The organism is Sphingomonas albertensis, from assembly GCF_014358075.1.
Lineage (GTDB): Bacteria > Pseudomonadota > Alphaproteobacteria > Sphingomonadales > Sphingomonadaceae > Sphingomonas > Sphingomonas albertensis.
Window position 1 is genome coordinate 1 of sequence record NZ_JACONT010000003.1, and the last position, 55,991, is coordinate 55,991.

Genomic DNA, 55,991 nt, shown 5'->3' on the forward strand with positions numbered 1-55,991 from the left:
TGGGCGTCTCGCGCGCGCTTTTTTGCCCCCCCGCGAAGGCGGGGGCCCAGACTGGACCCCCGCCTTCGCGGGGGAACACGTAGACGCGGGTTGCGGCTGGCTGCACTCCGCCGAACGCAACCCTTGGACTTCGATAGCTGAGGCTACCGGCTTCACCGTCGACCGCTCCGACGCAAACTGGCGCACGCAGTGGCGCGACCTCGGCTTTTCGCCGGAAGACCAGGTATCCTCCACCGACGCATACTCAGCCTGGAACGAGCGCGCGCTCGCCGCCATCGAAGGCCCCGACCGCCCCCTATCCGACTTCATCGCTCCGAATGACCCATGGCGCCCGAAAATCGACGCGATCTCCGGATACGCCAATGGCGCGAACCTGGCCCAAGTCTCGCTCCACGACTGGGCAGCGTACGAAGACGCCTCCACAGACGACAACTGGACGGTGAAGGAAGGCTACGGCACGCTAGTCGCCAGTCGAGCCGTTGGCCTGAACATCCGCCTCTCGACCGCGGTAATGCGCATTGATCACAGCGGCCGCCGCCTAAAGCTCGACACCCCCGCCGGCACGATCGAGGCGGACCACGTCATCGTCTGCGTCCCCACGACCGTTCTCGCGAAGTCGCAGATCGTGTTCGACCCGCCCCTGCCCGACAAGCATGCCGCCGCTGCCGACCTCCCGCTCGGGCTTGCGGACAAGGTGTTCCTCCATGTCGACCGGCCCGAATGGCCAACCAACGCGCATCTGGTCGGCAATCCGTACACCGCGTGCACCGCCAGCCACCGCCTGTCGCCTTTTGGCTGGCCGATCGTCGAAAGCTTCTTCGGCGGCGATTGCGCGGAAATGCTGGAGGACGGCGATGCCGCGCAGTTCGCGATCGACGAACTCGTCGGCCTGCTCGGCAGCGACTGGCGCAAGCGCTTCACGCCGCTGGCCGCGACCCGCTGGCGTCACGAACCTTATATCGGCGGCAGCTACAGCCACGCGCGCGTTGGTCGGGCCGGGCAACGCACCGTCCTCGCCGCCTCGGTTGACGGCCGCATCCACTTCGCCAGCGAGGCGTGCCACCCGTTCGATTTCTCGACTGCGCACGGCGCCTATGCAACCGGCGTCACGGCGGCCCGCGCAGTCATTGGCGAGCCCGTAACGATCGCATAAGGAACGCCGATGGGCTTCCTCCGCATCTTCGCCAAGATCGTTTTCCTGTTCGTGTTGGTCACGGTCGCCTGGGTCGGGCTGTACCGGTTCGTGCCGGTGCCGTTCACCTGGACCATGATGGGCGACGTGATCGCGGGTCGCGGCGTCACCAAGGATTGGATGCCGCTATCGGAGATGGATCCGGACATGGCGCGCGCGGCGATTGCCGGCGAGGATTCGCGGTTCTGTTCGCATCACGGCTTCGATTTCAAGGCGATCGCGGGGGCGGCGGCGCGCAATGCGCAGGGCGGGCGGATTCGCGGCGGCTCGACGATCAGCCAGCAGACCGCGAAGAACGCGTTCCTGTTCCAGGGCGGCGGCTATGTCCGGAAGGCGTTCGAGGCGTATTTCACGGTGCTGATCGAGGCGCTGTGGCCGAAGCGGCGGATCATGGAGGTATATCTCAACATCGCCGAGACCGGGATCGGGACGTATGGCGCGAACGCTGGGGCGATCCGGTATTTCAATCACGACGCGTCGCGGCTTTCGCCGACCGAGGCCGGGCGGATCGCCGCGGTATTGCCCATGCCGAAGAAGCGGGCTGCGATCGATCCGCATGGGTTCGTGCGGCGGCACGGGAATACGTTGTCGCGGCGGGTTTCGGTGGTGCGCAACGATGGGTTGGATGGGTGTCTGCGATCCTGACCACTACCACCCATCATCACGTTACTACCCCGGCGCAGGCCGGGGCCCAGTTGGAAAGGTTGCTGTGATGGAGCATCGCGCTCAATCAGTCACGTCCACCAACTGGACCCCGGCGTTCGCCGGGGTGAATTCTAGCTTCGACCTTGCCTTACCTTGTTCTCCCGCGAAGGCGGGAGCCCAGACTGGGTCCTCGCCTTCGCAGGGAGACAAGCTACCTGTGATTACTCCGTCGACTTCTCGACCGCGTCGCCGGCCTTGTCCGCCGCACTGCCTACGCTCTTCGCGGCCGACGTAATCGCGGCGTCCTTGCTGTTTTGCGCGCCTTGGCGGCTGAACAAATAGTACCCGCCGATCAGCACCGCGATCAGCAGGACGATACCGATCAGCATGCCGCTGCCGCCGCTGCGGCGTTCGATGATCGTGGTGTGGGTGGTCGGCGTTTCGACGATGCGCTCTTCGGCCATTTTACTCTCCCTGATTACTGAAGAGCGCAACGCCGACCGAATAGCGATTGTTCCCGCGCCGAAACGACCAGCGCGCCCTATCAGCCGATGCCGCGGACCAAGCCCGCGTCGGTCGTGGCAGGGGCCACGCCGGCCGGTCTTGTGCGTCTCGCCACCAGAGCGGCGTGGCACTACGACTCAGAACGGCAGCTTGAAGCCCGGTGGCAGCTGCAACCCACTAGTCATCTTCGACATTTCGCTGCCCGACACCGCATCCGCCTTCGCGCGGGCGTCGTTGAACGCGGCGGTCAGCAGGTCCTCGAGCATCTGCTTCTCGCTCACCTGCATCAGCGAATCGTCGATCGCGATGTTGATGATGCGGCCCTTGGCGGAGGCCTTCACCTTGACGAGGCCGCCGCCGGACGCGCCCTCGACCTCGATCGTGTCGAGATTGGCCTGCGCCTTTTCGAGCTCGCTCTGGACGTTCTGCGCCATGGCGAGGATTTCATCGATATTCTTCATGCATTGCTCCTTTGACCGGGCCACGATTCGAGCTGGGCGTCCGGAAACGCTGCCACCGCGGCCTTCATGATGGGGGATTCGAGAATGGCCTGGCGCACCGCGGCGTCCGCAGAGTCCTGCGCCTCGCGCAATGTCGGCTCGCCGGGGGCATCGACGATCGAGACCTTCCACGCCGTCCGCGTCACCGTCTTCAATAGCGTGTTCAGCTCGGCGAGCGTGTCGGCCGAGACCGGGCGGCTGCCGCTGAGCGCGAACTCGGGCGGCGCATAGCTTACGACGCGCGCGCCGTGACGTAGGCGCGCGGCGATAGCGAGGCCGCCCGATTCGTCGAGCAGATCGACCAGCGCCTCGAACGTCGGCGGCAGGATCGGTCCGGTCGTCACCGGTTCGGGCGCCTTCGCAGCGGATGCCGCGTTCCAGGGCGGCGCTTCGCCGGACGGAGGCGCAGGTGGCGGCATTGGCGGTGACGACGGTGTCGCTGAGGGCGCCGCGCCACTGGCAATCTGACGCGCGAGTTCGCCGGGATCGGGCAGCGTCGAGGCGTAGATCGCGCGCAGCAGCGCCATCTCCGCCGCCTCGATCGGCAGCGCCGCCTTGGCGACCTCGTCATGGCCCTTGAGAAACAGCTGCCATAGGCGGTGGAGCGCGGGGTAGCCGAGCGATGCCGCCCATTCCGCGCGCGCCGCGCGCTCCTCCATCGGCTGCGCGGCATCGGGCGGGGTGCCGACCTTGGTCAGCGTGATGCCGTGGACGGTTTCGAGCAGCGATCGGAGCACCGACAGCGGGTCGACGCCGTAATCATATTGGCGGCGCATCGAGGCGAGCGCCCCTGCCCCGTCGCCCGCGAGGATCAGCGTCAGCAGGTCGCGCACCGCGCCGCGATCGGACAGGCCGAGCATCTGGCGCACTGCGTCCGCCGTCACGCCACCACCTTCGAGCCCGGCATGCGCGATCGCCTGGTCGAGGATCGACAGGCCGTCGCGCGCGGAGCCCTCGGCGGCGCGCGCGATCAGCATCAGCGCCTCGGGATCGGCGACGACGCCCTCTTGCTCGGAAACCCAGGCGAAGTGCTTCGACAGCTGTTCGGCGGAGATACGGCGGAGGTCGAAGCGCTGGCAGCGCGAGAGGACCGTCACCGGCACCTTGTTCACTTCGGTCGTCGCGAACAGGAATTTTACGTGGGGCGGCGGTTCCTCCAGCGTCTTCAGCAGCGCGTTGAACGCGTTCTTCGACAGCATGTGGACTTCGTCGATGATGTAGATCTTGAAGCGCGCGGTGACCGCCGAATAGCGCGACGCGTCGATGATCTCGCGAACGTCGTCGACGCCGGTGTGGCTGGCGGCGTCCATCTCGATCACGTCGATATGGCGGCCCTCCGCGATCGCGCGGCACGGCTCGCAGACGCCGCAGGGGTCGATCGTCGGACCGCCGTGCCCGTCGGGACCGATGCAGTTGAGCGCCTTGGCGATGAGGCGCGCGGTCGATGTTTTGCCGACGCCGCGGACGCCGGTCATCAGGAATGCGTGGGCGAGCCGGTCGCGCTTGATCGCGTTGCCGAGCGTCTGGACCATCGCGTCCTGGCCGATCAGCTCCGAAAAGGTCTGCGGACGGTATTTGCGGGCAAGCACGCGATAGGCGGCGTCTGGCGCTTTGGCCGGCTGCGGGGGTTCGCCGAGGTCGAAGGAATCTGACATTGCGGTCGATATAGGCGGTTTGGGGGGCGGTGTCGAAGGGCTAGCGAACCCTTTCTGTTCCCACGCGGACGCAGAGGTCTAGGGTTAGGGCTGCTATCGGTTTTTTAAGAATGAGAAGTGCGCTGCGGATGAGCCGCATCGTCAGACGGCGCTTTGCGTCGATGGCCGCGCTCATGTGAGCTTGCTGACATTCGCGGTGGGAGCCGGGACGACCCGTGGCTTAGTCGTTGTGGCTGCTTCCTTCCGGATCTGACCAAGTTGGCGACGACCACGTCCGCCCGACTCCCGCGGCGCATATGGCGGGGTCGGGCGGGATGATCAAGCCGCTTTAGGAGCGGGCTCGGTCTTAGCGGCGAACGCGAACCGTACGGCAGACGCGCTGGCGGTGATGGTTGCGGTAGACGTTGCGGCAAACCTGGCGCGTGCGCACGGCGTGACGACGATAGCCCGGGCGGTTGCCGTTGTGACGCACGACGGTGCGCTCATGGACGACGGTGCGCTGTGCCGAGGCTTCGGCAGCGATGCCGACCGGTGCGAGCCCAGTGAGCGCGACGAGACCGGCGGCGGCGAGGGTGAACAACTTCATGATAATCTCCTACTGGGTCCGAACTATGCTGAGTCCTGCGACCTGTGTTAATAAACGAGGCTCGATCGTTACGGTTCCGTATCAACCCCAGAATTGAGTACGCCGAGTTCAGCGGCGGAAGCAGCGACGAACCGGTCCGTAATAGCCACGCTCGATCCGGCATACGACGCGCGAGCGGCCGTAACCGCGCGGTCCGCGATAGCCATAGCCGCCGTCACGATAACCGCCGCGGTAGCCGCGATAGCCATGACGCGGACCGTCCCATCCACGACGGCCGTGCCAGCCGCGGTTACCACGCGGCCCATGCCAGCCGGGGCCGCCGCGTGGGCCATCCCAGCCATGACGCTGCGCATCGGCGGGTGCAGCGGCGAAAACGGTTCCCGCGGCCAAGGCGCCAGCGGCGAACATTGCGATGATCTTCATGTTCGGTACTCCTCTCAAGACCTCGTACATTGAGGCGATGAGCGGATAATCCGCTTCCGGCCGTGCACGTTCCATGAACCGGCCGTTGTCTTCCTGTAAGCTTTACTGACTAGTAAGACTGGCTTAACCGGGGATCCGCACGATCAATCCGTCGAGCGCATCGGTCAGCCGGATCTGGCAGGCGAGCCGACTGGTACGGGTCGCGTTGTGCGCGAGGTCGAGCATATCCTCCTCGTCCTCGCTCGCGGGCGGCAGTCGGGCGAAATCGGCGGGTTCGACGATGACGTGGCAGGTCGCGCAGGAGAGCTGGCCTTCACAAGTGCCTTCGAGTGGCTGGTTATGCGTCTGGGCGGCATCGAGCAGGCGATCGCCGGGGTTTGCGGCGACCGTGGTCGCGGTGCCGTCGCGGGCGATGAAGCGGACGATCATGGCCATTGCGCCTCGGCTGCGGCGACGATCGCATCGATGGCGTCGCGGAGTTCTTTTTCGGTGGTGTCTCGGCCGAAGCCCAGGCGGATGCTGGAGCGCGCCTGCGCCTCGGTGAGGCCGATCGCGCGGAGGACGTGGCTGGAGCGGCCGGAGCCGCTGGCGCAGGCGGAACCGGCGGAGAAGGCGATGTCGCGTAGGTCGGACATCAGGCGATTCACGTCGAGGCCGGCGCGGCGGATATTGAGGTTGCCGTGGTAGCGGTGATTGGTAGAGCCGTTGATCGTCCAGTCGGGGCCGAGGCGGTCGAGGGCCAGCGACCAGAGGCGATCGATGTGCGCGGCATCCTGATCCTTGCGGTCGGCCATGAGTTGCGCGGCGACGCCGAAGCCTGCGCAGAGGGCTGGCGACAGCGTGCCGGAGCGGCCGGGGGCTTCCTGCCCGCCGCCGTGCATCAGCGGGGCCAGGTCGATGCCGTCTCGGATCCAGAGTGCGCCGATGCCCTTGGGGCCGTGGATCTTGTGTGCCGAGATGGCGACGAGGTCGACGGTGTCTGGAATCGGGATGCGGCCATAGCCCTGGACCGCGTCGCAGAGCATCAACGCGCCGGCTGCGTGGGCGGCGTCGGCGAGCGCGGCGATCGGCTGTATGACGCCGATCTCGTTGTTGACGAGCATCGTGGCGACTACGCCGGTGCCGGTGGGGATCGCGGCGCGGGATGTGTCGGGGTCGACTGGCGTAAATCGACTTTCGACTTCCCCCCTCCCTGGAAGGGAGGGGCTGGGGGTGGGTTGGCAAGCTTTTGCCGCCGACGTTCGATCATACGGAAGCCGACCCACCCCCGACCCCTCCCTTCCAGGGAGGGGGGAAGAGTCGTGCTGACTGCCGGCACCTCGACTGTCGCTCCCACCAAGGCCGTCTGCGCCGACTGGGAGGATCGTGACGTGGCGCCCCATCGCCGCTTCGGCCGCGACGGTGTCGAGTACCGCCGCGTGTTCGGTAGCCAGCGTCACGATCGGACCGGTCGTACCCTTGATCGCCCAGTTGAGCGCCTCGGTCGCGCCGCTGGTGAAGGCGACGCGGCCGCCGGGGGGGAGCAGTGCGGCGATCTGATCGCGCGCGACTTCGACGGCGGCCTTCGCGCGGCGGCCTTCGCGGTGGGGGGAATGCGGGTTGGCGTGCTGCGATTCGAGCCAGGGGAGCATTGCGGCGAGTGCTTCGGGCGCGAGCGGTGTGGTCGCCTGGTAGTCGAGATAGGTCATACGGCTCGACTTATGTCCTGGGCGATGCGCGTCCAGGCTTCGGCGAACTTGGCCACGTCGTCAGGCCTTGTGGTCCAGCCGAAGCTGACGCGGACGACTTCGGCAGCGGCTTGCGCAGAATAGCCCATCGCCGCGAGGACGTGGCTGGGGCGCATGCTGCCGGACGAACAGGCGCTGCCGGCGGAGACGGCGAACCCGGCCATGTCGAGGCGGATCAACTGCGCGGCTGAACTTACGCCGGGCATGCGGTAGGAGGCTATCGTGGGGATGCGGGGGGCGTTTTGCGCGACGATCTCGCCGCCGCCTGCGAGGATGGCTTCGTCGAGCTTGGCGCGGCGATCGGCCATGTCGGCGAACCAGTCGTTGGGGGCCTCCAGCGCGGCGGCGAACCCCAGCGCGCCGGGGAGGTTCTCGGTACCGCCGCGATAGCCGCGCTCCTGCCCGCCGGTCGGGTCGAGCAGGCCGAGATCGCGAACCAGCAGCGCGCCGATGCCGGGAGGGCCACCCAGCTTGTGCGCGGAGACGATGATGAGGTCGGCGTCGGGGAGCGGGAGCTTGCCGGCGGTCTGCGAGCAATCGGCTATCCAGAGGCCGGCAGGTCGATCCTGGAGAACGCCGGTTTCGCTGTTCGCGGATTGCAGCGCGATCGCCTGTGCGCCCTCCCCGTTCACGACGATACCGCATCCGTCGACCCCCAGCATAACCGGCTGTTCCGCCGCGCGAAGAACCGCATCGTGCTCGATCGCTGCCACGCCGATACCCGGCCTGCCGCGCAGCGCCAGCGCCGCGGACTCGCTCGCGCCACTCGTCAGGATCACGTGATGCGACCAGTCCAGCGCCTTGGCGATCCGCTTCCGCGCGTCCTCCAGCGCCGCCCTCGCCGCGCGCCCCTCGGCATGCGGCGAGGACGGGTTCGCCCAGCGCGCCATGCCTTCCATCACTGCCGCGGTTGCCTCGCGGCGCATCGGCGTGGTGGCGGCGTGATCGAAGTAGATGCGGGAGTCGTTGCGGGACAGGGTCGGTTCCAATTGCGAAAACGGGCGTTCAGCCTATATAATGCAGATCACCCCGCACTCCACCCGAGTGCGTATCCCAGCTCGCGAGTGCCCATGCCAGAAGTCATTTTCCCCGGTCCCGAAGGCCGTCTCGAAGGTCGTTTTGCGCCGGGTCCGCGTCCGCGTGCGCCCGTCGCGATGATCCTCCACCCCCATCCGTCGGCCGGTGGTACGATGAACAACGCGATCGTACAGCAGCTTTACAAGACCTTCCAGCGGCGTGGCTTCGCGACATTGCGGTTCAACTTTCGCGGTGTCGGCAAGAGCCAGGGCGTGTTCGACAACGGCGTCGGCGAATTGTCGGATGCGGCGAGCGCGCTCGATTGGGTGCAGAGCTTCCATCCCGAGGCGCAGACGACCTGGATCGCCGGCGTCAGCTTCGGCGCGTGGATCGGCATGCAGCTGCTGATGCGTCGTCCGGAGATCCGCGGGTTCATCTCGGTCGCACCACCGGCGAACCTGTACGACTTCACCTTCCTGGCGCCGTGTCCGTCGAGTGGGATCATCATCCAGGGCGAGGCCGACGAGGTTGCGACGCCAGGTGCTACGCAGAAGCTGGTGGATAAGCTGCGGACGCAGAAGCACATCACGATCCATCATGATACGATCCCGAAGGCTAACCACTTCTTCGAGCATGAGATGCCGGAGCTGATGGGGTCGGTGGACAAGTATCTCGACATGCGCCTCGACCCGAACTCGCCGATCCGGTGAACTCCTTCTCCCCTCGGGGAGAAGGTGGCGCGTGAGCGTTGGATGAGGGGGAGTTGGGGATCGATACGCTCTCCCCAACTCCCCTCACCCTCCCACCGCAAGAGCGGCGGGCCCCTCCCTCTCCCCGAAGTGAAGAGGGCTTTTTAGTCAGAGCGTCCAGATCGCCACGTTGCCCAGCAGCACCGCGGCCATCACCAGCATCAGCACGCCTTTCCTGCGATCGCGCTTCTTCACGATCAGCGTGATGCCGCCGATCAGGCAGGCGAACATCCCCAGCATGGCGATGGCGGGCGCCGCGGCGGCGATCGAGGTCAGTGCGGGATTCATGCGGCCATTGCCTTTGCGTAAGCAGCAAGATCGACGTTGCCGCCGGACAGGATGACGAGCAGGCCGGGTTCGAGCTTTACCTTGCCAGCCAGCACCGCGGCCAGCCCGACCGCGCCGCCCGGCTCGATCACCAGGCGCAGTTTCTCCGCGGCCCAGCGCTGCGCCGCTGCGATCTCCGGTTCGCTGACCGCTACGCCGGTCGCGTCGCGGCGGGAGAGGACGTCGAAGGTCAGTGGCGATACGCGCAAGGTCTGGAGCGAGTCGCAGGCAGTCGGCGGTGGGTTGGGGCCGACCGGCTCGATCCACGATGCTTCCAGGGAGCGGCGCATGTCGTCCCAGCCTTCGGGTTCGACGATGGTGATCGCGCTGTCCTTCAAGGCCAGCGCGATGCCGGCCGACAATCCACCACCACCGCACGGTATGACGACGCGGCTCGGCACGCCCAGCCCGAGCGCCGCCATCTGCGCTGCCGCCTCGATCCCCGCACTCCCCTGCCCCTCGATGATCCACGGGTCGTCGAAGCTCGGGACCAGCGTTGCGCCGCGCGCCTCGGCCAGCCCTGCGGCGATCGTCTCGCGGCTTTCGGTGGCGCGGTCGTAGATCACCACCTCCGCGCCCAGTGCCAAGGTCGACTCGCGCTTCAGTCGCGGCGCATCCGACGGCATCACGATCGTCGCCGCGATGCCTAGCCGCTTGGCCGCCCAAGCGACACCCTGCGCATGATTGCCCGACGAGAACGCGACGACGCCTTTTTTCCGCGTCACCTCGTCCAAGGCGGTGAGCCGATGCCATGCGCCGCGAATCTTGAAGGCGCCGATTGGTTGCAACGACTCGGCCTTGAATGCGACCGGTACGCCCTTGATTTCACTGACGAACAACGGCGTCGGCGGGAGTATCCGCGCGATCTTCTCCGCGGCGTCCCGTACCCCCGCCCGCGTTGGCTGTCGCAAAATCGTCACACACTGGCTCCTATGCGCCCAACCCTATTTACATGGGGGGCAAGCGACCGTAGATCGCCCTTCCGCTGCCCCATGGGACTTCCAACCGCAAGGCAGTGTTTTCGTAATTTGTCTCAGGACATTGGAGGTCCCTTGAATTGGTCAAGCATCATATCGCGCTGGGGTTAGCGAAAGCCCATTCGACCGCCGACACCTCCCGCATCGGGAGCGGCATCGACATCGCTAAAGGGCGCCCGGTCAACCCGGTAACGCTCGTTCGTCCGCACGCTGCTGCGCGCGCCGCTCGGTTCTTCGTCGAGAAGTTTCCGGGTCGCTCGATGTATGCGGTGAAGGCGAACCCGTCTCCCGAACTCCTGCAGATCCTGTGGGACAACGGCATCACGCATTACGACGTGGCGTCGATCGCCGAAGTGCGCCTGGTCGCACGGACGCTCCCCGAGGCTACGCTGTGCTTCATGCACCCGGTCAAGGCCGAGGAAGCCATCGCCGAAGCGTATTTCACGCACGGCGTCCGCACCTTCAGCCTCGACAGCCTCGAAGAGCTCGACAAGGTCGTTCGCGCTACTCGCGAAGCCACTGACCTGACGCTCTGCGTGCGCCTGCGCGTGTCGTCGGAGCATTCGAAGCTGAGCCTCGCGTCGAAGTTCGGTGCGGCCCCGCACGAAGCCAAGGAGCTGCTGTTCGCGGCCCGCCAGGCTGCGGACGCACTCGGCATCTGCTTCCATGTCGGATCGCAGGCGATGACCCCGGAGGCCTATTCGAACGCGATGGAGCGCGTCCGTGCGGCGATCGTCGAGGCGGCGGTCACGGTCGACGTCATCGACGTCGGCGGCGGCTTCCCGTCCTCGTATCCCGGCATGGAGCCCCCGCCGCTCGAGCATTTCTTCGAGACGATCCACCGTGCGTTCGAATCGCTGCCCGTCAGCTATTCGTCCGAACTGTGGTGCGAACCGGGCCGGGCGCTTTGCGCGGAATATTCGTCGATCATCGTGCGCGTCGAAAAGCGTCGCGGGACCGAGCTGTATATCAACGACGGCGCGTATGGCGCGCTGTTCGATGCGGCGCATATCGGCTGGCGTTTTCCGACCGAACTGCTCCGCGAGCCTGACAGCCGTGCGAAGGACATGGAGTTCAGCTTCTATGGTCCGACGTGCGACGACATGGACTATATGGTCGGCCCATTCATGCTGCCCGCGGACACGCAGGCTGGCGATTACATCGAGATCGGCATGCTCGGCGCGTATGGCTCGGCGATGCGGACCGCGTTCAACGGGTTCGGATCTGACGAGACGGTGATCGTCACCGACGAGCCGATGGTCTCGCTGTATGACGAACGGTTCCAGGACCTCGCGTCGAACGTCGTCAAGCTGTAACCAACACTCAGTAATCGTTCGCTCTTCGTCTTCCCTTCCCGCATGCGGGAGGGGACCGAGGGGTGGGCGCGCGTTTTCCACATTCGGCGCGTTCGCGGTGAGCGGGCGCCCACCCCCTAGCCCCCTCCCGCAGGCGGGAGGGGGGATCAGGAGAAATTAGACATGACCGAAGACACCCGCATCGACGCGCAGCGCAAGGCGGAACTCCTTTCGACCACCGTCGAGCATATCGACATCACCAGCTTCGACGCGCGGCCGATCGTCGACGCGATGAAGAAGATGTCGTTCACCAGCCGCGATCTCGGCCGTGCGACCGACATCTACAACCAGATGCTGGCCGACAAGGACTGCACGATCTTCCTCGTGATCGCGGGCTCGACGAGCGCCGGCGGTTGCATGGACCTGTATGCCGAGCTGCTGCGCAACAACATGATCGACGGCATCGTCGCGACCGGCGCGACGATCGTCGACATGGATTTCTTCGAGGGCCTCGGCCACAAGCATTATCAGGCGCTCGAAGTGCCGCACGACGACGTGCTGCGCTCGCTGATGATCGACCGGATCTACGACACCTATATCGACGAGGAAGAGCTCCAGCACGTCGACCACACGATCTTCGAGATCGCCGAGACGCTCGAGCCGCGCGCCTATTCGAGCCGCGAGTTCATCCGCGAGATGGGCAAGTATCTCGTCGAGCACGGCAAGAAGGAAAACAGCCTCGTCAAGCTCGCCTACGAGCATGACGTGCCGATCTTCTGCCCGGCGTTCGTCGACTCGTCGGCGGGCTTCGGCCTGGTCAAGCATCAGGTCGACGCAGTGAAGGCGGGCAAGCCGTACATGGTCCTCGACGCGATCGCCGACTTCCGCGAGCTCACCGAAATCAAGATCAAGGCAGGCACCACGGGCCTGCTGATGATCGGTGGCGGTGTGCCGAAGAACTTCATCCAGGACACCGTCGTCTGCGCCGAGATCCTCGGTCACGACGACGTCCAGGTCCACAAGTACGCGGTGCAGATCACGGTTGCCGACGTGCGCGACGGTGCTTGCTCGTCGTCGACGCTGCAGGAAGCGGCTTCGTGGGGCAAGGTGAACACGGGCATCGAGCAGATGGTGTTCGCGGAGGCCGGCTCGGTCATGCCGTTGCTGGCGTCGGACGCGTATCATCGTGGTCTTTGGAAGGACCGCCCGGTCCGCAAGTGGGGCGCGAGCTTCGACAAGGCCTGAGGCTACTTCGCTGATCCTCCCCTGCAAGGGGGAGGTGGCGCGAAGCGGCGGAGGGGGAGGCGGCGATAACGCCCGTTTGCCCTTTCCTCCCCCTCCGTCAGGCAAGCGCCTACCACCTCCCCCTGGCGGGGGCGGATTAGAGATACCGTTGCCCCCTCCGGGCAATTGATGCAGCCTCCTCTGGATAACCGGGGGAGGCTTTTTCATGCACAGTGATATCCTGCAACCGATGGTCGTGCTGATCGCGTGGACGCTCGTGATGCTGGGCTGGACGCTCGCGACGCGGTTGCCGGCGATGAAGGCGGCCGGCGTCGATATGGGCAAGCTCGTCGGCACCAAGGCGTCCGATGCGGATCGATCGCTGCCTCCGCAGGTGCAGTGGAAGGCGCACAACCACAATCACCTCATGGAGCAGCCGACGCTGTTTTACGCGGTCTGCGCCGTTCTCGCGCTGAGCGGCACGGGCAGCGGCGTCAACGCCTGGATCGCCTGGGCCTATGTCGGACTGCGGATCGCCCATAGCCTTGTCCAGGCGACCAGCAACCGCGTCCGCGCGCGCTTTCTGTTTTTCATGGTGTCGAGCCTGATGCTCGTCGCGCTTACGCTGCACGCCGCACTCGCCGTGTTTTGAGACAACGACGATAACGCGCACGAATAATTGCCGATTACGGCGCACGCCCCTCCCCCAACGCAGTTCGATCGTCTAGTATTTCGGCATGACTTTCGATCGCCGTTCGCTCCTCACCCTCCCTCTCGCCGCCGGGCTGACGCTTCCTGCATTCGCGCGGAGTGGTGCACAGTTCACCGCCGCTCAACCGCGGGCTATGGATGTGCCGATGTGGCCGCCCGCCGAGCGATTCGCGCTGTGGCCCGGTATCCCGCAGGGGGCGCCGAACCCCCTGCCGATCCCTCAGCCGCGCATGCCGCGTTATCCCGACGGCTATCGCGATTTCCAGATGCGCGGGGTGCTGCGCGCCGAGGTCGGCGTGTTCCGCCCGGCTCGTCCCGACGGTCGGGCGATGTTGATCGTGCCCGGCGGCGGCTACTCGATCACGTCGCTGCGCAACGAGGGGATCGACGTCGCGCGCGTGCTGAATGGTTTCGGAATCACCGCGTTCGTGCTCAGCTACCGCCTGCCGGGCGAAGGCTGGGCCGACCGCGCCGATGTCCCGCTCGCCGACGCGCAGCGCGCGATGCGGCTGATCCGTGCCAATGCGCGCGCCTATGGGATCAGGGCGGAAAAGCTTGGCGTGCTTGGCTTTTCGGCGGGCGGACATCTGGCAGGATCGGTGGCCGTGCTGCACGATTTCAAGGCCTATCGTCCGATCGATGCCACAGACCGGCATTCGGCGCGCCCCGCCTGGGCCGGGCTCATGTATGCGGTCTCGAACATGGATCCAGGCCGGAGCCATGGCGGATCGCGCGCCAACCTGCTGGGCCCCGATCCCCTGCCGGCGGTACAAGCACGCTTCGCGATCGACCGGCAGTTAAAGGCTGGCGATCCGCCGCTGTTCCTGGTCCATGCCGAGGACGACACCACCGTGCCGGTCGCGAACAGCGTCGACACGCTGGCCGCCGCACGCCGCGCCGGCATCCCGGTGGAAGCGCATTTCCTCCAGCACGGCGGCCACGGGTTCGGCACGCGCCTGTCGCCGCGTTCGCCTGGATCGTTATGGCCGCAATTGTTCGATCGCTGGATGGGCGAACTCGTCTCGGGGTGACGATGTAGGCCAGCATGACGGACCTATATGTGCCGGCTGACGTTGATCCCGAAAAGCCAGGAGAGCGCGATGACCCGTCCGCATGCCCAACCCCGCGACGTGTTCCATGAAAATGGCGAGGTGATCATCGACGGGCCGGACGGGGAGATCATTGCGATGACGCCCGAAGCCGCGCTGCGGACCGCCGGGCGGCTGGATGAGGCGGCGCTCGATGAACTGATCGCGCGGGCGCAGCGATCAAGTACTTCGAACTAGACTTGCTCAGCGGGGCGCGAGGACCAATCCGCCGTCGGGTTGCGTCACGACCGTTACGTCCCGATAGTCGATGATCCGTACATGCCGCGCGGCGAGATCATGCGCCGCGCCGTGGGTGGCGGTAATGACCAGCACGTCTGCTCCTGCCGCCTCGCCTGCGGTGATTCCGGCGGCGGCGTCTTCGAACACGAGGCAATCCCTGGCCGCGACGCCGAGACGTTCGGCAGCGACGAGGAAGCAATCAGGCGCGGGTTTGCCGTTGGGGATGTCGTCGGCGGCGATCATGGTGGCGGGGATCGGCAGTCCGGCGGCCTTGAGGCGGACCTCAGCCAGCGCGCGCGGGGCCGAGGTGACGATCGTCCAGCGTTCGGGCGGCAGGCTCGCGAGGAAGGCGGCGGCACCGGCGATCGGTTCGATGTCATCGACGTCCACCATCTCGGCCGCGGTGATCGCTGCGGCTTCGGCGACGGGGTCGACGCCGAGGAGGTTCAGGCGGCGGACGGTCTCGACCGATTGCACGCCGTGGATCGTCGGCACGAACGTCGCGGCGTCGAGGCCGTGCGCGATCGCCCATTTGGTCCAGGTGCGCTCGGCCGACGCGATCGAGGTGAGAATCGTGCCGTCCATGTCGAACAGGAACGCGGCGTAGCTGCGGGTCGGGAGGGTCATGCGGGTGCTTGTGAGGGAGGGTTGGATATTGGGCAAGGCGGTTTGGTTCAGCGCTCCGCACCACCCCGGCAATCTACCACACCGGCGAAGGCCGGGGCCCAATTGGCATGTCCGAGGTAATGGCGCGCCGCCCTTAATCAGAATCGTCCCCCAATTGGGGCCCGGCGTTCGCCGGGGTGGTGGCAGTCTGATAGTGACGGCAGCAAAAACCTGCCACACAAAGAAAAGGCCGCTCCGGTTTCCCGAAGCGGCCTGTATTCCTGCATCAAGCTAAAGCTTAGATGTCGTCGCCGAGTGCGCCCTTGACGCTGCCCTTGACGTTCTGCGCAGTGCCCTTGGCCTGCTGCGCTTCGCCTTCGGCTACCAGCTTCTCGTTGTCGGTCGCCTTGCCGACGGCTTCCTTGACGTTGCCTGCAACCTTGTTGCCTGCTGCTGCGACCTTGTCGGTGAACTCGCCCATCAGAGCCTCCACTTGCTTTTGCGGACCCGCCAACCGGGCCGCTTGAACTTGCTAAGGTATAACGGCCGTCTTTACCGTGGGTTCCGTGACGTTTGCGTCATGACCTGCTTTGCGATCAGCCGGGTCAGATCAACCCCGCCAATGGGCTCGAAGGATCGGCATAGCGACGCTGGCCCATACGCCCGGCGCGGTACGCGAGGCGCCCCGATTCGACCGCCGCCTTCATCGCCGCCGCCATCATCAGAGGGTCCTTCGCCTCGGCGATCGCGGTGTTCATGAGCACCCCATCGCAGCCGAGCTCCATCGCCACCGCCGCATCGGACGCGGTGCCGACGCCGGCGTCGACCAGCACGGGCACCCCTGCCCCCTCGACGATCAGGCGGATCGTCACGCGGTTCTGGATTCCGAGGCCCGAGCCGATCGGTGCGCCCAGCGGCATGATCGCGACCGCGCCTGCATTCTCGAGGCGCTTGGTGGCGATCGGATCGTCGACGCAATAGACCATCGGCTTGAAGCCTTCATTGGCAAGGATCTCGGTCGCGCGCAACGTCTCGACCATGTCGGGATAGAGCGTCTTCGCCTCGCCGAGCACTTCGAGCTTTACCAGCTCCCAGCCGCCCGCCTCGCGCGCCAGCCGCAACGTGCGAATCGCCGATTCGGCATCGAAGCAACCCGCGGTATTGGGGAGGTAGGTGATCTTCTTCGGGTCGATGAAGTCGGTCAGCATCGGCGCGTTGCGATCCGACACGTTGACGCGGCGGACGGCGACGGTGACGATCTCCGCGCCCGACGCCTCGACCGCGGCGGCGTTCTGCGCGAAATCCTTGTACTTGCCGGTGCCGACGATCAGCCGAGACGTGAAGGTCTGGCCTGCGACGGTCCAGCTGTCCTCATGGTCGCCACCACCGACGAAGTGGACGATCTCGAGGTCGTCACCGTCCTCGACCATGACGTCGGCCAGCGTCGAGCGCGGCACGACCTCCATGTTGCGCTCGACCGCGATCTTCTCGGGTACGAGGCCGAGTTCGGTCGCGAGTCCCGCGAGGCTCAACCCGGCAGTGACACGCTTGTGTTCGCCGTTGACGGTAATGGAGACGGTACCATCGGAGTGGGGCATGCAAAACTTTCCGTTCGTTTCGAGCCCCTCGACATGGCTCGGGACAGGCTGATCGAGAAACCACCCGTCCGCTGCCGGTCTCATATCTCGACTTCGCTCGACACGAACGGGTAAGGGTGGGACGACGCATATAGGGGGTCGTTTGCAGCCCCCGCAACCAGGAGCTGCCCTTGCCAGATACCGTCACTGCGACAGTGTTCGTCCTGAACGGCCCCAACCTCAATTTGCTGGGAACGCGCGAGCCGGAGATCTATGGCGATGAGACGCTCGACGATATCGCCGGGATGCTGGAGGATCGCGCCCGCGAGCTCGACCTGGAGATCGACATGCGCCAGTCGAATCACGAGGGGCACCTCGTCGACTGGCTGCACGAGGCGCAGGCGCGCGGGGCAAAGGCCGTGATCCTCAACGCGGGTGCGTTCACGCATACCTCGGTCGCGGTGCACGACGCGATCAAGGGCGTGAAGACGCCGGTGATCGAAGTGCATCTTTCCAATCCCCACAAGCGTGAATCGTTCAGGCATGTGAGCCTGGTCGGCCAGGCGGCGAAGGGCACGATCGCCGGTTTCGGCGCGCTTTCGTATCTGCTCGCGCTTGAAGCCGTCGCACGGTTCTGACAGGAGGCCCCGCCATGAACGATACAACCGAAAACACCGGTGCGATGCAGGTCGATGTGACCCTGGTGCGCCAGCTCGCCGAACTGCTCGACACCACGCAGCTGACCGAGATCGAAGTCGAGGACGGCTCGCGCCGCATTCGCGTCGCGCGCAAGGCCGCCCAAGCTGCCCCCGTCGCGCATTACGCGCCGGCGCCCGCTCCGGCCCCTGTCTCGGCACCGCTGTCGATCCCGCAGGCCGAGGTCGGCGCGTCCGCTCCGGCGATCAGCGCTAGCGCGGTCAAGTCGCCGATGGTCGGCACCGTCTATCTCGCCGCCAACCCCGAGGCGAAGCCGTTCTCGACGGTCGGCCAGAAGGTCAACGCCGGCGACACGCTGCTGATCATCGAGGCTATGAAGGTGATGAACACGATCGTAGCGCCGTCGGCCGGCACCGTGACCGCGATCCTGGTCGAGAACGGCCAGCCGGTCGAGTTCGACCAGCCGCTGGTCGTGGTCGAATAATGCCGCAAATCAAGAAGCTGCTAATCGCGAATCGCGGCGAGATCGCGCTGCGGATCCACCGTGCCTGCCACGAGATGGGCATCAAGACGGTCGCGGTGCACTCGACCGCCGACGCCGACGCGATGCACGTGCGGCTCGCCGACGAGGCGATCTGCATCGGACCGCCGTCGGCCGCGGACAGCTATCTGAACATCCCGAACATCATCTCGGCGGCAGAGATCAGCGGCGCCGACGCGATCCATCCGGGCTACGGTTTTCTCAGCGAGAACGCGCAGTTCGCCGAGATCGTCGAGCTGCACAACATCCTTTTCGTCGGGCCCAAGCCCGAGCACATCCGCACGATGGGCGACAAGGTCCAGGCGAAGCGCACCGCGGGCGCGCTCGGGTTGCCGCTCGTCCCCGGTTCGGACGGCGCAATCAGCGACATTGCCGAGGCAAAGGCGATCGCCGAGTCGATCGGCTATCCGGTGATCATCAAGGCGGCATCGGGCGGCGGTGGTCGCGGGATGAAGGTTGTCAACGATGCCGACGATCTCGAAACGCAGATGCAGCAGGCCGGCAGCGAGGCGAAGGCCGCGTTCGGCGACGCCACCGTCTACATGGAAAAATACCTCGGCAACCCGCGGCATATCGAATTCCAGATCTTCGGCGACGGTGAGGGTAACGCGATCCACCTGGGAGAGCGCGACTGCTCGTTGCAGCGCCGCCACCAGAAGGTGCTCGAGGAAGCCCCCTCGCCGATCATCACCGCCGAAGAACGCGAACGGATGGGCGGGATCGTCGCCAAGGCGATGGCCGACATGGGCTATCGCGGCGCGGGGACGATCGAGTTCCTGTGGGAAGCGGGCGAATTCTACTTCATCGAGATGAACACCCGGCTTCAGGTCGAACATCCGGTGACCGAGATGATCACCGGCCTCGATCTCGTTCGCGAACAGATCCGCGTCGCCGAGGGGCATCCGCTGACGCTGCGCCAGGAAGACGTGCAGTTCCGCGGCCATGCGATCGAATGCCGCATCAACGCCGAGGACCCGCGTACCTTCGCGCCGTCGCCGGGGCTGGTGAAGGTGTATCATGCGCCGGGCGGGATGCATGTGCGCGTCGATAGCGGGCTGTATGCGGGGTACCGCGTGCCGCCTTACTACGACTCGATGATCGCCAAGCTGATCGTCTACGGGACGACTCGGCAGGGTGCGCTGCGGCGGTTGCGGCGTGCGCTTGAGGAGATGGTGATCGAGGGCGTCACGACGACGATCCCGCTGCACCGTGCGCTGCTCGACGATCCCGAGTTCCAGGAAGGCGCGTACACGATCAAGTGGCTGGAAGAATGGTTAGCCAAGCAGGGGGCGTAAGCGCCTGACTTCCCCCCTCCCTGGAAGGGAGGGGCCGGGGGTAGGTCGGCTCGGGGCGGGCCGGACATTCCCTCGAAACCGACCCACCCCCTACCCCTCCCTTCCAGGGAGGGGAGTTTTGACGGAGCATTCGTGAAGGCGACGATCTACCACAACCCGCGTTGCTCCAAGTCCCGCGAGGCGCTCGCCCTGCTGCAGGAGGCAGGAGCGGATGTCGCCATCGTCGAATATCTGAAGAACCCTCCGTCCCGCGCGGAGCTCGTCCGCCTTTACGATCGGGCAGGCATGACACCGCGCCAGGGCCTTCGCATGGCAGAGGATGGCGCCAAGTCGGTCAAGCACGGCGACGCCGAGGCGATCCTCGAGGCGATGATGATCGATCCCTTGCTGATTGAGCGCCCGCTGGTCGAGACCGACAAGGGCGTCCGGCTCGGACGCCCGATCGCGCGGCTGCACGAAATCCTGTGATCGGCTCCCCTGCCCTTGGATTGCGCACGCACCGGCCAGGTGCCGCAATTTCGGGCAGTGAAATCAACGATATTCCGCGGTTGCCCGAGGGCGCCGCGGCTGGCACGCTTGGTGCAAGGCGCCCTTCAGGGCGAACGGCTCGCTCGCAAGGGCGAGGGTTTCAACAATCGGGGGCGTACCTGTGAAAAAGATCGAAGCCATCATCAAGCCGTTCAAGCTGGATGAGGTGAAGGAAGCGCTGCACGAGATCGGCGTGAGCGGCATCACCGTGACCGAGGCCAAGGGCTTCGGCCGGCAGAAGGGCCACACCGAGCTGTACCGCGGCGCGGAATATGTCGTCGACTTCCTGCCCAAGGTGAAGCTCGAAGTCGTCGTCGAGGACGGGCTCGCGCAACGCGTCGTCGAGGCGATCGCCGCGGCTGCTCAGACCGGCCGGATCGGCGACGGCAAGATCTTCGTCATTCCGGTTGAGAGTGCGCTTCGCATTCGCACCGGCGAGCGCGACGATGACGCAATCTAGTTTTTAGTCCCGCATATTGCGTTGACGACGAGTGATGACATCGTCATTTGACGCGGCGCAACATTGTGTGGAAATCTCAACCCATACCGCAATTAGATTCCCCGCATGACGTGGGCGAAGTCTCAAAAACGAAGGGCAAGCATCATGGCGAATTCGGCCTCCGACGTTCTCAAGATGATCAAGGACCAGGAGATCGAGTGGGTCGATCTGCGGTTCACCGATCCCAAGGGCAAGTGGCAGCATCTGACGATGGTCGCGAGCCTGATCGGCGAAGACGAGCTGACCGACGGCCTGATGTTCGACGGCTCGTCGATCGAGGGCTGGAAGGCGATCAACGAGAGCGACATGACGCTCAAGCCCGATCTCGACGCGGTCTATGTCGATCCGTTCTCGGCGACGCCGATGATGATCCTGATCTGTGACATCGCCGATCCGTCGACCGGCGAGCTGTATTCGCGCGATCCCCGCTCGACCGCCAAGCGCGCCGAGGCGTATCTGCTGACCACCGGCGTCGGCGACACCGTGTATGTCGGCCCCGAAGCCGAATTCTTCATGTTCGACGACGTCCGCTTCGAGAACAGCTATTCGACCAGCTACTACAAGATCGACGACATCGAGCTGCCGGGCAATTCGGGTCGCGAATATGAGGGCGGCAACCTCGGTCACCGTCCGCGCGCAAAGGGCGGCTATTTCCCGGTCGCACCGGTCGACTCGGCCGTCGACATCCGCGGCGAGATGGTCTCGACGATGATCGAGATGGGCCTACCCTGCGACAAGCATCACCACGAAGTCGCGGCCGCACAGCATGAGCTGGGCCTGACCTTCGGCACGCTGACGCAGACCGCGGATCGCATGCAGATCTACAAGTACGTCGTCCACCAGGTCGCGCATGCGTACGGCAAGACGGCGACGTTCATGCCCAAGCCGATCAAGGAGGACAACGGTTCGGGGATGCACACGCATTTCTCGATCTGGGACGGCAAGACGCCGCTGTTCGCCGGCAACGGCTATGCGGGCCTGAGCGACATGTGCCTGTATTTCATCGGCGGCATCATCAAGCACGCCAAGGCGGTCAACGCGTTCACCAACCCGTCGACCAACAGCTACAAGCGCCTCGTCCCCGGTTACGAAGCACCGGTGTTGCTCGCCTACTCTGCGCGCAACCGCTCGGCATCGTGCCGCATTCCGTACGGCACCGGCCCTAAGGCGAAGCGCGTCGAAGTGCGCTTCCCGGATGCGCTGGCCAACCCGTATCTCGCTTATGCGGCGCTGATGATGGCCGGCATGGACGGCATCCTCAACAAGATCCACCCGGGCGAGGCGATGGACAAGAACCTGTACGACCTGCCGCCGGCAGAGCTCGCACAGGTCCCGACCGTCGCGGGTTCGCTCCGCGAGGCGCTCGACTGCCTGCTTGCCGATCACGACTTCCTGCTGAAGGGCGACGTGTTCTCGAAGGATCAGATCGAGAGCTATGTCGAAATCAAGCGCGCCGAGGTCGCGCGCTGGGAGATGACGCCGAGCCCGGTCGAGTATGACATGTACTACAGCGGATAAGGCGCGACCACGCTCGCGCCGATCCGCGCAGCGGATATCCGCTGTCGGCCGGCGTCGCGAGTAGCGACGACCGACGGCGTGGCTTCGCCACGTCGCTGATTGATACAAGGGCGCCCGGAGCAATCCGAGCGCCCTTTTTCGTAGATCCTCCCCTGCAAGGGGGGGTGGCTGGCGCAGCCGGGAAGGCATACTGGCTGACCGTGCGATAGGAGCGCGAGCGGTAGAGGATATGGATCCCCGCCTGCGCGGGGATGACGATGGGGCTGGGAATGGGGGTTGGGAATGACGAAAAGGTATTGGCTCGAGTGCGTCCGCGCCGAGCTTGTTTCCCCGCGAAGGCGGGGATCCAGTCTGGGCTCCCGCCTTCGCGGGAGAACTGGAAGGAGTAGCCTCGGTTAACTTCGCGGGTGGGCTCCGATTGATCGACTGCTCCCGCCACCCATATCCCTCCCGAGAGACCTCCCCAAAACCCAAGGAACACCCGTGACCGAAGACAGCGGCAACAGCGCCGGACGCGCGATCCCGAGCGGTCGTCTCGCCCGCCTCGGCGTCTTCGGGAAACTCGCAGGCGGGGTCGCCGGCGGGGTAGTCGCCGAGGGCGCGCGTCGGCTTGCCAGCGGCGAACGCCCCAGGATTGGCGACCTCCTCCTCACCCCCGCCAACGCCACGCGAGTCGCCGACCAGCTCTCCCACCTCCGCGGTGCCGCGATGAAGCTGGGGCAGATGATCTCGATGGACGCGGGCGACATGCTGCCGCCCGAACTCGCGACGATCCTCGCGCGGTTGCGCAACAACGCACACCACATGCCGCCGCAGCAGCTCGACCGCGTGCTCGCCGCCGAATGGGGTAAGGACTGGCGCCGCCGTTTCGCGCATTTCCAGGCGCACCCGGTCGCTGCCGCCTCGATCGGTCAGGTCCATCGTGCTCGACTGCCGGATGGGACAGAGCTGGCGATCAAGGTCCAATATCCCGGCGTGAAGGAGAGCATCGACGCGGATGTCGACAACGTTGCGACGCTGCTCCGCGTGTCGGGGATGCTGCCCAAGTCGCTCGACATCGCGCCGCTGCTCGACGAGGCGAAGAAGCAGCTCCACGAGGAAGCCGATTACCTCCGCGAGGCGCAGATGCTCGCGCGCTACGGCGATCTGCTCGCCGACCAGCCACAGTTCGTCGTCCCCAAGCTCCATTCCGATCTCACCACGCCCCGCGTCCTCGCGATGAGCTTCGTGACCGGCGTTCCGGTCGAGACATTGGAGACCGCGCCGCAGGACGTCCGCGACCGCGTGATGCACGACCTGATCTCGCTCGTGCTGCGCGAACTGTTCGATTGGCGGCTGATGCAAACCGATCCGAACTTCGCCAACTATCGCTGGCAGCCCGAGACCGAGAAGCTGGTCCTGCTCGATTTCGGCGCCGCCCGCCCCCTGCCCGCCGAAACCGGCGAAGGCTATCGCCGACTCCTCGCCGCGGCGCTGGCGGGCGACCGCGATGCCGTACGCGAGGCCGCCATCGCCGCCGGGTTCCTCGGCGAAGCGGCGGTGCTGCAACACCGCGCGCTGGTCGACCGGATGATCGACGTGATCCTCGTCGAGCTCGCCAAGCCCGGTCCGTTCGACTTCGGCGACCGCGCATTCGTCGGCGTGCTGCGCGAACAGGGGACTGAGATCGCGCGCGACCGCGATACGTGGCACCTGCCGCCGATCGACACGCTGTTCGTCCAGCGCAAGATCAGCGGCACCGCGCTGCTCGCCGCGCGGTTGAAGGCGCAGGTCGACGTCCGCGCAATGGTCGCCGCCTATTGCGCGGACGATCGACCGTGACGCCTACCGCAACCGGAGCGCCTTTCGGACCGCGTCCCAGCTGACATATTTGAAGTTCTGCGTGGCGGGGGCGTTGTCTCCGTCCTGCGCTACCAGCAGGCCTCGGGGATAGGCCGCACCGAAATCGCCGAGCATCAGGTCGATGCCATCGGTGTCGCTGGTGCCGTCGATGTCGCCGCTTCCGATCCGAAAACGGCCGACATAGGTGACGCCCGGCAGGCGGTAGAGCGCGTAGGCGTTGTCGCCTTGGCTCGACACGACGAGATTGCCGCCAGTCCTGCCCGACGGTGCGAGCGCGAGGCCTTCGGCGTCGGCGACCAGCGTCTTGCCGTCGACCTTTGCGATCGGCGTTGCAGTGACCGAAGCCGATGGGTCGGCATCGAACCGCCAGAGCCCGACATCCTCTTCCGCGACATAAAGCTGACCGGTGCGATCGTCGACGACGCAGCCTTCCGACTGGGTGCCGAGCTTCATCGAGCGGACCGTGGTGACCTTTGGCGCCGTCCCGGACAGGTCGATCGCGACCTGGTCGATGCGGCCGTCCTTCAGCACGACGAAGCCGAACAACGCCTTGTCGCTGGCACGGGTCCAGAGGCACATGCCGTACGCCTCGCCCGCGCCGACCGGGAAGCGGCCGAGCGGGACGAGCTTTGCCGCCGCGGTGTCGAGCGTGAACAGCGAGACGTGCGCGGTATCGACGTCGGCACGATCGCTCGCGGCTGCGATCACGCGTCCTCCAGATTTGGCCCCGAGATCGCGCAGATCGACGTTGTTGAGGCGCGCGGCGGACGTGAAGCTCAGCCGCTTGCCCGTCAGGCTGTAGACGTGGATGCCGGCCTTCTTGTCGGTGCCGATCACGAGGCTTTTCGACGGATCGGCCGCGTTGCGCCAGATCGCGGGGTCGTCAGCGGCATCGGCCGCGGTATCGACCGGATCGGTCTCCGCGGTTGCAGCGACCATCGGCGCCTCGACCGCCACCGGGGTCGAGGTCGTCGCGCAGCTCGCCAGCAACAACGCCGCAAAGGGAAGCGCCCGCATCAGAACGTCACCCGCACGCCGCCGGTGTAGCGCCGGCCGAACGTCTCATGCTCGATCGTGTACGTCGACGTCCCGACATAACGACGGCCCGGGCCGTTAAGCAGGTTGGCGAAATCGGCGTAGATCTCGAAATTGCCGTTGATCGCGTAGCGGACCGATGCGTCCAGTTCATTGTCCTTCGCCCAGTAGAAATCGCCGCCATCGACGCCGCGGACAGTGTCGCCGACCTTCGCCACCGAGCCGATCGCGTCGAGCCATGCCGAGCGGTTCTGGTACGAGACGCGGGCGGAGAAGCCGTATTTCTCGTAATAGGCGATCAGGTTGTAGATCGCGTCCGATGCACCGGGCAGCGGCACCTTCCGCGACGGGATATCGCCCGTGCCGGGCGTATCCGCGCGGCTCTTGTTGATCGTCGCGTTGAGCTGGATACCGAAGCCGCCCATCCAGTCCGGCAGGCCGAGATCGGCGGTGAAGGGATCGAGCTGCTGCTGAATCGCGCCCTCGATGCCCATGATATAGCCCTTGCCGCCGTTCAGGACGGTCGAGAACTGATATTGCGAGCGATCGCTGCCGCCGCTGTTGAGGATATTGCTGCCGAAGGTCTGCACCGAATCGAACAGGACGTTGGTGACGTCCTTGTAATAGGCGCCGATCGACAGGAAGCCGCGCGGCATGGTGTAATATTCGACATAGGCGTCGACGCCCTTGGCCTTTTCGGGCTTCGCGTCGGGATTGCCGCCGGACACGGTCAGGTTCGCGTCGTTATAGGTCAGGTTCGGGCGCAGCTGATCGTAATCGGGCCGCGCGGCACCGGTGTTGAACGACAGGCGCGCCTTCATCCGGTCGTTGACGTCCCAGTTCAGATGGAGGCTCGGATAGACGAGCGTCTGGCTCGATTTCGCCTCGACCGGCGTCGCCACGCTGGTCGCCGCGTCGATCGAGAAGGCGCGCGCGTCGTTGCGGATATGCTCGACGCGGGCGCCGCCGACGATGCTGCCCCAGTTGGTCGTCGTGGTGGCCATCGCATAGGCCGAATAGACCCGCTCGCCGACCTCGTAGAAATTGGCGTCGACCGGCTGGTAGCTGGCGACGCTCCTGGCCTGATCGACCAGCCCGAGCACCTTGTCGCGGTTGAAATACTGGAAGGTGTAGCCGAGCGGGATCTCGCCCTGAAACCCGCCGGGCTTGGCGATCGCGGCATAGTTGGTGGAGATCCCCGCGGCGGCGAACTGTGCGGCGCTGTTGATGTCGAGCAGATTCTCGTTCGCGGTCTTGGTGCGATCGTCATAGCGGACGCCGGCGGTGAACACCGTCTGCGCGCCGAACAGCGACGCCTCGCGGCTGATGTCGAGCTTGGCGGTGTAGGCCTCGGTCACGTCCTGCGCCTTCAGCGAGCGGAGGCGGGTCAGCGACGTCGGGAAATCCTCGATCGCGGTCACCTGTGCCCCGCGGGAGAACGTCCCGTCGGCGTTGCGGATCGTGCGGAACAGCTGGACCTTGGCAAGCTGCGGATCGGTCAGGTCGTAGCCGACGGTGAGCCGGTTGGTGGCGTTCGCGAAGCTCGGGCTCTCGTAGTTCAGTTGCGCCGGCTGCGTCCGGTCGTCGATCGAGCGGGTGAAGTTGCCGCGCCATGCGACCTTCCACTCGCCGAGTTCGTGATCGCCGCCGATCGTGTTGGTGAACACCGACTGCTTGTATTTGCGCACCGTGAAGTTCGCGTTGAGATCGACGCCGTAGACAGTGCCGAGCAGCGGCGTGTTGCCGGTGCAGACGTCGGCATAGCCCGTCGTACCGGACGCGGGCCGGGCATTGACGTTGCAGGCGGCGCTGCCGGTCGGCGCACGCGACTGCTGGTCGTCGAGATCGAAGATGTAGTTGTTACGCTGCTCGTCGTCCGCGAACGCCGAGTAGATCGTCTCCGCGAACAGCTTGTGGCCGGGAGCCGGGCGCCAGTCGAGCCGGGTCGACAGCGAGTAGTTCTTGCGTGTCAGGCGATACAGCTTGTTCTCGGTCTCGCGCGCCCAGTTGCGCGTCTGATAGCCGGGGCGCTTGTCTTCCTTGACGGCTTCGAAATCGGTCTCGAAATTGTCGGTGACCATGCCGCGGCGATACAGGCTGGCGGACGACACGATGCCGAATTCGCCGATGCCGGTGTCGATCCGGTCGGAGATGACGAGCGAACCCTCATATTCGGTCTTCTTGCCGAGTTCGACATGGCCGAGGCCGCCCTTGGCCTGCACCTTCATGCCCGGATAATCGAATGCCGAACGCGTGATGATGTCGACATTGCCGGCGATCGTCTCGCCGGTCATGTCGGGGGTGACGGCCTTGCGCACGACGATCTGCGAGGCGATCGCCGAGGGGATGGAGTCGAAGCGCGCGTCGCGGCCTTCGGGGCTGACGACGTTGATGCCGTCGATCGACAGCGTGGTCCAGTTGATCGGGGCGCCGCGCAGCGTGATGTAGCGCGCCTGGCCCTGGTCGCGCTGGACGCCGACGCCGGGAAGGCGGCTGACCGCCTGTGCGACGTTCTGATCGGGCAGGCGACCGATCGAGTCCGATGCGATGACGGAGACGAGCGAGGGGCTGGTGCGCTGGATCTGGAGCGCGGCGGCTTCGGATTCCGCGATCGGGCGCGAGCCTGACACGACGATTTCTGCGCCCTCCCCTGCGGTTTCGCCCGTGCCGGTGGTCATCGCGACGTCGAGCGTCACCGGGGCGTCGGCGACCGTCACGGTTCGGCGTGCATCGGGAAAGCCGACATAGCGTATCACGAGCTCGTGCGTACCGGCGGGAACGCCGACCAGCGAGAAGCGTCCGGTGCGATCGACCACGGTCGACAGGTCGAGTGCGGGGATCGAGACCGATGCACCATCGAGATACTCGCCGCTGCCCGCCTGGGACACAGTGCCGGTGATCGCGCCGGGCGCGCGCGGTGCACCGACCGGTGTCGCTGCGTCGGGACGCGCATGGGCGCTCGCAACGGTCAGCGGGCTCAGCGCACAGCCGGCGAGCAGCGCATGCGCGACGACGCGACCGCGAACGCGGTTCGACAGGTTCGATTTCATGGTATTCCCCCGGATGGTCCCGACTTCTTCAGCCGGCTTAGGAGGCGCGGTAGCGGTCGCGCATGGCAGCGCCGTTACGCCAGCGTGACAGCGCAGTGACAGCCGCGTCGGCAGCAACCTTATCGTGCGATCGCGCCGAATATCCCACATTAAACCAACGTTAAAAACGCCGGACACGCGATTCTTATATTCGTAACGGACGTGCCACGACCGCCGCTTATCGCGCCCCTCAAGGCAAACACTGCCGAAAAAGGGAACCCCTCGATGTTGAATTCAGCAAGCCTGCGCTTGCGGCTGCTGGCCGGCGCCGCCCTGACGGTCGCGATCGCGTCGCCCGCCTTCGCCGCCGCAGCCACGCCGACTGCCACCAAGGACACCGCGCCGGCCACGACCACTGTCGCCGCCACCGATCTCACGCCCACCGATCCCGCTGCGGCAGACCCTGCCGACCAGACGGGTCTGGGCGAGATCGTCGTGACCGCGACCAAGCGCGAGACCAATCTCCAGAAGACGCCGATCGCGATCAGCGTGCTCAGCAGCCAGGCGCTGACCGATCGCCATGTGCAGAGCCTGTACGATCTCGCCGACGGCGCCGTGCCGTCGTTGCGGGTCGCGACCTTCGAAGCGCGCCAGTCCGCGCTGACGATCGGCATCCGCGGCATCGTGCCGCTCGACGCCAACCAGCCCGCACGCGAGCAGGGCGTCGGCGTCTATATCGACGGCGTCTATCTTGGCCGCCAGCACGGCCTGAACGCAGCATTGTTCGACGTCGACCGGATCGAGGTCCTCAAGGGCCCGCAGGGCACGCTGTTCGGTCGCAATACCGAAGGCGGCGCACTGAGCATCGTCACCAAGGGCCCGAGCGGCAAATGGGGCGGCAGCGCGACCGGCGGGATCGCGAACTATGGCAGCTATAACGGCGCGCTGCATCTCGACCTGCCCGAAACCTACGGCGTTTCGCTGAAGCTCGACGGCGTCATCCAGCATCAGGACGCGACCACCAAGAACCCGCTCGAAGGCCAGACCGGCTTCAACTATTATCATCGCCGTGGCTTCAAGGCGACCGCACGGGTCCACCCGATCTCGGGCATGACCGCCGATTTCAGCTACGATAACGGCTACGACTCGAACAGCCCGTTCTACAGCCAGCTGCTCAACGTGAACCCCAATGGCTGCAAGGCGGGTGCGCAGTCTGCATCGTCCGCCTGTGCCCTACCCGGCACCAACTACACGACGCTCACCGGCAGCGTGAAGCCGCTGCCGAGCCAGGTCGTGGTCAACGGCACCAGCCGCGCAAAGGTCGCCGACATCGGCGTGCCGCAGCAGCCCAGCGTCGACAAGACGCACGGCTTCACCTCGAACATCCGTTGGGATGTCGCACCCGAGATCGAACTCCGCTCGATCACCGCATGGCGCGGCGTGAATGCGACCCAGTACGACAACAGCGGCGGCTATCACCGCGTGCCCGTCGTCGCAGCAGGCTGCACCGGCACCGCGTGCAACTTCAGCCGCTACAGCCTCGCCGACCTGCACCAGAACCAGTTCAGCCAGGAATTCCAGGCGGTCGGCACGGTCGGCCAGTTCGACTACGTCGCCGGCCTGTATTACTTCAACGAGCACGTTAGCGACGACGCGGCAACGCCGAACTCACTGGCGTTCGATTCCACGCTGTCGACGATCACCGTGCTCGATCCCTGCACCGGCTCGGGGGGATTCGGCTCGCAGGAGGGTTGCCGCTCGATCGACCGTGCGTCCGAAGTCTGGTCGAAGAGCTATGCCGGCTACGGCCAGGTCACCTGGAACGCGACCGATCGGATCCACCTGACCGCCGGTGGCCGCTACACGCACGACGACAAGAAGGGCGTGCTGCATTATTCGCGCAACTTGAACTACGACACGGCGACCACAGCGCAGCTGACGGCGGCGGGCTACAAGCCGCTCGACGCGAGCTGGAACCGGTTCAATCCGATGGCGACGCTGGCCTATGACGCCAGCGATTCGCTCCATCTCTACGCCAAATACGCGACCGGCTATCGCGCCGGCGGTGCCAGCTCGCGCACCTCGAACTACCAGACGTTCAATCCCGAGGACGTGAAGTCGTACGAGATCGGCGCGAAGACCGATTTCTGGGATCACCGCGCGCGCCTGAACCTGGCCGGCTACATCATGGATCGCAAGAACAGCCAGGTCGACATCAGCTCGATCCAGACCACCTCGACGGGCAGCTTCAACAACCTGGTGACGATCAATGCGCCCGGCATCACCAAGATTCGCGGGATCGAGGCCGACCTGACGTTGCAGCCGGTCACCGGCCTGACGCTGACCGCGGGCTATGCCTATACCTATACCAAGATCCCGCCGGTCCTGATCGAATCGACCGGCGTGTACCAGAACTTCTACATCGTCTTCACGCCGCGCAATGCCGCCAATGGCGCGATCGACTATACGATGCCGATCGGTGACATGGACCTGAAGTTCCACCTCGACGGCAACTACTCACAGGCCACGCAGACCTTCGATCAATATGCGACGAAGAACGACGCGGCGTTCCTCACCAACGCACGCCTTGCGCTGGCAAACATCCGGGTCGGCGGCAGCAACGCGGTGACGATCTCCGCCTGGGTCCGCAACCTGTTCGACAAGCAATATGTGTTCCGCCGCGATCCGTCGAACAGCCTGCCGGGCTCGCCGACGACGAGCACCACGTCGGGCAGCATCAGCAACGTGCTGGGCGACTACGGCAATTTCAACGCGCCGCGCACATACGGCATGGAGGCTTCGGTCAAGTTCTGACCGCGCGATCCTCCCCCGCAAGGGGGAGGTGGCGCCGGAGGCGACGGAGGGGGAGGATACCAAACATAGGTTGTCGCCCCCTCCCCCTCCGTCAGGCTCACGCCTGCCACCTCCCCCTTGCGGGGGAGGATTACTTGTTTGCTCCGTTGCGTGGCAGGCTGAGCGCCACGCGTAACCCGGGATCGGCGTCCTCGAGCGACAACGTGCCGCGGTGCAGGCGGACGATCGCATCGATCAGCGCGAGGCCCAGGCCGTGCCCGACCTCGTGACGGCTGATGTCCAGACGCCCGAACCGGCGAAGCGCCAGTTTGCGCTGGTCGACCGGGATGCCTGGGCCATCGTCGGTCACCGTCAGCATTGTCGCGGCATCGGTCGAGACGACGCCGATCTTGATCCGCGTGCCGGCCGGCGTATGGCGGATCGCGTTCTCGATCAGGTTGACCATCGCCTGGCCCAGCAACTGGCGATCGCCGATTATCCTGGTCGGTGCATCCACGGCGATGTCGAGTTGCTGGCCGCTATCGGCCGCAACCGGCTGCATCATGTCGCCTACCTCCCGAACCAGGTCGGCGAGATCGAACGGCGCGAACGCGGCGCGACGATCGCCACCCCCGATCTCGGCGATCCGCAGCATCGCCGCGAACATCGCGAGCAACTCGTCGCTCATTGCGATCGCAGCCTCCAGATCGTCGCGCTGCGCCTCGGTCTCGGCCCGGCGCAGCGCCAGGGCGAGTTGGCTCCGCAGCCGGGCGAGCGGCGTGCGCAGATCGTGCGCGATGTCGTTGGAGACGTTGCTGATGCTCGCCATCAGTTCGGCGATGCGATCGAGCATCCGGTTGAACGCCATCGCCTGATGCGCGAACTCGCCGCCCGAGGGGTGGATCGGCACGCGTCGCGTCATATCGCCGTCGATGATCGCCTCGACCGTGCGCCGAGTTTCGCCGATCCGCCGGCCGATCGTGACGACGAAGAAGACCATGCCGCCGACCACGATCAGCACGATCGAGCCGAACCCGATCAGGTATATTCGCGTGCGCGCGGCGTTGTAGTCGTCAAACGGCTCGGTCTCGGCGACCGTCGTCAGCGTCATGCCGCCGCCGACGTCGCGGACCAGCGCGCGGCCTGCGGACAGCCCGGCGATCCGATCGTCACGGGCGATCGTCGAGAAGCCGAGCGGCAGGCGGCGCGACAGCGCGATGTTGCCGCCGAGCCGACGTCCGTTCGCATCGACCAGCAGCAGGCCGATATCGCCGGTATCGCGCTCGCGCATCGCTGCGTCGATGCGGCGGAAGACGTCGGCCGGTCGGCGATCGCCCGGCGCGCCTGCGATGGCGTCGTTAACGACGAGGATACGGCGGTCGACCAGCCGCTCAATCGTCTGCAGCGTGATTCCGTGGATCGCGAAACCGGTGCCGATCGTCGCCAGCAGGAACGCCAGCAGGAACGCCAGCGTCAGCGCGCGCAGCGACCGGAACCGCATCAGCCGCGCAACATGTAACCGACGCCGCGCATCGTCACGATCGGATCCTCGCCCCCGGCCGCGGTGAGTTTCACGCGGAGGTGGCGGACATAGACGTCGACGATGTTGGTGGTCGGTGCGAAGTCATACCCCCAGACGCGCTCGACCAGCATCGCGCGGGTCAGCACCGCATCGGCATTGGCGACGAACTCGGCGAGCAGCTTGAACTCGAGCTTGCCGAGGTCGAGCGCGATGCCGTCGCGCCACGCGCGGAATTTGGTCGGGCTGACGACGATGTCGCCCGCGCGGATCGTGTCGGCGCTGCCTCCAGTCCAGCCGCGTCCGCGTACGACGGCGGCAAGGCGCGCGCCGAGTTCGGCGGCGGCGACCGGCTTGACCACGTAATCGTCGGCGCCCGCCTCGAGTCCCTCGACCTTCTCGACTGAGCGGCCGAGCGCGGTGAGCATGATCACCGGCAGCGTCATGTTGCTGCCGCGCAGCCGTTCGAGCACCGTCATGCCGTCGATCCTGGGCAGCATCCGATCAAGCACGACCGCATCGAACGGCGCGCTGTCGACCGCGGCCAGCGCCTCGCGCCCGTCGACCGCGATCGTGACGCAGTGATCGAGCCCGCGTAGTTCCTCCGCCATCGCCTGCGCGAACACCGCATCGTCCTCGACCAGCAACAGGTTCAGGCTCATCATCGTCTCACTCGGCGGGTTCGTACCCTGTTTGGAGCATATGCTATCGGTACCGTAGCATGGGTTCACGCGATGGCGCGATGGCGCGAAGAGAATAGGAGAATGGGTTCGCGCGGAGACGCGTAGACGCGGAGGTGTCGACTACGGGACCAACGGTCCCCCTCCGTCACATATGGCCTGATAGTCATGCGACGATCGTACCGCTCGCAACATCTCCGCGGCTCCGCGCGAACAAATCTTCTTTGCGCCTTCGCGCCTTCGCGTGAATCAACCTTCCTTCGCTAACTCAGGGATCACGGCAGCAGCAGCGTGCTGCCAGAAGTCTCGCCGCTTTCGACCGCGCGGTGCGCGTCGGCGGCGTCTTCGAGGGCGAAGGTCTGGCCGATCTCGGGGGTTATCGCGCCGCTGTCGAGCATCGCGAACAGGCGGGCGATGCCGGCCTGCCTTTCCTCTGGCGTGACGTAGTAATCGAACAGCGTCGGGCGGGTCACGAACAGCGAGCCCTTCCGCGCGAGGATGCCGAGGTTGACGCCGTCGACTACCCCGCCGGCGTTGCCGTAGCTGACGATCAGGCCACGTCGCGCGGCGCTGTCGAGGGATGCCGCCCACGTCGCGCCGCCGACGCCGTCGAGGATGATGGGGACGCCCTCGCCATCGGTGATCTCGCGGACTCGGGTCGCGATATCCTCGGACTTGTGGAGGATGACGTGGTCGGCGCCGGCTTTGCGGGTGCGTGCGGCCTTGTCCTCGCTGCCGACGCTGGCGATGACGGCGGCGCCGGTCGCTTTCAGCCAACCGACGAGGATGTGGCCGACGCCGCCCGCCGCCGCGTGGACGAGGACGGTCTGGCCCGGCTGTACCTGGGCGCAGCGTTCGACGAGGAACTCGGCGGTGGTGCCCTTGAGCAGCATCGCCGCCGCGGTGCGGTCGTCGAGCGTGTCGGGCAGCTTGAACAGCTGGTTCGCGGGCACGTTGCACTCGGTCGCATAGGCGCCGCGCGAGGGGCCGAAGGTGCCGACGCGGTCGCCGGGTGCAAAGTCGGTGACGCCTTCGCCGACCGCCATCACGACGCCCGCCGCCTCGCTGCCGAGGCCCGAGGGCAGGTCGACCGGGTACACGCCGCTGCGATGATAGGTGTCGATATAGTTCAGTCCGACTGCGGTGTTGCGCATCCACACCTCGCCCTTGCCCGGCGGCGGCAGCGTCACGTCGCGCCACTGGATCACCTCGGGGCCGCCGATCTTATCGAAGAATGCCACTCTCGCCATGCCGGCCTCCTGATCAATTTCCGGGTTACCCTACGGCATGCGTTTCGGGTTGCAACCGATCTCCGCCGAGCCCAAACCTTTGCGAGACAAGATGCGGAGAGGCACGATGAAAAGCTATTTGAAGCAGTATATCGATGGCGCGTGGGTCGAGAGCGAAGGCGGCACCGTCTATCAGGTGATCGACCCGTCGACCGAACAGCCGTGTACGGAAATCACGCTCGGCACCGCAGCCGATGTCGACAAGGCGGTGGCCGCGGCCCGTTCGGCGTTCGAGAGCTGGAGCCAGACCAGCGTTCAGGAGCGGCTCGATGTGCTCGGCCGGATCATGACCGAATACAAGGCGCGGATGCCCGATCTAGCCAAGGCGATGTCGCAGGAAATGGGCGCACCGATGGCGCTCGCGTCGATGGCGCAGGCGCCCACCGGCCTCGCGCATTTTTCGGCGACCGCGAAGGCGCTGGCGGCGTTCGAGTTCTCGGAAGTCATCGGCAAGGCGACCGTCGTGCACGAGCCGCTCGGCGTCGTCGCGATGATCACGCCGTGGAACTGGCCGCTAAATCAGATCTGCGCGAAGGTCGCGCCGGCGCTGGCGGCGGGCGACACGATGATCCTGAAACCGTCCGAGGAAGCGCCGTCGTGCGCGGTGATCCTGGCAGAGATCATGGACGCAGCGGGCGTACCGGCGGGGGTGTTCAACCTCGTCAACGGCGATGGTCCGGGGGTTGGCGCAGCTTTGTGTTCGCACCGCGACGTCGACATGGTGAGCTTCACCGGTTCGACGCGCGCCGGCATTGCGGTCGCGCTGGCGGCGGCGCCGACCGTGAAGCGCGTGCATCAGGAGCTTGGCGGCAAGGCGGCGAACCTTGTGTTGGAGGGTTCGGATCTCGCCGCGGTGCTACCGCCGACGGTCGCGGGCGTGCTCGCCAATTCGGGCCAGAGTTGCATCGCGCCGACCCGCCTGCTTGTCCATGCGAGCCAGGTCGCCGAGGCGACCGCGATCGTGAAGTCGATGATGGAGCAGACTACAGTCGGCGATCCCGCCGAGATGGGCCAGCACATCGGCCCGGTCGTCAACAAGGCGCAGTTCGACAAGATCCAGGGGCTGATCCAGTCCGCGATCGACGAAGGCGCGACGCTGGTGACCGGCGGTGTGGGTCGGCCGGACGGGCGCAACGCCGGGTTCTACATCCAGCCAACGTTGTTCACCGACGTGCGGCCAGACATGCGGATCGCGCAGGAGGAGACGTTCGGGCCGGTCGCGACGATTACGTCGTATCAGGATCAGGACGAAGGCATCCGCATCGCCAACGCCACCGAATATGGTCTGTCGGCGACGATCTCCGGCGATCCGACCGCGGCGGCAAAGGTCGCGCCTAGGTTGCGCGCGGGGCTGGTCACGATCAACTCGTGGAGCCCGGACATCGGCGCGCCGTTCGGAGGGTATAAGCAGTCAGGAAACGGCCGCGAGAACGGGCGGTACGGCCTGACCGACTTCATGGAGGTGAAGACGATCACCGGTCTGCCGGGTGATGTGCGCGAGGCAAGCCGGCGGAAGCCGGGGCCTGACCCTGCAACCCTCCGTCATCCTGACGAAAGTCAGGATCCAGAGCCGATAGGACGGCGCGCGTAACTCTGGATCCTGACTTTCGTCAGGATGACGGGTGACTCAATGCATCGGCCACACCGCGACGATCAGCGGGGTGCCTACCAGCAACACCAGCAGCGACAACGGCGCGCCCAGCCTCGCGTAATCGCTGAACCTGTACCCGCCCGGGCCCATCACCAGCGTGTTGCACTGGTGCCCGATCGGCGTCAGGAAATCGCACCCCGCCCCGACCGCCGTCGCCATCAGGAACGCCTCCGGCCGAAACCCCAGATCGCCGGCGAACGTCGCGGCGATCGGCGCCATCACCAGCACGGTCGCGGCGTTGTTGAGGAACGGCGTCACCGCCATCGCCGCGGCCAGGATCAGCGCGACCGCGCCCCAGGGCGGCAAGGTTGCCGCGGTCGACGACAGCCATGTCGCGATCACCTCCGACGCGCCGGTCGTGCGCAGCGAATCGCTGACCGGGATCAACGCGCCGAGCATGATGAGAATCGGCCATTCGACATGGTCATACGCCTCCCGCACCGGCAACACACCGGTCGCCATGATCAGTCCAGCGGCGGCGAAGAACGCGACTGCGACGGGCACGAACCCCAATGCGGTTGCGCTCATCGCCACCGCGAGAATGGCGATCGGCAACCAGCTCCGCTTTGACACGCCGAGCCGCATCTCGCGCTGCGCCAGGGGCAAACAGCCGAGATCGCGCAGCTTGCTCGGCAGTTGCTCCAGCGGACCCTGCAACACCAGCACGTCGCCAGCGCGGAGTTCGGTGTTGGCGAGGCGCCGAGAGAGATGCTCGCCCTGCCGTGAGATCGCGATCAGGTTGACGCCGTGTCGCGCCTGCAACGCGAGCCTCGCAGCGGTGCGCCCGACGAGCTGAGAGCCGACGTTGATCACCGCCTCGATCACGCCGACCTCATCGTCGTCGTCCTCGTCCGCCTTCTCGCGGTCCTCGCCCTCCAGCTTCAACCGATCGCGCGCGATGACGCGTTCGAGCGCGTCGGGATCGCCGCCGAGGATCAGCGTGTCGCCGGCGCGCAGATGCGTGTGGTCGTGCGGTGCGCTGCGCATGCCGGCGCGGAGGATGCGGGTAATCGTCACCTCGTGGTCGTGGCGATCGAGGAACGCGTCGACCGTATCGTCGACCGCGGGAGACCCCTCCGGGATCATCGCCTCGGTCACATAGCCCTTGATGTCGAGCGCCTCGCCCATCGTCGGTGCCGCCCGCCGATCGCGCGGCAGTAGCCGGTACGCGAAGCGCAGATAGACCAGCCCCATCAGCGTCAGCCCGAGCCCAACCGGCGCATAGTCGAACATCCCGAACGGGTGCCCGGTCATCTGTTCGCGGACGCGGCTGACGATGATGTTGGGCGACGTGCCGACCAGCGTGATCAGCCCGCCGAGCAAAGATGCGGACGCCATCGGCATCAGGAAGACAGAGGGTGAGGTGTTGTTCTTCTTCGCCATCTGGAACGCCGCGGGCATCAACATCGCCAGCGCGCCGATATTCTTGACCAGCGCGGAGGCGAACCCCACCGACGCGGTCAGCAGCAGCAATTGCGAGCGGACCCGCGTCACGCGCTTGGCGAATTTGGCGAGCGCGCGTTCGATGATCCCCGAGCGCTGCACCGCCGCCGAGATCACCAGCGCCGAGCCGACGATGATGACGATGTCGTCGGAAAAGCCCTTGAACGCCTCCTTCGGGCTGACGATGCCGAGCGCGATGCTGGCGAGCAGCGCGAGGATCGCGGTGACGTCGTAGCGGAATCTGCCCCAGATGAAGAGCGCCATCATGCCGATCAGCGTGGCGATCGAGAGATATTGGGGAACGGTCATCGGGTCTCCGTATGTGGACCCATGATAAGCGCGGGCTCGCGGCGGTTGTTCCGCGCGCGAGCCCGGACCTTAGTCGAGGTTAGGACGAAGCCAGCGTTCCGCGGTCTTCAGATCCGCGCCGCGCCGGGCGGCGTAGTCCTCGAGCTGGTCGCGACCGACGCGCGCGACGCCGAAATACTCGGCCTGCGGGTGGCCGAAATAGAAACCCGAGACAGCGGCGGTCGGGAACATCGCGAAGCTCTCGGTCAGTTCCAGCCCGGTCGCGGTCGGCGCGTCGAGCAGGTCGAACAGGATCGGCTTGAGGCTGTGATCCGGGCAGGCAGGATAGCCCGGTGCGGGGCGGATGCCGCGATACTGTTCCTTGATCAGCGCGTCGTTGGTGAGCTGTTCCTCGGGCGCATAGCCCCAGAGTTCCTGGCGGACGTGCTTGTGGAGGCGTTCGGCGAAGGCTTCGGCGAAGCGGTCGGCGAGCGCCTTGAGCAGGATGTCGTTGTAATCGTCATGCCCGGCCTTGAAGCGCGCGATATGCTCGTCGATGCCGTGGATGCCGACCGCGAATCCGCCGAACCAGTCGTCCTGGGTGTCGACGAAGTCGGCGAGGCACATGTTGGCGCGGCCCTCGCGCTTGGCGATCTGCTGGCGAAGCATGGGGAGACGGACCTCTTCCTGCTCCCTCTCCTCTGCGGGGAGAGGGTTGGGGCGAGGGACTGTTCCAGGTGTTGCGCTGCTTGGCTGCCCCTCACCCCAGCCCTCTCCCCGCAGGGGAGAGGGAGCAGTAACCACCACGTCATCGCCCTCGCGGCGTGCCGGCCACAGCCCCGCGACCCCGCGCGGGGTCAGCCACTTTTCCGCGATGATCGTGTCGAGCATCGCCTGCGCATCCGCGTACAGCGCACTCGCACTTTCCCCCACGACCTCATCGGTCAGGATCGCCGGGAAATTCCCCGCCAGCTCCCACGCGCGGAAGAACGGCGTCCAGTCGATATAGTCGCGCAGATCGGTCAGGTCCCAGTCCGCGAATACGTGCACGCCGGGTTTCACGGGCGCAGCCGGCTTCAACGAAAAGTCCGCCACGAACTTACGCTCCCGCGCGGTAGCCAGCGGCAGCAATTCACTCTGCCCCTTGTTCGCGCGCGAAATGCGTACCGCCTCATACTCGTCCGCGGTCTTCGTCACGAACTCATCGCGGATCGTGTCTGACACCAACGTCGACGCGACACCCACCGCGCGGCTCGCATCAAGCACGTGCACTACCGGACCGTCGTATGCGGGCGCGATCCGCAGCGCGGTGTGGACCTTCGAGGTCGTCGCGCCGCCGATCAGCAGTGGCATCGTCATGCCCGCCCGCTTCATCTCCTCGGCGACCGTCACCATCTCGTCGAGGCTCGGCGTGATCAGCCCGCTGAGGCCGATCATGTCCGCGTCGTTCTCGTTGGCGGCCTCGAGGATCTTCGACCACGGCACCATCACACCGAGATCGACCACGTCGAAGCCGTTGCACTGGAGCACCACGCCGACGATGTTCTTGCCGATATCATGCACGTCGCCCTTGACGGTCGCCATGATGATCTTGCCCTTGCCGCGCGCGCCGGGTTCCTTGGCCGCCTCGATGTACGGCAGCAGATGCGCGACCGCCTTTTTCATCACGCGCGCAGACTTGACGACCTGCGGCAGGAACATCTTGCCCGATCCGAACAGGTCGCCGACCACGTTCATGCCGTCCATCAGGGGGCCTTCGATCACCTCGATCGGGCGGCCGCCATTGCCCGCGATGATAAGACGCGCTTCCTCGGTATCTTCGACGACGTGGAGGTCGATACCCTTGACCAGCGCATATTCGAGCCGCTTGTTAACGCCGAGCGAGCGCCATTCCGCCGCCGCCTTCTCGGCGACGACGTCGGTGCCGCGATAGCGTTCGGCGAGCTCGACGAGACGGTCGCCCGCCTCGGAATCCTTGTTGAGCACGACGTCCTCGACCGCCTGGCGCAGTTCGGGATCGATGTCGTCGTAGATGTCGAGCTGGCCGGCGTTGACGATCGCCATGTCCATGCCCGCGGGGATAGCATAGTACAGGAACACGCTGTGCATCGCGCGGCGGACCGGCTCGTTGCCGCGGAACGAGAAGCTGAAGTTCGAGAGCCCGCCCGAGATATGGACGTGCGGGCAGCGTGCCTTGATCTCCTTGCACGCCTCGATGAAGTCGACGCCGTAGTTGTTGTGCTCCTCGATCCCCGTCGCGACCGCGAACACGTTGGGATCGAAGATGATGTCCTCGGGCGGGAAGCCGATCCCGACGAGCAGCTTGTACGCGCGCTCGCAGATCTCGACTTTCCGATCCTTGGTGTCGGCCTGCCCGACCTCGTCGAACGCCATCACGACCACCGCCGCGCCGTACGCCATACACTTGCGCGCTTGGGCGAGGAACTGCTCCTCGCCCTCCTTCATGCTGATCGAATTGACGATCGGCTTGCCGCTGACGCACTTCAGCCCGGCCTCGATCACGCTCCATTTCGAGCTGTCGACCATGAACGGGATGCGCGCGATGTCGGGTTCGGCGGCGATCAGCTTGAGGAACGTCGTCATCGCGTGGTGCGCGTCGAGCAGCCCCTCGTCCATGTTGACGTCGAGCACCTGCGCGCCGCTCTCGACCTGCTGCCGCGCGACCTCAACCGCGGCGGGATAGTCGCCCGCCATGATCAGCTTCTTGAAGCGCGCCGAGCCGGTGACGTTGGTGCGTTCGCCGATGTTGACGAAGGAGGTGGAGGAGGTGGTCGTGGTCATCGGTTCATTTCTTCTAGCCCCCTCTCCCCTGCGGGGAGAGGGTTGGGGTGAGGGGTAGTTCCGGGCGGTAGCGCTCGTGGCGGGGGGGGCCCCCCCCCCCCCCCCCCCCCCCCCCCCCGCGGCGGGGGGGGGGGGGGCGCCCCCCCCCCCCCCCCCCCCCGCCCTCCATGGTACGCGACGATACTGGCGCGAACGATTTCGATGCCGCGCGACGCTGATAGCGCGAGCCCACCCCCGGCCCCTCCCGCTTGCGGGAGGGGGAGCAGTTGTCAGTCTGCGCGCCTTACGTAGGTCTGCTCGTAGACATCGACGACGATCCGCGTGCCGGCGCCGATATGCGGCGGCACCATCACGCGGACGCCGTTCTCGAGCACGGCAGGCTTGTAGCTCGACGACGCAGTCTGCCCCTTCACGACGGCATCCGCCTCGACGATCAGCGCCTCGATCGTGTCGGGCAGCTGGACCGAGATCGGCCGCTCTTCCCAGAGCTCCATCACCACGTCCATGCCGTCCTGCAGGAACGCCGCGGCGTCGCCCAAAATGTCGGCGTCCAGCGAGATCTGCTCGTAGTTCACCTTGTCCATGAAGGTGAGCATGTCGCCTTCGCGAAACAGGAACTGGAAGTCGACGGTCTCCAGCCGGACCTTCTCGACGCTCTCGGCGGAGCGGAAACGGACGTTGTTCTTGCGGCCGTCGATGAGGTTCTTCATCTCGACCTGCATATAGGCACCGCCCTTGCCGGGCTGGGTGTGCTGAATCTTGACGGCGCGCCAGATGCCGCCCTCATATTCAAGAATGTTGCCGGGACGAATCTCGACCGCGTTGATCTTCATGACCGATTCCTGCTGGAAAGAGCTAGGGGCCGTCCGCGAAGCATGGCCCTTAAGGCATGGCTCTGCTGAAACCCGAAGCGGCGGGCTTTAGCGGGGCGACCCGGTTCCGGCAAGCATCGGGTACGGGTTCACGTTCTCGCCTTGATACCAGCGCTCGCCCGGCTGCATCCGCGTCAGCCCGAAATGCAGGTGGTAATTGCCCGCGCCCGCATCGCCGGTATCGCCGACATAGCCGAGCAGATCGCCGGTCTTGACCGCCATCCCCTCGCGGATACCCGCCGCATATCCGGCGAGATGCGCGTAATAATAAGTCCAGCGTCGATCGGGTGAGCGAACGTACAGCGTGATGCCGCCGAGCCCGCTCTGGAACAGCTTCTCGATCCGGCCCGGTGCCGCCGCGACAACCGGGGTGCCGCCCGGCGCCATGAGGTCCGTCCCGTGGTGGCCGCGCAGCCCCCCGCCTCGCGCATCGTTCCAGCTATCCGCGATGGCCTTGCGCGGAACGCCGGCCACCGGGACGGCCAGCGCGCCCGGCGTCACGGGGGCCGCAACGACCTCGGCAGGGGGCGCGGGCTTGCGCCAGGGCACGTGCCGCTCGATGCCGCCACCGCTACTGCCGAACGACAGCATCGACGCGAACCCGCCGGCGACGACCACGATCAGCCCGAGAATGATCCAGAACGTCCGCGTCATTGCCTTACGCCTGGAAAACTGCCTTGGTCCCCGGCTTGATCATCATCGACAGCCGCGCCGCGTCCCAGTTGGTCAGGCGAATGCAGCCATGGCTCTCCGCGCGCCCGATGGTCTCGGGGTTGGGCGTACCGTGGATGCCGTAGTGCTCTTTGGACAGGTCCATCCAGACGACCCCGACCGGACCGTTCGGCCCGGGAGGCAGCATCTCCTTCTGCTGGCCCTTCTTGGCATCCCAGAACAGCGCCGGGTTGAAGTGGAATTTTGGATTGTAATCGGAGCCCTTGATCGTCCACGTGCCGAGCGGCAGCGGGTCATGGCTCGACCCCATCGTCGCGGAGAACTGCGCGATCAGCTTGTCGTTCGCATCGAGCACGCGCAGCACGCCATCGGACTTGTCGACGACGACATGATCCGCCTGCGGCTGCTTCGCATCGACGTTCAGCATGTTGAGGGTTGCCCGCCATTCGGGGGTGAATTTCGCATCATAGGCGCGCGACGTCGGCAGCGCGTTCGGGAACACGACCTTCGTGCCGGGCGTCAGCATCGTCGTCGGCGAGTTCAGCGCCATAATGACCGCGGGCGTGGTGTGAAACATCTCGCCCAGCTTCTCCATGACCGAGCGATAGCCGATCGTGGAGAGCTCGGCCTGCTTCGCCGGATCCTTCGGCAGCGGATTGATGTACGGGCCGGCAAGCATCTGCGGCGTCAACGCGACCGTCACTGTCGGACGCGCCGCGCGGTACGGGTACAGCGCCTGCAACGTCCGCGCATCGGACTTGCCGGTGATCGGCAGGCCCTTCGCCTCTTGGAACCCCTTCAACGCAGCGACCAGCGACTGTCCGCCACGCCCGTCGAGCACGCCCGGCCCGAAGCCGAGATGATCGAGGATCACCTGCACGTGGAGGATGTTGCGGTCGATCGGTACGGACTTTGCCGGGGCCGTCTGCGCAAGCGCTGGCGACGCCAAGCCGAACAGACCCGCTACAAGAACCGAAGCCTTAACAAATACCGTCATGCCCGTCATCCCAAACCGTTACGCTTCTGCATCAAACGGTCGGGACGACGGTTGTTTCCGTTGAACGAGACGACCTCGTTCACCAATCTCCGTCATCCTGACGAAAGTCAGGATGACGGGCGGTGTGTTTCGTTAGTCGGTTCAGCGCTTGGCGAGAACCTCGCCGAACGCCTTTATCGCCGCGACCTCGTCGCCACCCCAGACGGCACCCGACACGGCGATGAAATCCGCCCCGGCCGCGATAAGCGGCGCGGCGTTCTCCGGCGTAATGCCACCGATCGCGACGCAGGGCATCTCGAACAGCGTCGACCACCAGGACAGGATTACCGGCTCCGCGCTACTCGTCGCGACCTTCGTCGTGGTCGGATAGAAGGCGCCGAACGCGACGTAGTCGGCCCCGGCCTCGCCCGCTTCCATCGCCAGATGACGGCTGCCGTGACAGCTGACGCCGATCTGCGCATTGGGCCCGAGCTGCGCGCGCGCCTCGCGTGGATCACCATCGTCCTGCCCGAGATGCACGCCGTCCGCGTCGAGCCGCTTGGCCAGCCCGATATCGTCGTTGACGATGAACGCAACGTCCCGCTCGGCGCAGATCGCACGCAAAGGCTCGCCGAGCGCGGCGGCGGCGTGCTGGTCGATATCCTTCACACGGAACTGGAACGCGGCCACCGGCCCGGCGTCGAGCGCCCGTGCCAGACGCTCGGGGAAATCGCCCCCGACGTCCAGCGGCGACACCAGATACAACTGGCACGGCGGCCGACGCATGTCGCGGCGGAAATTCTCGGCGAAATTGGGATCGAGCGGGCCCAGCGGATCTTCGAATTCGGTCATGTCCGGCCCCTAGCCTCTCATGCCGCGCCCGTCACCCCGGCGCGTGGCAGGGGTGACGAACGGGTAATGCCCGGCTTATTCCTCGTTCTTGTAGATGCGGATGATCCGGTCGAGCATCGCCAGTGCCTCGTCGCGGGGGCGCTGGAAGGTGTTGCGGCCGATGATCGAGCCGTTGCCGCCGCCGTCGCGAATGTCGCGCGCGTCCTGGAAGATCGCGTCCTCGCCCTTCGACGCGCCGCCCGAGAAGACGTTGATGCGACGCCCGGCGAAGCTCGACTGGACGACGTGCTTGACGCGGTCCGACTGCTTCGACCAGTCGGTGTTCGCGTAAAGCGGCTTGGCTTCCTTCTGCTCGATATGCGCGGTCGGCAGCTTGGTCTTGATGATGTGCGCGCCGAGCAGCGCCGCCATGTGCGCGGCATAGGCACCGACGTCGAGCGCGAGTTCCCCGTCCTTGGTCAGCTCGCCGCCGCGCGGATACGACCAGATCACCGTGGCGATGCCGACCGACTTGGCCTCTTCGCTCAACTCGCGGATTTCCTCGACGAGGTCGAAGAACTGGTCCGCGCCCGGATAGATCGTGAAGCCGATCGCTGCCGATCCCAGCCGCACCGCGTCCGACACCGTCGCGGTCACCGCTTGGTCGATAGAGGTCGCCCAGCTGTTCGAGCTATTGCACTTCAGGATCGTCGGGATCTGCCCCGCAAACGTATCCGCCCCCGCTTCGAGCATCCCAAGCGGCGCCGCATAGGCACTGAGCCCCGCATCGATCGCGAGCTGGTAGTGGTAATGCGGGTCGTACGCGGGCGGGTTCACCGAAAAGCTGCGCGCCGGGCCATGCTCGAAGCCCTGATCGACCGGCAGGATCACCAGCTTGCCGGTGCCGCCCAGCTTGCCCTGCATCAGGATGCGCGCGAGGTTCGCCTTAACCGCCGGGCTGGTCGCTTCGTATTTGTCGAGAATGGTTTTGACTTGCGGCGTGATCGTCGAGGTCATGCTGAATTCCTGTCTTAGAGTTCGAGCCAGCGGCGCAACGCGTCGTCGACCCGGGTCATGGTTGTGATGGGTATCGTACCGATGATTTTGACGATCGCATTGCGATCGAGCGTATCGAGTTTGTCGACCTGGATTTCGGTGTCGCGAGCGAGGCCGGTCTCTGGCGATGCCTCGAGCGACACGCGGAAGAGGTTTGTGCCGCTGATGACGCTCGTCAAAGGGCACAAGGATATCGTCGCGTGATCCGCGAACACGTCTGACTGCACGACGATAAAGGGTCGCAGCGTCCGGGAGGAGTCCCCCTTTCCGGCTCCGACTACGACCATGCCCCGCGTGAGTTTCATGCGGGGGACGCCGCGATCATCACGTCCCAGTCTTCGTCGATCGCGTGTCGATCCTGGGCGGCAGCTGCGAGCGACTGACGCTTGGCCTCAGCCAGGAACGCCTCGTCGTGGCGCTCGACATACCGACGCACGGCTTCGCGCGCGATATCGCTCTTGCTGCGCCCTTGGGTACGCGCAACCGCCGCGAGGCGTTCTTCGAGTTCGCTATCGAGCCTGACGCCAAGCATCCGAGTCTCCGTTTAACATGTTAAACATAGCTCGGATGCCCGCGCATTTCAACCGTGGAGCGCGGCGACCCCGGGGAGGGTCTTGCCTTCCATCCATTCCAGGAACGCACCGCCTGCGGTCGAGACGAAGGTGAACGCGTCCGCGACGCCGGCGTGGTTGAGCGCCGCGACCGTATCGCCGCCGCCGGCGACCGAGACGAGCGAACCGCCCTCGGTAAGTGCCGCCGCGGTCTTCGCGAGGGCGACGGTGGCCTTGTCGAACGGCACCGTCTCGAAAGCGCCGAGCGGCCCGTTCCAGACCAAAGTGCGGCAGTTCTTCAGCACGTCGCCGAGCGATTCAACCGCGGCGGGGCCGACATCGAGGATCATCTCGTCCGCGGCGACTTCGTGGACGTTGACGGTGCGCGTAGCGGGGTTCGGCTTGAACTCCTTGGCGACCACCACGTCGTACGGCAGGTGGACCGTGCAGTTGGCCTTGTCCGCAGCTTCCATGATCTGTTCGCAAACGCTCGCAAGCTCATGCTCGCACAGGCTTCTGCCGACATCGACGCCGCGCGCTGCGAGGAAGGTATTGGCCATGCCGCCACCGATGATCAGATGATCCACCTTGGTGACGAGATGCCGAAGCACGTCGAGCTTCGAAGACACCTTGGCGCCACCGACGACCGCGGCGACCGGATGCTCGGGCTCGCCGAGCGCCTTCTGCAGCGCGTCGAGTTCGGCTTCCATTGCGCGGCCCGCATAGGCAGGGAGCACGTGGGCTAGTCCCTCGGTCGAGGCATGTGCACGGTGTGCGGCAGAGAAAGCATCGTTGACGTACAGGTCGCCGAGGCGCGCGAAGCGTTGCACCACCGCCGGATCGTTCTTCTCTTCCCCCCCGAAGAACCGCGTGTTCTCCAGCACCGCGATGTCGCCGGGTTCGAGCATGGCAACGGCGTCATCCGCGCCCTCCCAGTCAACGTAGCGAACTTCGCGGCCGAGCACTTCGCTGTACGGCTTCACGACCTGCGACAGCGAGAACTCCGGGCTCGGCACGCCCTTGGGACGGCCGAAATGCGCGAGGACGAGGACGATCGCCCCCTTGTCGGCAAGCTCGCCGACGGTCGCGACGGTGGCCCGCATACGGGTGTCGTCGGTGACATGACCCTCGGCCATCGGCACGTTGAGGTCTTCACGAACGAGCACACGCTTGCCCTGGATGTCGCCCATATCGTCGAGCGTCTTGAATGGCTTGGTCATGGTTCTTCGATCCTGATCTCATCACCGACGGCGATACTGCCGCCCATCAAAACTCGGGTACAGGCCCCGCCGCGCCAGTCGGGCGTCAGCGCGGCAAACAATCCCGGCGCCAGTGCTTCCATGCGTTCGCACGGATCGGTGTGGCGCGTCACCTCCAGCACGACGTCCGCGCCGATGCGCAGCCGCGTGCCGGGTATCTGGGGAAGGTCGAAGCCGTCGACGAGCAGGTTCGCCCGGCGTTGGTACCACGGGATATCGTGGCCGACCTCGGCCATCGCCGCGTCCCAATCGCCGCGTTCGAGCAGCGTGACCTGGCGCCCGCCCTTGCCGCCGGGCTTCACATAACCGCGAAAGTCGCCGTGCAGGCCGGCCTCGATGGTGATCTCGACATGGTCGATGACCTCCATCGGGGCTTTCGCGCGAGGGTGACGGGCGATCCCGGCGATCGTGCCCATCAGCAGTCCATCCCAATCCCCGTCACCCCAGCGAAAGCTGGGGTCTCCCCGTTGGCGGGCGTCTCGACCCGAATAGGGAGATCCCAGCTTTCGCTGGGATGACGGTTTGGGGTGGGATAGCGGCCAGGAGAACGCAGCGTCCGTCTACCTTAGATGAACTTCGCCATCGCGGTGGCGGTATCGACCATGCGGTTCGAGAAGCCCCATTCGTTGTCGTACCAGCTGACGACGCGGACGAGCTTGCCGTCGATCACCGCGGTCTCCAGGCTATCGATCGTCGACGAGGCCGGCGTATGCTGGAGATCGATCGAGACGAGCGGCTCGTCCGACCAGTCGAGCACGCCAACCAACGGGCCGCTCTCGGAGGCCGCCTTCAGCACCGCATTCACCTCTTCACGCGTCGTGTCGCGCGAGGGCGTAAAGGTCAGGTCGATCAGCGAAACATCCGGCACCGGCACGCGGATCGCCGAACCGTCGAGCTTGCCCTTCAACTCCGGCAACACCTCGGCAACGGCGCGCGCGGCGCCGGTCGTGGTCGGGATCATCGACATCGCCGCAGCGCGAGCGCGACGCAGGTCCGGGTGGATCTGATCGAGAATCTTCTGGTCATTGGTATAGGCGTGGATCGTCGTCATCAGGCCTCGCTCGATGCCGATCGCATCGTTCAGCACCTTGGCGACGGGCGCGAGGCAGTTGGTGGTGCACGACGCGTTCGAGACGATCGTGTGCTCGGCGGTCAGCTTGTCGTGGTTGACGCCGTAGACGACCGTCAGGTCGACGTTCTTGCCCGGTGCCGAGATCAGCACCTTCTTGGCACCCGCATCGAGATGCTTCTGGCAGCTCGCCTTGTCAGTGAAGAAGCCGGTGCATTCGAGGACGATGTCGACGCCCAGCTCGGCGTGCGGCAGGTTGGCCGGGTCACGCTCGGCGGTGACGCGGATGCGCTTGCCGTCGACGACCAGTTCGTTGCCCTCGGCCGAGACGTCGCCCGGATATTTGCCGTGGACGCTGTCGCGCTTGAACAGCCACGCGTTCGACTTCGCATCGCCGAGATCGTTGATCGCGACGAGTTCGAGGGCGCCGTTCGACTGTTCGAGTACCGCGCGGGCGACGAGACGGCCGATGCGCCCGAAACCGTTGATCGCAACCTTGACCGTCATTGCCGTATCTCCGCTAACACCCGCGAGTCCGTTCCGGGCGCGCAGCCTTTGCGGGGCGGTGGGGCGCCCTGTCAACACCGTGGATCGCGGATCGGGGCGGCGAAAGCGGCTTGTCGCACACCCCGGCCATGCTATCTCGACAGCATGCCAGATACTCCAGACACGATATCCGATACGACGACCGATAAGAGTGCCGATACCGGGGCCGATGCGATACAGGACGGGGCGGCGGACACGGCGGCGGTCGATCGGATCGACGCCGCGATCGCGCGGATCGAAGCCGCGATCACCGCCCGCGCCCGCAGCAGCGATTCCCTCGCCAAACGCCACGCCGCGCTGAAAGCACGGATGGCCGAAGCCGTCGCGGCACTCGACGATGTCATCACGCGCGGGAGCCCCAACTGATGGCACAGGTCATGCTCGATATCGGCGGCCGCCCGCACGCCGTCGCCTGCCGCGACGGCGAAGAGTCGCGCGTCCGGTTGCTCGGAGCGATGCTCGCCGAACGCTGGCCGATCGCGGACCGTGCCGCCGGCGGTCTCAGTGCCGAACGCGCGATGCTGTTCGTCGCGCTGATGCTCGCCGACGACCTCGACGAAGCCGCACATCGTCCGCCCGAAGGCTCGGCGGTCAGCGAGATCGCGCTCACCCGCATCGCCGATCGTCTCGAAGGTCTCGCGGAAGCCCTTGAGCTAAGCCCGCCGAGCGCCTAGATTGGTGGTGGCGGGTTCTGCCCGGTACGAGCCTTTATTATCCCTGAGGCTATTCATCATCCATAGGGGGCTGTCCCTGTTAGGATCCTGGTCCGAAGCATATGGTCCCCACCTGACGTACCGTGCGTCAGTGGATAACCCGGCACACGGCCATGGTGGGCCCGCCACCCCACCTCCACCCCATTGCGAGGTTTCCTGCGCATGACCGGCAAGAGCGCGCTGAGAGCCTCGTTGCGCGCCGCCCGCGAAGCGCGCCCGCCCGTCGAAATTCCCGTGCCGTCAGCGTTTCTGGCGCGGTTGAAACCCGGACTGACGGTAGCTTCCTATGTTCCGTTCGGCGGCGAGGCCGATCCATCGCCATTCGCCCGCGCTGCGGTCGAAGCCGGCTGCGTCATCGCCCTGCCCCATGTCGTCCGCCGGTCGCTGCCGATGCGCTTCCTGTCGTGGGAAACCGAGGCGGCGCTGATCGCCGGACCGTTCGGACTGCACCAGCCCGCCGAGGACACGGCCGAGTTGGAACCCGACATCATCCTGACGCCGCTCGTCGGCTTCGATCGAGGCGGCAACCGAATCGGCCAGGGCGCCGGCTATTACGACCGTGCCTTCCTTGCGCACTCGAACGCCTGGCGCGTCGGCATTGCGCTGTCGGTGCAGCAGGTGGATACTCTGACCCCAGACCCGTGGGACGTCCCGCTCCACGCCATCGCCACCGAACTCGAATGGATCACGCCATGACGCCAACCTGGCGCAAACCCGTCGGTATGCTTGGCATCTTGCTCCTGATCCTGGTGTGGTGCTTGGCCATCGTCAGCCTGTCGAACATCGTTGGTAGCTGGCACTGGCTGGGGCAGTTGGTGTTCTACCTGTTTACCGGCCTGATTTGGATCGCACCGTTGAAGCCGGTCCTGCGCTGGATGGAGCTCGGGCGGTAAAGTAGCCCTGCCTGCCGTCTCCCAGAGCCGTTGCGCTCCGCTGCCCCCCGGCCCCTACCGTTCGTCCTGAGTAGCCATCGAGTAGCCGCGCAGCGGCGTATCGAGGGGGCGTATCGAAGGACAGGTTGGCGCGCGGAACCCATGCTTCGATACGAGCCCTCGATACGCTCCTGACGGAGCTACTCGGTCTCTACTCAGCACGAACGGAAAGGGGCTGGTGGTTCCGGATAATCTACGGAACAGAATGCTCTCGGCATCCAAAACTTTGAAGGGTCTCGGCCACCCCATCAGGGTGGCGCGAGTGACGGGACTCGAACCCGCGACCTCCGGCGTGACAGGCCGGCGCTCTAACCAACTGAGCTACACCCGCATTCCCAATGACGAACCTTAGCGTCCCAAGGGACACGCGGGAAGGCTCGTCAAAACCTCGACACTATCTCGAACCATCTACCCGGTCAGGGCAAACGATGGCGCGAGTGACGGGACTCGAACCCGCGACCTCCGGCGTGACAGGCCGGCGCTCTAACCAACTGAGCTACACCCGCTGAAACAGCGTGGAGGCGGCAACTAGGCGAGGGTTCGGATACCGTCAACCCAAATTATCCGCCAGTTTCACGTTGTGCCTCGGGCGGGTCGCCACGACGGCGGTTTCGCCCGGTCTTGGGCTGCACCAGCGTCCCGTGCTCGAACAGGAACCCGGCGATATCGGGCTTGCCAGCGGCCTTCACGATCGTCTGGATGATGATTAGCAGCGGAACCGCGAGCAGCGCGCCCGACGTGCCCCACACCCATCCCCAGAAGCTCAGCGAGATCAGGATCAGCAACGGACTGATCGTCAACCGGTGCCCGACCACGAACGGTGTGATCGCGTTCGCCTCGACCAGGTGCAGCCCGTACATCAGCGCCGGCGGCAGCATCGCCATCCAGATGTCGGAGAACGTCATCAGCCCCCCCAGCGCGAGCAGGAACGCACCGATCACTGGCCCGAAATACGGGATGTAGTTGAGCAGCGCGACGATCCCGCCCCACATCGCCGGATACGGCATGCCGATGAACCACAGTGCTATACCGGTGATGATCCCGAGCACGATGTTGATCAGCGTGATCGTGCCGAGATAGGCGGACACGTCGTCGACGATATCCTGGATTACGCGGGCGGTCGCCATCGCCCCGTCGAAGCTGGTCCGCCCGGTGATCGTCTGCCGTCGCATCCGCGTCCAGCCCGAGAGGAAGAAGAACACGATCAGGACACCGAACAGGAACTGTACGATAACCGCCGGCGCCGACGTCGCCGCGAGTTCGAGGATCGAGCCCGGCGCGGCTACGCCTGCGGTCGCCGGCTGCTTGATCGGCGTCGATGCGACCTGCCGCAGCGTCTTGTTCACGTATTTCTCAAGGCTCGAATACAGGTCGAGCAGCGGCGCGAGGTTGCTCTGGATCCGATCCAGTCGCGTCGGCAGCAACCGGAAGAAGTCGGTCGCAGGCACTAGGATCGCAGCGATCGCGATGTTCGCCGCGATCAGAAAGACGAGGATGCACAGGATCGCGGCCAGCGGAGACGGCACATGGCGCCGCTCGAGCCATTCCAGCACCGGCACGAGCGCGACGGATATCACGAGCGCGATCGTCAGCGGCAGGAAGAACTCCGCCCCCGATTTCAACGCGAACGGCGTGGCGAGGATCAACCCGACACCCGCGGTCAACGTCAACGCCGCGAGCAAACGGTCGCGCCGCTGCGCAATTCGCATCGCATCCTCGACCCCGACCGCTATCGGCAGCCCGAACGCACTCTCGGCCGGCGGACCTTCCGCAACGACGCCGTCCCCGCCCCCCGGCTGGTGCGTTTCCTGGCGAAGACCCTCGTCCGTCATGGCAATTCCTTTGCCACTCCCATCCCGTAATCCCGGCCGGCATTCAAGCGGCGCGCGGTGCCAGCGCGATGGAATTCCTAGAAAAGACCGCGTTATATCCGATCATGTCTGGATCCGGAGACACCCGCTCTCCGTCATCGTGACGAAAGCCAGGACCCAGAGCCCAAAAGCGCTACCTTCCGTTACTCCAGATCCTGACTTTCGTCAGGATGACGGAGCAGTATCAGGTACGGTCTCCTACGCCGACACCCCCACCCGGTCCTCGAACAGCACCTGGAGATCCCTCTTCAGGATCTTTCCGTTCGCGTTCCGCGGCAGAGTCTCGTGGACGAAGCGCACCGCCACCGGCGTCTTGAACGCCGCCAGATGCTGCCGCACCCAGCCCTGCAACTCCGCCTCGCTCGTCACTGCTCCCGGCGCCAGGTGCACCACCGCGGCCGGCTCTTCGCCGAGAATCCGGTGCGGGATGCCGATCAGCGCCGCGTCCGTAACTGCGGGGTGCGCGTACAGGACGTTCTCCACCTCGCTGGAGTAGATGTTCTCGCCACCACGGATGATCATGTCCTTGGCGCGGTCGACGATGTAGCAGAAGCCTTCGTCGTCGAGGCGGGCAAGATCGCCTGTCCGCACCCAGCCGTCGACAAAGGTCGAGGCGGTCGCGTCGGGCTTGTTCCAATAGCCCTTCACGATCATGGGGCCGCGTGCCCAGAGTTCGCCGACTTCGCCCAGAGCCATCTCCGTCACGCCGTCGTCCGCGACGATCTTCAGGTCGGCCGCCGCGACCGGAGGCCCCGCGCTGGTCGGGCGGTTGAGGTAATCCTCGCCGCCATGATGCGTGACGGTCGCCATCGTCTCGGTCATGCCCCAGCCATTGCCGGGCATTGCGCCGAACTCGGCATGGATGCGCTTCACCAGTTCGGGCGCAGCGGGTGCTCCACCGTACGCGATCGATTCGAGCGACGAGAGGTCGTATTTCTCGCGGTCGGGATGCTCAAGCAACTGCCACGCGATCGTCGGCACGCCGCCAGTGATGTTGACCTTCTCGCGCTCGATGATCTCCATCGCTCGCAAGGTGTCCCATTTCCGCATGAAGATCATCGTGCTGCCGGTCGCGATCACCCCCATCATCCCCGCCGAGCAGGCGGTGACGTGAAACAGCGGAATCACGGTCAAGGTCACGCGCGGCGTCGGTTCCGGCGGCGCCTCACCGCGGCGCAGGAACGACCGCGCGGACGAATAGCCGCCCGACAGGATGTTCGACATCATGTTGCGGTGCGTACCGAGTGCCCCCTTGGGCGCGCCGGTGGTGCCGCTGGTGTAGAAGATCGTCGCATCGTCGTCGGGCGCAATGGTCGCCTCGGGCAAGCCGACATCAGGCAACGCGGCCCAGTCGTGCGGCGTGCCGATCACGTCCTCCAGCCGCGTCACTATCCCCGTCAATGGTTCTGCGGCGCGTGCGACGAACACGTGCTCCAGCGCCGGCAGCGTCGCGTAGGCCGCTTCCAGCCGGTGATGCCGCTCGTCGTCGGTGATCAGTACGCGCGCGCCCGAATCGGCGAGGCCGTATTCCATCTCCGCGCCGGTCCACCACGCGTTGAGCGGCACCATGATCGCGCCGATGCTCGCGCCCGCAAAGAACGCGACCGGCCATTCGGGGAGGTTGCGCATCGCCAGCGCCACGCGGTCGCCAGCGCCGATCCCCATGTCGCGTAACCGGTGCGCCAGCACCGCGATCGCGCGAAAATTCGCCTCGTAGGTTACGCGCTCGTCCTCATACGCGGTGAACACGCGGTCGCCATGCGCGCGTGCCGCCTCGGCCAGCCACCTGAGCGACGGCGGCGCGTTCTTCCAGATGCGCGTCGCGATGCCGTCGATCGTGATCGTCTCCATCTCGAACTTCGCGCCGGGCGCGGTCAGCATTCGCTCGGCATCGGCGAGCGACATCGCGGGCCAGGAGGGATCGAGTGCGATGATCGGTTCGTTCGCCAAGACCGGTTGACTCCAGAGTTGAATTTCGGGTTTGGCTTATCGCCTGTTCGAAGACAGGTTATAGTTGATTCCTGCCGCACTCAAGGCAATAGAGGCACCAAGTTCGAACTAGGGGTATGGAGCGGGTCATGACACGGACGGTCGAATCGTGAAAATCGCTGAACCTGCCTCGCGCGGCTTCGATGCGAGCCGATTGGCGGCGATCGATACGCTGCTCCGGACGCGCTACATCGATTCGGGCAAGCTGCCGAACGCGCAATTGCTGATCGCGCGCGACGGCGAGATCGTCCATTTCTCGAACGCGGGCGCGGCGCGTGAGGGCGGCAAGAGCGTCAACGAAGGATCGCTGTTCCGGATCGCATCGATGACCAAGCCGATCACCTCGGTCGCGTTCATGATGCTGGTCGAACAGGGACTCGTCGCGGTCGATACGCCGGTCCATCACGTGCTGCCCGAGTTCAAGGATATCGCGGTCTATAATGGCGGCGGCGGCGGCGTGCCGTTCGTAACCAAGCCGACCGCCGAGCCGATGCGGATGGTCGATCTGCTGCGCCATACCTCGGGGCTGACCTATAGTTTCCAGAACCGTTCGAACGTCGACGCTGCCTATCGCGAGGGCAAGATCGAGAGCTGGCACGGTGGCCATGACCTCGACGGCTTCATCGGCGCACTGGCGAAGATCCCGCTCGAATTCTCACCCGGCACCGCGTGGAATTATTCGGTCGCGACCGATGTGCTCGGCGCGGTCGTGCAGCGCGTGTCGGGCCTGCCGCTCGACCAGTTCTTCAGGGAGCGCATCTTCGCGCCGCTGAAGATGGACGACACCTTCTTCCAAGTTCCCGCCGACAAGCTCGATTGGTTGACCGACTGCTACACGCTTGTCGCGGGTAAAGGCCGCGTGATGTACGATCGCGGTGCCGAGAGCGCCTGGAGCCGCGCGCCGAAGCTTCTGTCCGGCGGCGGCGGGCTCGTTTCGACCGCGCTCGATTACCACAGGTTCAATACAATGCTGCTAAACGGCGGCGAACTCGACGGTGCGCGGATCCTCGGGCGCAAGACGCTCGACCTGATGACGCAGAACCACCTGCCCGGAAAATCCGATCTCGCGACGATGTCGAAGTCGCTGTTCAGTGAGGCGTCGAACGCGGGCACCGGGTTCGGGCTCGGCTTCGCGATCACCGACGACGTCGCCAAGACGATGGTGCCGGGATCGCAGGGCGAATATTACTGGGGCGGGATGTTCTCGACCGCGTTCTTCGTCGACCCGGTCGAGCGCCTATCGATGGTGTTCATGACGCAGCTTTCGCCGAGCAGTTTCTATCCCATCCGCCGCGAACTGAAGACGATGATCTACGCGGCGATGACCTGAGTTTCCGTTCTCCTGCGAAAGCAGGAGTCCAGTATCACGCAGGGCTGCCGATGCGGCCCTGGGCTCCTGCTTTCGCAGGAGAACAAGGAGAATATGATGACCTCGTCAACGAACACTGGCCCGATCCGCACCGAACGCCATGACGACGTGCTCGTCATCATCTCGAACAACCCTCCCGTCAACGCGCTCGGCGCCGCGGTCCGACAGGGCCTCGAGGCCGCGATCAAGGAAGGCGTGAACGACGACAGCATCACCGCGATGGTGATCCGCTGCGACGGCCGCACGTTCTTCGCGGGCGCCGACATCACCGAGTTCGGCAAGGAGATAGTCGAGCCCGGCCTGCCGACCGTCGTCGACATGATCGAGGCGTCGTCGAAGCCCGTCGTCGCGGCAATCCACGGCACCGCGCTCGGCGGCGGCTGCGAGGTCACGCTCGGCTGCCATTACCGCGTCGCCGTCCCGTCGGCGAAGATCGGCACGCCCGAAGTGAAGCTCGGCCTGCTCCCCGGCGCGGGCGGCACGCAGCGTATCCCGCGCATCGCCGGCGTGAAGCTCGCGCTGGAGATGACCGCGAAGGGCGATCCGATTTCGGCCAAGAAGGCGCTCGACGCCGGCCTGATCGATAAGATCGTCGGTGAGGACTCGCTTGAGGCCGATGCCATCGCGTTCGCGCGTGAGATCGCCACCAAGCGCCCCCTGCCCCGTGCGTCCGAGAAGACCGCGCAGGCCGATCCCGATGCGGTGGCTGCGTTCAAGAAGGAGAATGCGCGGCGTTTTCGCAACTTTGACGCGCCTGCTGCGAACATCGCCTGCGTCGAGAAGGCCGCCGACGGCTCCGGCTTCGAGGAGGGCATCGCGTTCGAGCGCCAGGA

55 protein-coding genes, 2 tRNA genes and 1 other RNA gene (1 of these 58 running past the window's edge) are annotated in these 55,991 nt (G+C 65.7%); 23 read left to right on the forward strand and 35 right to left on the reverse strand.

Annotated elements, in window-relative coordinates; genetic code table 11:
• Window positions 1–1,153, forward strand: a 1,153-nt coding sequence (locus tag H8S47_RS02185; RefSeq protein WP_187502308.1) for a flavin monoamine oxidase family protein, incomplete at its 5' end; no start/stop codon positions are given.
• A gap of 9 nt (window positions 1,154–1,162) precedes the next feature.
• Window positions 1,163–1,837, forward strand: a complete 675-nt coding sequence (gene mtgA, locus H8S47_RS02190) for a monofunctional biosynthetic peptidoglycan transglycosylase (protein ID WP_187502309.1) — start codon at window positions 1,163–1,165, stop codon at window positions 1,835–1,837.
• A gap of 221 nt (window positions 1,838–2,058) precedes the next feature.
• Here mtgA and H8S47_RS02195 read toward each other — a convergent pair whose 3' ends face one another.
• The 9 genes from H8S47_RS02195 to H8S47_RS02235 all read right to left on the reverse strand — a co-directional run bounded on the left by H8S47_RS02195 (window position 2,059) and on the right by H8S47_RS02235 (window position 8,221).
• Window positions 2,059–2,301 carry a hypothetical protein gene (locus H8S47_RS02195; protein WP_187502310.1) on the reverse strand — a complete coding sequence of 81 codons (243 nt, stop codon included), beginning with the start codon at window positions 2,299–2,301 and terminating at the stop codon, window positions 2,059–2,061.
• Window positions 2,302–2,478: 177 nt separating this feature from the next.
• Entirely contained in the window at window positions 2,479–2,802 is a 324-nt protein-coding gene (locus H8S47_RS02200; protein ID WP_187502311.1) for a YbaB/EbfC family nucleoid-associated protein, read from the reverse strand.
• Entirely contained in the window at window positions 2,799–4,496 is a 1,698-nt protein-coding gene (locus tag H8S47_RS02205) for a DNA polymerase III subunit gamma/tau (RefSeq protein WP_187502312.1), read from the reverse strand. The genes H8S47_RS02200 and H8S47_RS02205 overlap by 4 nt, the downstream gene beginning before the upstream one ends.
• 194 nt (window positions 4,497–4,690) lie before the next feature.
• An RNA gene (ffs, locus tag H8S47_RS02210) (signal recognition particle sRNA small type) lies at window positions 4,691–4,784 on the reverse strand.
• Window positions 4,785–4,842: 58 nt separating this feature from the next.
• Window positions 4,843–5,082: a hypothetical protein gene (locus H8S47_RS02215; RefSeq protein ID WP_187502313.1), complete on the reverse strand. Its 240-nt coding sequence runs from the start codon at window positions 5,080–5,082 to the stop codon at window positions 4,843–4,845.
• A gap of 108 nt (window positions 5,083–5,190) precedes the next feature.
• Entirely contained in the window at window positions 5,191–5,505 is a 315-nt protein-coding gene (locus H8S47_RS02220; protein ID WP_187502314.1) for a hypothetical protein, read from the reverse strand.
• A gap of 123 nt (window positions 5,506–5,628) precedes the next feature.
• Entirely contained in the window at window positions 5,629–5,934 is a 306-nt protein-coding gene (locus H8S47_RS02225; RefSeq protein WP_187502429.1) for a 2Fe-2S iron-sulfur cluster-binding protein, read from the reverse strand.
• Window positions 5,931–7,193, reverse strand: coding sequence for a cysteine desulfurase family protein (locus H8S47_RS02230; RefSeq protein WP_235982561.1), 1,263 nt, complete (start codon window positions 7,191–7,193; stop codon window positions 5,931–5,933). The genes H8S47_RS02225 and H8S47_RS02230 overlap by 4 nt, the downstream gene beginning before the upstream one ends.
• Window positions 7,190–8,221: a cysteine desulfurase family protein gene (locus tag H8S47_RS02235; protein ID WP_268932969.1), complete on the reverse strand. Its 1,032-nt coding sequence runs from the start codon at window positions 8,219–8,221 to the stop codon at window positions 7,190–7,192. The genes H8S47_RS02230 and H8S47_RS02235 overlap by 4 nt, the downstream gene beginning before the upstream one ends.
• A gap of 81 nt (window positions 8,222–8,302) precedes the next feature.
• Here H8S47_RS02235 and H8S47_RS02240 point away from each other — a divergent pair, with 81 nt between their 5' ends.
• Entirely contained in the window at window positions 8,303–8,959 is a 657-nt protein-coding gene (locus H8S47_RS02240) for an alpha/beta hydrolase (RefSeq protein WP_056048342.1), read from the forward strand.
• Window positions 8,960–9,106: 147 nt separating this feature from the next.
• On the opposite strand, the gene H8S47_RS02245 is transcribed toward H8S47_RS02240, so the two are convergent.
• Window positions 9,107–9,286, reverse strand: coding sequence for a hypothetical protein (locus H8S47_RS02245; protein ID WP_187502315.1), 180 nt, complete (start codon window positions 9,284–9,286; stop codon window positions 9,107–9,109).
• Window positions 9,283–10,245: a threonine ammonia-lyase gene (locus tag H8S47_RS02250; RefSeq protein WP_187502316.1), complete on the reverse strand. Its 963-nt coding sequence runs from the start codon at window positions 10,243–10,245 to the stop codon at window positions 9,283–9,285. Before H8S47_RS02250 ends, H8S47_RS02245 begins: the two co-directional genes overlap by 4 nt.
• A 137-nt stretch (window positions 10,246–10,382) precedes the next feature.
• Here H8S47_RS02250 and H8S47_RS02255 point away from each other — a divergent pair, with 137 nt between their 5' ends.
• The 5 genes from H8S47_RS02255 (at window position 10,383) to H8S47_RS02275 (ending at window position 14,818) form a co-directional block, all read left to right on the forward strand.
• Window positions 10,383–11,618: a type III PLP-dependent enzyme gene (locus tag H8S47_RS02255; RefSeq protein ID WP_187502317.1), complete on the forward strand. Its 1,236-nt coding sequence runs from the start codon at window positions 10,383–10,385 to the stop codon at window positions 11,616–11,618.
• A gap of 162 nt (window positions 11,619–11,780) precedes the next feature.
• Window positions 11,781–12,842 carry a 1,9-bis(guanidino)-5-aza-nonane synthase gene (locus H8S47_RS02260; protein WP_056048328.1) on the forward strand — a complete coding sequence of 354 codons (1,062 nt, stop codon included), beginning with the start codon at window positions 11,781–11,783 and terminating at the stop codon, window positions 12,840–12,842.
• Between the two features lie 205 nt (window positions 12,843–13,047).
• Entirely contained in the window at window positions 13,048–13,473 is a 426-nt protein-coding gene (locus H8S47_RS02265) for an MAPEG family protein (protein ID WP_187502318.1), read from the forward strand.
• 85 nt (window positions 13,474–13,558) lie between these two features.
• Window positions 13,559–14,563, forward strand: a complete 1,005-nt coding sequence (locus tag H8S47_RS02270; protein WP_187502319.1) for an alpha/beta hydrolase — start codon at window positions 13,559–13,561, stop codon at window positions 14,561–14,563.
• Window positions 14,564–14,632: 69 nt separating this feature from the next.
• A complete protein-coding gene (locus tag H8S47_RS02275) occupies window positions 14,633–14,818 on the forward strand; it encodes a hypothetical protein (RefSeq protein ID WP_214654896.1) in 186 nt (61 codons plus the stop codon).
• 6 nt (window positions 14,819–14,824) lie between these two features.
• On the opposite strand, the gene H8S47_RS02280 is transcribed toward H8S47_RS02275, so the two are convergent.
• The 3 genes from H8S47_RS02280 to thiS all read right to left on the reverse strand — a co-directional run bounded on the left by H8S47_RS02280 (window position 14,825) and on the right by thiS (window position 17,064).
• The gene (locus H8S47_RS02280; protein WP_187502321.1) at window positions 14,825–15,487 is read right to left on the reverse strand and encodes an HAD-IA family hydrolase; all 663 of its coding nucleotides are present in this window, start codon (window positions 15,485–15,487) and stop codon (window positions 14,825–14,827) included.
• A 277-nt stretch (window positions 15,488–15,764) separates the two neighbouring features.
• Window positions 15,765–15,947: a CsbD family protein gene (locus tag H8S47_RS02285; protein WP_056050734.1), complete on the reverse strand. Its 183-nt coding sequence runs from the start codon at window positions 15,945–15,947 to the stop codon at window positions 15,765–15,767.
• A gap of 124 nt (window positions 15,948–16,071) precedes the next feature.
• Window positions 16,072–17,064 (reverse strand): sulfur carrier protein ThiS, encoded by a 993-nt coding sequence (gene thiS, locus H8S47_RS02290; RefSeq protein ID WP_187502322.1) that lies wholly within the window; start codon window positions 17,062–17,064, stop codon window positions 16,072–16,074.
• Between the two features lie 170 nt (window positions 17,065–17,234).
• Here thiS and aroQ point away from each other — a divergent pair, with 170 nt between their 5' ends.
• The 7 genes from aroQ to H8S47_RS02325 all read left to right on the forward strand — a co-directional run bounded on the left by aroQ (window position 17,235) and on the right by H8S47_RS02325 (window position 23,902).
• Window positions 17,235–17,681 carry a type II 3-dehydroquinate dehydratase gene (gene aroQ, locus H8S47_RS02295; protein WP_398456663.1) on the forward strand — a complete coding sequence of 149 codons (447 nt, stop codon included), beginning with the start codon at window positions 17,235–17,237 and terminating at the stop codon, window positions 17,679–17,681.
• A gap of 14 nt (window positions 17,682–17,695) precedes the next feature.
• Entirely contained in the window at window positions 17,696–18,184 is a 489-nt protein-coding gene (gene accB / locus H8S47_RS02300; protein ID WP_107955192.1) for an acetyl-CoA carboxylase biotin carboxyl carrier protein, read from the forward strand.
• Entirely contained in the window at window positions 18,184–19,536 is a 1,353-nt protein-coding gene (gene accC / locus H8S47_RS02305; RefSeq protein ID WP_187502323.1) for an acetyl-CoA carboxylase biotin carboxylase subunit, read from the forward strand. The genes accB and accC overlap by 1 nt, the downstream gene beginning before the upstream one ends.
• 132 nt (window positions 19,537–19,668) lie before the next feature.
• A complete protein-coding gene (locus tag H8S47_RS02310) occupies window positions 19,669–20,004 on the forward strand; it encodes an arsenate reductase family protein (RefSeq protein ID WP_187502324.1) in 336 nt (111 codons plus the stop codon).
• 181 nt (window positions 20,005–20,185) lie between these two features.
• On the forward strand, window positions 20,186–20,524 hold the full coding sequence (locus tag H8S47_RS02315; RefSeq protein ID WP_055875939.1) for a P-II family nitrogen regulator: 339 nt from the start codon (window positions 20,186–20,188) through the stop codon (window positions 20,522–20,524).
• 144 nt (window positions 20,525–20,668) lie between these two features.
• Window positions 20,669–22,081: a type I glutamate--ammonia ligase gene (glnA, locus tag H8S47_RS02320; protein WP_187502325.1), complete on the forward strand. Its 1,413-nt coding sequence runs from the start codon at window positions 20,669–20,671 to the stop codon at window positions 22,079–22,081.
• A 483-nt stretch (window positions 22,082–22,564) separates the two neighbouring features.
• Window positions 22,565–23,902: an ABC1 kinase family protein gene (locus H8S47_RS02325; RefSeq protein WP_187502326.1), complete on the forward strand. Its 1,338-nt coding sequence runs from the start codon at window positions 22,565–22,567 to the stop codon at window positions 23,900–23,902.
• A 3-nt stretch (window positions 23,903–23,905) separates the two neighbouring features.
• On the opposite strand, the gene H8S47_RS02330 is transcribed toward H8S47_RS02325, so the two are convergent.
• Entirely contained in the window at window positions 23,906–24,940 is a 1,035-nt protein-coding gene (locus H8S47_RS02330; RefSeq protein ID WP_187502327.1) for a phytase, read from the reverse strand.
• Window positions 24,940–28,008, reverse strand: a complete 3,069-nt coding sequence (locus tag H8S47_RS02335) for a TonB-dependent receptor (protein ID WP_187502328.1) — start codon at window positions 28,006–28,008, stop codon at window positions 24,940–24,942. The genes H8S47_RS02330 and H8S47_RS02335 overlap by 1 nt, the downstream gene beginning before the upstream one ends.
• A gap of 264 nt (window positions 28,009–28,272) precedes the next feature.
• On the opposite strand from H8S47_RS02335, the gene H8S47_RS02340 reads away from it, so the two are divergent.
• A complete protein-coding gene (locus H8S47_RS02340) occupies window positions 28,273–30,801 on the forward strand; it encodes a TonB-dependent receptor (protein ID WP_187502329.1) in 2,529 nt (842 codons plus the stop codon).
• Between the two features lie 130 nt (window positions 30,802–30,931).
• Here the strand turns inward: H8S47_RS02340 and H8S47_RS02345 are convergent, their stop codons facing one another.
• The 3 genes from H8S47_RS02345 to H8S47_RS02355 form a co-directional block, all read right to left on the reverse strand.
• Window positions 30,932–32,281: a sensor histidine kinase gene (locus H8S47_RS02345; protein WP_187502330.1), complete on the reverse strand. Its 1,350-nt coding sequence runs from the start codon at window positions 32,279–32,281 to the stop codon at window positions 30,932–30,934.
• A complete protein-coding gene (locus H8S47_RS02350; protein WP_187502331.1) occupies window positions 32,281–32,961 on the reverse strand; it encodes a response regulator transcription factor in 681 nt (226 codons plus the stop codon). Before H8S47_RS02350 ends, H8S47_RS02345 begins: the two co-directional genes overlap by 1 nt.
• Before the next feature lie 293 nt (window positions 32,962–33,254).
• Window positions 33,255–34,229, reverse strand: coding sequence for a quinone oxidoreductase family protein (locus tag H8S47_RS02355; RefSeq protein WP_187502332.1), 975 nt, complete (start codon window positions 34,227–34,229; stop codon window positions 33,255–33,257).
• A gap of 106 nt (window positions 34,230–34,335) precedes the next feature.
• Between H8S47_RS02355 and H8S47_RS02360 the strand changes: the two genes are divergently transcribed.
• Window positions 34,336–35,859 (forward strand): aldehyde dehydrogenase family protein, encoded by a 1,524-nt coding sequence (locus H8S47_RS02360; protein WP_187502333.1) that lies wholly within the window; start codon window positions 34,336–34,338, stop codon window positions 35,857–35,859.
• A gap of 36 nt (window positions 35,860–35,895) precedes the next feature.
• On the opposite strand, the gene H8S47_RS02365 is transcribed toward H8S47_RS02360, so the two are convergent.
• The 12 genes from H8S47_RS02365 to gap all read right to left on the reverse strand — a co-directional run bounded on the left by H8S47_RS02365 (window position 35,896) and on the right by gap (window position 48,245).
• Complete coding sequence (locus H8S47_RS02365; protein WP_187502334.1) at window positions 35,896–37,671, reverse strand: SLC13 family permease; 1,776 nt, start codon at window positions 37,669–37,671, stop codon at window positions 35,896–35,898.
• A 69-nt stretch (window positions 37,672–37,740) separates the two neighbouring features.
• Complete coding sequence (metH, locus tag H8S47_RS02370; protein ID WP_187502335.1) at window positions 37,741–40,452, reverse strand: methionine synthase; 2,712 nt, start codon at window positions 40,450–40,452, stop codon at window positions 37,741–37,743.
• 269 nt (window positions 40,453–40,721) lie between these two features.
• Window positions 40,722–41,285: an elongation factor P gene (efp, locus tag H8S47_RS02375; RefSeq protein WP_187502336.1), complete on the reverse strand. Its 564-nt coding sequence runs from the start codon at window positions 41,283–41,285 to the stop codon at window positions 40,722–40,724.
• An 87-nt stretch (window positions 41,286–41,372) separates the two neighbouring features.
• On the reverse strand, window positions 41,373–41,978 hold the full coding sequence (locus H8S47_RS02380; RefSeq protein WP_187502337.1) for a M23 family metallopeptidase: 606 nt from the start codon (window positions 41,976–41,978) through the stop codon (window positions 41,373–41,375).
• Window positions 41,979–41,982: 4 nt separating this feature from the next.
• The gene (locus H8S47_RS02385) at window positions 41,983–42,993 is read right to left on the reverse strand and encodes a L,D-transpeptidase family protein (protein WP_187502338.1); all 1,011 of its coding nucleotides are present in this window, start codon (window positions 42,991–42,993) and stop codon (window positions 41,983–41,985) included.
• Between the two features lie 141 nt (window positions 42,994–43,134).
• Window positions 43,135–43,824 (reverse strand): thiamine phosphate synthase, encoded by a 690-nt coding sequence (thiE, locus tag H8S47_RS02390; RefSeq protein ID WP_187502339.1) that lies wholly within the window; start codon window positions 43,822–43,824, stop codon window positions 43,135–43,137.
• 75 nt (window positions 43,825–43,899) lie between these two features.
• A complete protein-coding gene (locus H8S47_RS02395) occupies window positions 43,900–44,820 on the reverse strand; it encodes a class I fructose-bisphosphate aldolase (RefSeq protein ID WP_187502340.1) in 921 nt (306 codons plus the stop codon).
• 14 nt (window positions 44,821–44,834) lie between these two features.
• Complete coding sequence (locus tag H8S47_RS02400; protein WP_187502341.1) at window positions 44,835–45,164, reverse strand: type II toxin-antitoxin system PemK/MazF family toxin; 330 nt, start codon at window positions 45,162–45,164, stop codon at window positions 44,835–44,837.
• Complete coding sequence (gene relB / locus H8S47_RS02405) at window positions 45,161–45,391, reverse strand: type II toxin-antitoxin system RelB family antitoxin (RefSeq protein WP_187502342.1); 231 nt, start codon at window positions 45,389–45,391, stop codon at window positions 45,161–45,163. Before relB ends, H8S47_RS02400 begins: the two co-directional genes overlap by 4 nt.
• A 48-nt stretch (window positions 45,392–45,439) precedes the next feature.
• The gene (locus H8S47_RS02410) at window positions 45,440–46,630 is read right to left on the reverse strand and encodes a phosphoglycerate kinase (RefSeq protein ID WP_187502343.1); all 1,191 of its coding nucleotides are present in this window, start codon (window positions 46,628–46,630) and stop codon (window positions 45,440–45,442) included.
• Entirely contained in the window at window positions 46,627–47,085 is a 459-nt protein-coding gene (locus H8S47_RS02415) for an MOSC domain-containing protein (protein WP_187502344.1), read from the reverse strand. The genes H8S47_RS02410 and H8S47_RS02415 overlap by 4 nt, the downstream gene beginning before the upstream one ends.
• 149 nt (window positions 47,086–47,234) lie before the next feature.
• Complete coding sequence (gene gap, locus H8S47_RS02420; RefSeq protein ID WP_187502345.1) at window positions 47,235–48,245, reverse strand: type I glyceraldehyde-3-phosphate dehydrogenase; 1,011 nt, start codon at window positions 48,243–48,245, stop codon at window positions 47,235–47,237.
• 144 nt (window positions 48,246–48,389) lie between these two features.
• Between gap and H8S47_RS02425 the strand changes: the two genes are divergently transcribed.
• From H8S47_RS02425 to H8S47_RS02440, 4 genes are all read left to right on the forward strand, one after another.
• Window positions 48,390–48,650: a hypothetical protein gene (locus tag H8S47_RS02425; protein ID WP_214654910.1), complete on the forward strand. Its 261-nt coding sequence runs from the start codon at window positions 48,390–48,392 to the stop codon at window positions 48,648–48,650.
• Complete coding sequence (locus tag H8S47_RS02430) at window positions 48,650–48,958, forward strand: cell division protein ZapA (RefSeq protein WP_128452890.1); 309 nt, start codon at window positions 48,650–48,652, stop codon at window positions 48,956–48,958. Before H8S47_RS02425 ends, H8S47_RS02430 begins: the two co-directional genes overlap by 1 nt.
• Window positions 48,959–49,159: 201 nt before the next feature.
• Window positions 49,160–49,693 carry a 5-formyltetrahydrofolate cyclo-ligase gene (locus tag H8S47_RS02435; RefSeq protein ID WP_187502346.1) on the forward strand — a complete coding sequence of 178 codons (534 nt, stop codon included), beginning with the start codon at window positions 49,160–49,162 and terminating at the stop codon, window positions 49,691–49,693.
• The gene (locus H8S47_RS02440) at window positions 49,690–49,890 is read left to right on the forward strand and encodes a DUF2842 domain-containing protein (RefSeq protein WP_187502347.1); all 201 of its coding nucleotides are present in this window, start codon (window positions 49,690–49,692) and stop codon (window positions 49,888–49,890) included. The genes H8S47_RS02435 and H8S47_RS02440 overlap by 4 nt, the downstream gene beginning before the upstream one ends.
• 293 nt (window positions 49,891–50,183) lie before the next feature.
• Here the strand turns inward: H8S47_RS02440 and H8S47_RS02445 are convergent.
• The 4 genes from H8S47_RS02445 to H8S47_RS02460 all read right to left on the reverse strand — a co-directional run bounded on the left by H8S47_RS02445 (window position 50,184) and on the right by H8S47_RS02460 (window position 53,705).
• Window positions 50,184–50,260: transfer RNA gene (locus H8S47_RS02445), tRNA-Asp, on the reverse strand.
• A gap of 98 nt (window positions 50,261–50,358) precedes the next feature.
• Window positions 50,359–50,435 (reverse strand) — tRNA-Asp (locus H8S47_RS02450).
• 54 nt (window positions 50,436–50,489) lie between these two features.
• On the reverse strand, window positions 50,490–51,638 hold the full coding sequence (locus H8S47_RS02455) for an AI-2E family transporter (protein ID WP_187502433.1): 1,149 nt from the start codon (window positions 51,636–51,638) through the stop codon (window positions 50,490–50,492).
• A gap of 360 nt (window positions 51,639–51,998) precedes the next feature.
• Complete coding sequence (locus H8S47_RS02460) at window positions 51,999–53,705, reverse strand: class I adenylate-forming enzyme family protein (RefSeq protein WP_187502434.1); 1,707 nt, start codon at window positions 53,703–53,705, stop codon at window positions 51,999–52,001.
• Between the two features lie 193 nt (window positions 53,706–53,898).
• Between H8S47_RS02460 and H8S47_RS02465 the strand changes: the two genes are divergently transcribed.
• Window positions 53,899–55,119 (forward strand): serine hydrolase domain-containing protein, encoded by a 1,221-nt coding sequence (locus tag H8S47_RS02465; RefSeq protein WP_187502348.1) that lies wholly within the window; start codon window positions 53,899–53,901, stop codon window positions 55,117–55,119.
• Window positions 55,120–55,215: 96 nt separating this feature from the next.
• Window positions 55,216–55,991, forward strand: the start of a protein-coding gene (locus H8S47_RS02470; protein WP_187502349.1) for a 3-hydroxyacyl-CoA dehydrogenase NAD-binding domain-containing protein. It continues 1,270 nt past the right edge of the window; the window shows 776 of its 2,046 coding nt (coding positions 1–776); it begins with the start codon at window positions 55,216–55,218; its stop codon lies off the right edge, out of view.

What these genes read in the sequence shown, in the direction of transcription:
- glnA (WP_187502325.1), top strand. Translation starts at nt 20,669, where the DNA reads ATGGCGAATTCGGCCTCCGACGTTCTCAAGATGATCAAGGACCAGGAG.
- H8S47_RS02280 (WP_187502321.1), bottom strand. Translation starts at nt 15,487, where the DNA reads ATGACCCTCCCGACCCGCAGCTACGCCGCGTTCCTGTTCGACATGGAC.
- H8S47_RS02350 (WP_187502331.1), bottom strand. Translation starts at nt 32,961, where the DNA reads ATGAGCCTGAACCTGTTGCTGGTCGAGGACGATGCGGTGTTCGCGCAG.
- H8S47_RS02245 (WP_187502315.1), bottom strand. Translation starts at nt 9,286, where the DNA reads ATGAATCCCGCACTGACCTCGATCGCCGCCGCGGCGCCCGCCATCGCC.
- thiS (WP_187502322.1), bottom strand. Translation starts at nt 17,064, where the DNA reads ATGCCCCACTCCGATGGTACCGTCTCCATTACCGTCAACGGCGAACAC.
- H8S47_RS02430 (WP_128452890.1), top strand. Translation starts at nt 48,650, where the DNA reads ATGGCACAGGTCATGCTCGATATCGGCGGCCGCCCGCACGCCGTCGCC.
- H8S47_RS02400 (WP_187502341.1), bottom strand. Translation starts at nt 45,164, where the DNA reads ATGAAACTCACGCGGGGCATGGTCGTAGTCGGAGCCGGAAAGGGGGAC.
- H8S47_RS02330 (WP_187502327.1), bottom strand. Translation starts at nt 24,940, where the DNA reads ATGCGGGCGCTTCCCTTTGCGGCGTTGTTGCTGGCGAGCTGCGCGACG.
- H8S47_RS02220 (WP_187502314.1), bottom strand. Translation starts at nt 5,505, where the DNA reads ATGAAGATCATCGCAATGTTCGCCGCTGGCGCCTTGGCCGCGGGAACC.
- H8S47_RS02345 (WP_187502330.1), bottom strand. Translation starts at nt 32,281, where the DNA reads ATGCGGTTCCGGTCGCTGCGCGCGCTGACGCTGGCGTTCCTGCTGGCG.
- H8S47_RS02360 (WP_187502333.1), top strand. Translation starts at nt 34,336, where the DNA reads ATGAAAAGCTATTTGAAGCAGTATATCGATGGCGCGTGGGTCGAGAGC.
- H8S47_RS02365 (WP_187502334.1), bottom strand. Translation starts at nt 37,671, where the DNA reads ATGACCGTTCCCCAATATCTCTCGATCGCCACGCTGATCGGCATGATG.
- H8S47_RS02410 (WP_187502343.1), bottom strand. Translation starts at nt 46,630, where the DNA reads ATGACCAAGCCATTCAAGACGCTCGACGATATGGGCGACATCCAGGGC.
- accC (WP_187502323.1), top strand. Translation starts at nt 18,184, where the DNA reads ATGCCGCAAATCAAGAAGCTGCTAATCGCGAATCGCGGCGAGATCGCG.
- H8S47_RS02275 (WP_214654896.1), top strand. Translation starts at nt 14,633, where the DNA reads ATGACCCGTCCGCATGCCCAACCCCGCGACGTGTTCCATGAAAATGGC.
- efp (WP_187502336.1), bottom strand. Translation starts at nt 41,285, where the DNA reads ATGAAGATCAACGCGGTCGAGATTCGTCCCGGCAACATTCTTGAATAT.
- H8S47_RS02435 (WP_187502346.1), top strand. Translation starts at nt 49,160, where the DNA reads ATGACCGGCAAGAGCGCGCTGAGAGCCTCGTTGCGCGCCGCCCGCGAA.
- H8S47_RS02380 (WP_187502337.1), bottom strand. Translation starts at nt 41,978, where the DNA reads ATGACGCGGACGTTCTGGATCATTCTCGGGCTGATCGTGGTCGTCGCC.
- mtgA (WP_187502309.1), top strand. Translation starts at nt 1,163, where the DNA reads ATGGGCTTCCTCCGCATCTTCGCCAAGATCGTTTTCCTGTTCGTGTTG.
- gap (WP_187502345.1), bottom strand. Translation starts at nt 48,245, where the DNA reads ATGACGGTCAAGGTTGCGATCAACGGTTTCGGGCGCATCGGCCGTCTC.
- H8S47_RS02200 (WP_187502311.1), bottom strand. Translation starts at nt 2,802, where the DNA reads ATGAAGAATATCGATGAAATCCTCGCCATGGCGCAGAACGTCCAGAGC.
- H8S47_RS02230 (WP_235982561.1), bottom strand. Translation starts at nt 7,193, where the DNA reads ATGACCTATCTCGACTACCAGGCGACCACACCGCTCGCGCCCGAAGCA.
- H8S47_RS02415 (WP_187502344.1), bottom strand. Translation starts at nt 47,085, where the DNA reads ATGGGCACGATCGCCGGGATCGCCCGTCACCCTCGCGCGAAAGCCCCG.
- H8S47_RS02225 (WP_187502429.1), bottom strand. Translation starts at nt 5,934, where the DNA reads ATGATCGTCCGCTTCATCGCCCGCGACGGCACCGCGACCACGGTCGCC.
- thiE (WP_187502339.1), bottom strand. Translation starts at nt 43,824, where the DNA reads ATGACCGAATTCGAAGATCCGCTGGGCCCGCTCGATCCCAATTTCGCC.
- H8S47_RS02265 (WP_187502318.1), top strand. Translation starts at nt 13,048, where the DNA reads ATGCACAGTGATATCCTGCAACCGATGGTCGTGCTGATCGCGTGGACG.
- relB (WP_187502342.1), bottom strand. Translation starts at nt 45,391, where the DNA reads ATGCTTGGCGTCAGGCTCGATAGCGAACTCGAAGAACGCCTCGCGGCG.
- H8S47_RS02440 (WP_187502347.1), top strand. Translation starts at nt 49,690, where the DNA reads ATGACGCCAACCTGGCGCAAACCCGTCGGTATGCTTGGCATCTTGCTC.
- H8S47_RS02270 (WP_187502319.1), top strand. Translation starts at nt 13,559, where the DNA reads ATGACTTTCGATCGCCGTTCGCTCCTCACCCTCCCTCTCGCCGCCGGG.
- H8S47_RS02425 (WP_214654910.1), top strand. Translation starts at nt 48,390, where the DNA reads ATGCCAGATACTCCAGACACGATATCCGATACGACGACCGATAAGAGT.
- H8S47_RS02335 (WP_187502328.1), bottom strand. Translation starts at nt 28,008, where the DNA reads ATGAAATCGAACCTGTCGAACCGCGTTCGCGGTCGCGTCGTCGCGCAT.
- H8S47_RS02395 (WP_187502340.1), bottom strand. Translation starts at nt 44,820, where the DNA reads ATGACCTCGACGATCACGCCGCAAGTCAAAACCATTCTCGACAAATAC.
- H8S47_RS02215 (WP_187502313.1), bottom strand. Translation starts at nt 5,082, where the DNA reads ATGAAGTTGTTCACCCTCGCCGCCGCCGGTCTCGTCGCGCTCACTGGG.
- H8S47_RS02285 (WP_056050734.1), bottom strand. Translation starts at nt 15,947, where the DNA reads ATGGGCGAGTTCACCGACAAGGTCGCAGCAGCAGGCAACAAGGTTGCA.
- H8S47_RS02355 (WP_187502332.1), bottom strand. Translation starts at nt 34,229, where the DNA reads ATGGCGAGAGTGGCATTCTTCGATAAGATCGGCGGCCCCGAGGTGATC.
- H8S47_RS02260 (WP_056048328.1), top strand. Translation starts at nt 11,781, where the DNA reads ATGACCGAAGACACCCGCATCGACGCGCAGCGCAAGGCGGAACTCCTT.
- H8S47_RS02385 (WP_187502338.1), bottom strand. Translation starts at nt 42,993, where the DNA reads ATGACGGTATTTGTTAAGGCTTCGGTTCTTGTAGCGGGTCTGTTCGGC.
- metH (WP_187502335.1), bottom strand. Translation starts at nt 40,452, where the DNA reads ATGACCACGACCACCTCCTCCACCTCCTTCGTCAACATCGGCGAACGC.
- H8S47_RS02460 (WP_187502434.1), bottom strand. Translation starts at nt 53,705, where the DNA reads ATGTCGCTCGCCGATGCCGAGCGAATGCTGACCGCGCCCGGCGCGAAG.
- accB (WP_107955192.1), top strand. Translation starts at nt 17,696, where the DNA reads ATGAACGATACAACCGAAAACACCGGTGCGATGCAGGTCGATGTGACC.
- H8S47_RS02340 (WP_187502329.1), top strand. Translation starts at nt 28,273, where the DNA reads ATGTTGAATTCAGCAAGCCTGCGCTTGCGGCTGCTGGCCGGCGCCGCC.
- H8S47_RS02240 (WP_056048342.1), top strand. Translation starts at nt 8,303, where the DNA reads ATGCCAGAAGTCATTTTCCCCGGTCCCGAAGGCCGTCTCGAAGGTCGT.
- H8S47_RS02205 (WP_187502312.1), bottom strand. Translation starts at nt 4,496, where the DNA reads ATGTCAGATTCCTTCGACCTCGGCGAACCCCCGCAGCCGGCCAAAGCG.
- H8S47_RS02195 (WP_187502310.1), bottom strand. Translation starts at nt 2,301, where the DNA reads ATGGCCGAAGAGCGCATCGTCGAAACGCCGACCACCCACACCACGATC.
- H8S47_RS02455 (WP_187502433.1), bottom strand. Translation starts at nt 51,638, where the DNA reads ATGCGAATTGCGCAGCGGCGCGACCGTTTGCTCGCGGCGTTGACGTTG.